We start from the raw sequence: 55,811 nt of genomic DNA, 5'->3' as shown, positions 1-55,811 counted from the left end.
CCCGCGCACCACCCGTACCCGGCCGCCACCAGGGCGTGGGTCCGTCTCGTTGAGGAGTCTCCGTCGGCCACGTAGCACTTGAGGATGATCCGCCGCCCATACGGAGACGGACTTTCCGACCGGTACGGAACCCGGCACCGCCGACTCCGTCTTCTCCCTCGCGTCGGCTTGATCGTCGAGCCGACCGGAGGAGGTTCTGATGGCAGGTCAGGTGCGTGAGGCGAGGCGGGCGAAGGCGTCCGCGCCGGAGTATCAGGGAGCGCTCGGGTCGCTGTCGGTGAACGCCTCGCTGCCCGAGGTGCTCGCCCGGGGCATCGAGGAACTCCAGGCGGCGGAACGGGCCGGGGACCTGCGGGAGGTGGCGCGGTGCGGGCTGGCCGTGGCGGAGGCGTACCGCAGGCTCGGCCGGATCGGGGAGGCCGACCGGGCGTGGAAGGCGAGCTATCGGGCGGCGCGTTCGGCCGGTCACGAGGGGGCGATGGCGTGGGCGCTGTGGAGCGGCGGCACGCTGGCCCGGCAGCGCGGCGCGTTCCGGCTGGCGTACCGGCTCCTGCGGCTCGCGGCCGAGGCGGGCGAGCGGGGCGGGGACGTCGTCGTGCGGGGCTACTCGCTGGCGGGGCTCGCTGAGACCGGGCGCATACAGGGTGATTACGAGGCCGTGGGCCGGCTGCACGAGCAGTTGCTCGCCGAGGCCCGCCGCCGCGGCGAGGCCCGGCACACGGTGTGGGCGCTGGAGGGCATCGCGCAGATGCACCGCAACACGGGCTCGTACGACAAGGCCCTGGCCCTGTTCGAGGAGGCGGCCGAGACGGCGTCGCGCGCCGAGGACCGGCGCGGCTGGGCGTGGGCCCTGCGGGGCATCGCCGACGTGGTGTCGGTACGCGACGGGGACGTGGACCGCGCCCTGTCGCTGCTGTCGCAGGCGGAGGAGGCCTGCCGGGAGATACGCCTGTCCAGCGCGCTCGCCTACAACCACAAGATGCGGGGCAACGTCCTGTACCGGGCCGGCCGCTACGAGCAGGCCCGCGAGCTGTACGCGCAGGCGTTGGAGGAGTTCCGCGAGATGGAGGAGCCGCGCGGGACGGCCCTGTCGAGGCTGGGCCTGGTCAAGGCCGACGCCCGCCTGGGCCGCGAGGCCGCGCACACCGCCGCGGAACTGGCCGAACTGCGCTCGACGCTGGACCGCATCGGTCTACGGCACGCCCGGGACATGGTGGACAAGGCCGCGGCCGAGCTCGGGGTCGGCCCGCTGCCGGACCATGCCGGTGAGGGACCCAGGGCAGCGGAGCCGGTGCTGCCGACGGTCGGGTCGGAGGCGTTGCGGGCGGCGGACGTGGAAGGGCTGCGGGCGACGGAAGTGGAGGGGTTGCGGGTCGCGGATGCGGACGGGCTGCGGGCAGCGCGGGCGGCGGACGTGGACGGACTGCGGGCCGCGGACGCGGACGGGCTGCAGGCGGCGGACGCGAGGCTGCGGACCGCGGACGCGGAGGGGCTGCGGGCGGCGGCCGCGGAGAGGCTGCGGGCCGCGGACGGGCTGCGGGTGGCCGACGCGGACGGGCTGCAGGCCGCGGCCGCGGACGCGGTGCGGGCCGCGGACTCGGAGGGGCAGCGATGAACGCCCTGCCGAAGCCGTCGTCGCCGGCCCTTGCACGCGTTGGCACACCTGACGGCTCATCCGCCGCCGGTCCCGCGGGCGCGGCGCTGATGAGCCCGCCCCGTCCTCACCACTCCTCGCCGTCCACCGTCCTGGATCGTTGCCGTGCGCTGGTCCGGCCGGCGCTGGTGGAGGCGGTGGGAAGGTTGCACCCCTGGACCGCTGAGATGGCGGCGTACGCGCTGGGCTGGGCCGACGCGTCAGGGACGCCGGACCCGGGCGGATCGGAGGGCAAGGGAGTGCGGCAGGCCCTGGCCGTGCTCGGGGCGGAGGCCGTCGGGGCCGACGGCGCCGACGCCGTCCCGGGAGCCGTGGCCGTCGAACTCGTCCACACCTTCTCGCTGCTCCACGACGACATCATGGACGCCGACGCACTGCGTCGGCAGCGCCCGGCGGTGTGGAAGACGTACGGTACGGGCCCGGCCGTTCTCGCGGGCGACGCGCTCCTCGCCCAGGCCGTGGCGACGCTGGCCGAGGCCCGGAGCCTGCACACGGGAGCCGCGGTCCGGTTCCTCTGCAGGACCCTGAACACACTGGTGACCGGCCAGGCACAGGACCTGCGCTTCGAGGAACGCCCGTGGCGCGGACCCGGAGCGGTAGGCCCGGACGAGTACCGTTCGATGGCCGACCAGAAAACGGGCGCCCTGCTGGGCTGCGCGCTCGCGCTCGGCGCGATCCTGGGCGGCGCCCCGGACCACACCGTGGCCGCGCTCGAACGAGCCGGGCGCCATCTCGGCCTCGCCTTCCAGGCGGTGGACGACATCCTCGGCATCTGGGGCGACCCGGCCGTGACCGGCAAGCCCGTCCACGCGGACCTGCGACGGGGCAAGAAGACCTACCCGATCCTCACGGCACTGGCCGGAGGAAACGAGGCCGCACACGAACTCGCCGCGCTCCTCACGACCACGGGGCGGATGGACGATGACGAGGCCGCCCACGTCGCAGCGCTGGTGGAGAAGGCCGGCGGCCGGTCAGCGACCCGCGACGAGGCCCGCCGCCACCTGGACATCGCCCGCCTCACCTTGCGCGACACACCGCTGACGCCCGCGGCCGTACAGCAGCTCGACGCGCTGTTCACACACTTGCTCGCCCGAACCTGGTGACCCGCGGCCTGCGAGGAGGCGCGCCGCCCCGTGCCCCGGCCGCACGATGACCGAGCGGCGTCACCACCAGAGGTGGTGACGCCGTGGTGGGGCGCGCGATCGGCACACCGCCGGGCGGGCGCGGTCGCGTTGTGTCCGCCGATTCACGCCGGATCAGCCGTGGTCATCCCACTCGAGCGCGCCGAGGCGGGGCTTCGCTGGTCACCGTGTCCCCGGCGCAGGTGTCCCCGGACGAGTTGATGTGACCAGCAAACGGCGCTACAGCTCGTAGTCCCGGGCCAGCTCCTCCCGACGAATGATCCGCAGGCACCAGCGCCGGCCAACATCGTCCGCGGCTACTTCGGCGGCCCAGGCTGAAAGCGCGTTTTCCTCCAAGCCCGCCGCCGCGTCCTCACGGTCCCGTCCCGCCTCCGACGCGGCCACCGCCCGGAGCCGCAGGGCCTCTTGCGCCGATGGCGACAGATGCCGCGCCCCTCCCCGGCCAGATCCGTCCCACCTCACCAACGCCCCAGAACCGAACCGTTTCTGACCAATTAAGGCCCAGGAAAGGGCGGTTAGGGTTCACTCATGACGGATTCGTATGCCGATCCGAGAACCCCGGATCACCGAAGTGCTGCGCGTTACCTGTGGTGGCTGACCATGAGTCAGCGCCGACGGGTGACGGGCGGGGCGGTGATCGGCACCTTCTGGATGGTCTGCCTCCTGCTGCCGCCGTACCTCATGCAGCGTGCGATCGACGACGGGCTCCAGCGGGGGAAGACCGGCGTCCTGGTCGGCTGGGTGGCCGCACTGGTCGGCGCCGCACTGCTCAACGCATGGCTCGGCGTCATGCGCCACCGCATCATGACACGGGTCCGGATGGACGCCACCTTCCGGACCATCCAGGTCGTGGTCGCGCACTCCACGCGGCTGGGTGCCGAACTGCCCCGAAAGGTGACGGCCGGCGAGGTGGCCAGCATCGGCGTGGGCGACGTCGCGCAGATGAGCCGGACACTGACGATTACCGGCCCGGGCGTCGGCGCTGTCGTCGCGTACCTGGTGGCGGCCGCGCTGCTGCTGTCGGTCTCCGTCCCGCTCGCCCTCGTGGTCCTGCTGGGGGTGCCGTTGCTCGCGGTCGTGGTCGGGCCGCTGCTGGAACGCCTCCAGGGCGCGGAGTCCAGGTACCGCGAGCAGCAGGGGGCGCTGACCGCCCGGCTCGGGGACCTCGTCGGCGGCATGCGCGTACTCAACGGCATCGGCGGCAAGGAGATGTTGGCCGGCCGCTACCTGCGCGGATCGCAGGGCCTGCAGGCCGAGGGCTACCGGGTCGGCGCCGTGACCAGCTGGATCCAAGCGCTCTCGGTCGGCCTGCCAGCCCTCTTCCTCGCGTTGGTGACCTGGCTGGCCGCCCGGATGGCCGCCGAGGGCACCATCACGATCGGCACGCTGGTCGCCGTCTACGGCTACGTCGCCGTCCTGGTGGTACCGGTCTCCAACTTCATCGAGGGCGGATACGACCTCACCAGGGGTCTGGTGGCCGCTGGACGGGTGGTCCGGATGCTCGACCTGAAGCCTGCCTTCGAAGACGCCGCGACACTCCGGCCGGCCCCTGACGAGCCATCAGCACTGTACGACGCCGACACCGGTGTGGAACTGCTCCCGGGCCGGCTGACCGCGATCGTGAGCGCTCGCCCTGCCGATTCCGCGGCCGTGGTCGACCGGGTCGGCCGGTACAGCGCATCCGCTGCGACCTGGGGCGGCGTGCCGCTCGCCGAGGTCGCCCTGGCCGAGATCCGCGGCCGGATCGTGGTGGCGGACAACGACGCCGACTTCTTCTCCGGCACGCTGCGCACCGTGGTCGGCGGCCGGTCCGAGCACACCGGCCCGTCCATCGCCCAGGCCGTCAGACACGCCGCGGCGGAGGACATCGTGCAGGCACTGCCCGATGGCCTGGACAGCATGATCCAGGCCCAGGGCAGTAACCTCTCCGGCGGTCAGCGCCAGCGGCTGCGACTGGTCCGTGCCCTGCTGGCGGACCCGGAGGTGCTCCTGCTGGTCGAGCCCACCTCCGCCGTGGACGTCCACACCGAGGCCGCCATGGCCGCTGGGCTGCGCCGGGCGCGGACCGGCCGTACCACCGCCCTCACCTCGACCTCCCCCGTCCTCCTGGAGCAGGCCGACACCGTGTGCTACCTCGTCGACGGCCGTCTGGCGGCGGCCGGCCCGCACCAGGAGTTGCTCGCATCAGAGCCCGGCTACCGGGCGCTGGTGGCCCGCGGCGAAACCGCCACCGAGTCCACGCCCGCCGAGGAGGCCGTCCGATGACCGCTCAGACCGAGACCGCCCCCGGGCGGCTCCCGATCGCCGGTCCCGCCGAGGTCCGCCGGGCCGCCGTGCGTCTGATGGGGCAGGATCGCCGTGCGGTCGCCGCGATGCTGACCCTCAACGGACTGGCCGCGGCCGCCGGTCTGGGCGGCCCCTGGCTGCTGGGCCGGATCATCGACGACGTCCGGGGCGGCGCCGGGGTCGGACACGTCGACCGACTCGCCCTCGGCATCCTCTGCTTCGCGCTCGCGCAGCTGCTCCTCGGCCGCTTCGCCCGCTACGCCGCCCACCGCTTCGGCGAGCGGACTCTGGCGCGGATCCGAGAGCGGTTCGCCGACCGCTCCCTCGCCCTTCCCGCTTCGGTGGTCGAACGCGCCGGCACCGGTGACCTGCTGACGCGCGGCACCGCCGACGTCGCCACCGTAGGCACCACCCTGCGCGACGCCGGGCCGGAGGTCTCCGTGGCGCTCGTCCAGATCCTCCTGATCCTGGTCGCCATGCTCGCGGTCAACCCGCTGCTCGGCATCTGCGGGTTGCTCTGCCTCTCCGGGATCTGGTTCGCCACCCGCTGGTACCTGCACCGTGCACACGCGGGTTACCTCGCCGAAGGCGCCGCCAACTCCGCGCTGGTCGAGATCCTCACCTCCACCGCCACAGGGGCCCGCACCGTCGAGGCCCTGGGCCTCCAGGACCGCCGCATCGCCGCCGCGGCCGAGGCGGTCGAGCACTGCCGGGTCACCCGTACCTACACCCTCAACCTGCGCACCGTGCTCTTTCCCGTGGTCGAGTTCTCGTACATCGCCCCGGTCGCCGGCATCCTGCTGCTCGGCGCCGCCCTGCGCGACACCGGCGCGGTCACCACCGGCGCGGTGGTCGCCTGTGCTCTCTACTTCTGGAAGCTCTCCGAGCCACTGGACAAGGTCCTGCTCTGGCTCGACCAACTCCAGCGCAGCAACGCCTCCTTCGCCCGGGTCGAGGGCATCGGCCAGGTGGACGCCCCGGCCGTGACCGGCGGCGGCCGGCCCGAGGACGACCGGATCGACGTGGTAGACGTCCGGTACGCCTACCAGGGCGAGCGGGACGTCCTGCACGGCGTCGACCTCACCGTCCGTCCGGGCGAGCGGCTGGCCATCGTCGGCCCGTCCGGGGCCGGCAAGTCCACTCTGGGCCGGCTGCTGGCCGGGGCGGAGACGCCCCGCACCGGACGGGTGACGGTGGGGCAGGTGCCTGTCGCCGAGCTCGACCCGGCCCAGTTGCGCCGACACGTCGTCCTGGTCTCCCAGGAGCATCACGTCTTCCTCGGCACCGTCCGGGACAACCTCCTGATCGCCGCGCCCGCCGCGACCGACCAGGACCTGCACGCGGTGCTGGCCGCAGTCGACATCGACTGGGTGGACGAGCTGTCGGACGGGCTGGACACCGAGCTCGGTGCCGGTGGGCTCCGTCTGGACGCCCAACAGGCCCAGCAACTCGCCCTGGCCCGGGTGGTCCTGGCCGATCCGCACACGCTGATCCTGGACGAGGCCACCTCCCTGCTCGACCCGACCACGGCCCGGCACACCGAGCGTTCACTGGCGGCTGTACTCAAGGAACGCACTGTGATCGCCATCGCCCACCGCCTGCACACCGCCCACGACGCGGACCGGATCGCGGTCATGGACGGCGGCCGGGTGACCGAATCGGGCAGTCACGAAGAGCTGTTGGCCGCCGGCGGCGGGTACGCCGCGCTGTGGAAGTCCTGGCACGGCGCCTGAGCGCGCCCCCCTCCCGACCTCTTTCGAGGAGCGGCTTCGCGATCACTGCCCCTCCTGGTCGGTCAGCGCACGGACACGGACAGGCTCTGCCACCACTCCCCCAGCCTTCGGACGGACGTCTCCGCACTCCAAGCGCCTTCATCCCTCGCGATACGGTGCTGTCATGCCTCGATCAGTCGAAACCGGATCAGCCTTGTCTCCCGTCACCGCGGACGACGTCGACCTTGCCGTGCGGCTCGCCGTGGGCATCCTTCGGGATGCACCCTCGGAGGGGTGGGGCGGTAAGGCCGGTTCGCTGGAGTGGGACTGCTGGGAGACCGTCGAGCACCTCGCCAACGACCTGTTGTACTACGCCGTACAACTGGGGCCGCAGAGCCCGCCGCTGGACACCCATGTGCCTTTCGCGTTGAGCCGGAAGAGGCCGGAGGGGCCCATGGTCTTCGCCTACGCGGAGCGCGATGCGGGTCCGGCCGGCCTGCTGCAGGTGCTGGAGGCGTGCGGCGCGCTGCTGGTCGCCATGGTGCGTACGACGTCGCCCCAAGTCCGCGCGCACCACGCCGCCGGGGTGTCGGATCCTGAAGGCTTCGCGGCGATGGGGGTGGTAGAGACGCTGGTACACGTCCACGATGTGGCGGAAGGCTTCGGGCTTGCCTGGAACCCGCCCTCCGCTCTCTGCTCGCGGGTGCTCGCACGTCTGTTTCCGGAGGCTCCGGGCGACGCGGATCCCTGGCTCACTCTGTTGTGGGCAACCGGCCGCGCCGAACTGCCGGGGCATGCCCGTCTCACCACGTGGCGCTGGGTCAGCACCCCGCGGTCATAGGAGGGGATCGGATCCAGTCGCGGCCAGGCTGACAATCGCACCCGCACCTCGGCGAGGCGCACCGGGCCACCCGTCCCGACCGGCGATCCGTTCGTGGGTCGGGCAGACGGGGCTGGTGTCAGCTGGGGCGCGGGGTGGCGGGTGCCGTGGTCTCGGGGGCGTTCCAGCTGGCCAGGATCTGTAGGGCCTGGGCGGTTTCGGAGCCTGCTTCGACGTTGTAGACGCACAGGGTCTGTTCCGGGTCGCCGGGCGCCTGGAAGGACTCGTAGGAGAAGTGCAGGTCTCCGACGAGCGGGTGGTGGTAGTGCTTGGCGCCGTGAGTGCGGCGCAGCACCCGGTGGTCGTTCCACCAGCCGGTGAACTCAGCGCACCGCAGGGTGAGTTCACCGACGAGATCGGCGAGCTGCCGGTCGTCGGGGTAGCGGCCTGCTTCCAGCCGGAGGATGGCTACCGTCTCCGAGGCGATCCGGTCCCAGTCGCCCACGCGCTCACGGGCCTGGGGGTCCAGGAGGTAGTACCGTGCCAGGTTGCGGCGGGTGGCGGGCAGGGCGTCGAAGTCGGTGAGGACGGCCCTGGCGAGCCGGTTGGAGGCCAGCACGTCGGTGCGCCGGCCCAGGATGAAGGCCGGTACGTGGCCGAGGGTCTCCAGCATCAGGTGCAGGCCCGGCCGGACCCGCTGGGCCCTGACCGGTGCACGGCGTGCGGTCGGGGCGCCGGATCGCAGAAGGTCTGTGAGGTGTTCGCGTTCGGTCTCGTCCAGCCGCAGCGCGCGGGCGATCGCCTCCACGACCTCGTCGGAAGGGTTACCTGCCCGCCCTTGCTCCATACGCGTGTAGTACTCGGTGCTGACGCCGGCCAGGCGGGCCGCCTCGTCCCTGCGCAGCCCGGGAACGCGACGGACACGCCCGTCTGAGGGCAGCCCAGCCTCTTCGGGGGTGATGCGCGCCCGCCGTGAGCGCAGGAAGCCGGAGATTTCCTTGGTGCGGTCCATGGCTCCAGTGTGAGCACATCAGCGGTGCCATGAGAGCACCAGGGTGGCCCTGCGGGAACCTGTTTGGGCAGGGCCAGTCATGGCGTCCTGAGGCGGTCGCCCGGGTGGTGTGCTGGATGTGCGGCTGGCAGATCCGGCCGCACATCTCACCCTCCCCTGTCCCTTGGAAGGTACGCATCATGTCCACGAACACCATGTCCCAGCCCCTGGCCGGTCGCGTCGCGGTCGTCACCGGCGCCTCCAGTGGCATCGGTGCGGCGTCCGCCGAGCAACTGGCGTCCCTGGGAGCCCGCGTCGTCGTCCTGGCGCGCCGCGCCGACCGGCTGGCCGACCTCGTCGCGCGCATCGAGAAGAACGGCGGCAGCGCGGTGGCGATCGCTGCTGACGTGACCGACGCCGCCGCTCTGCAGCACGCCGCCGACCGGGTGGCGGCCGGGTTCGGCGGTGCGGACCTGCTCCTGAACAACGCCGGCGTCATGCTGCCCGCTCCGATCGAGGAGCTGGCGACGGACCAGTGGAAGCACCAGATCGACCTGAACATCACCGGCCTGATGAACGCGATCGGCGCGTTCACCCCGCAGCTGGTCAAGGCCGCTGCCGAGCGTGGTGTGGCCGACCTGATCAACACCTCCTCGATCGCCGCGCAGAACATCTTCCCCAACTTCGCGGTGTACTCCGGCACGAAGGCGTACGTCACCCACCTCTCCCGTCACCTCCGGGCCGAGCTGGGCGCGAAGAACGTGCGCGTCTCGGCGATCGAACCGGGCATCGTCGGCACCGAGCTGCAGAGCCACGTCACCGACCAGGGCGCCCGGGACTGGCTGGACGGCTCCAGGGAGACCATGGAGTGGCTCACGGCGCAGGACATCGCGGAGACCGTTGGCTTCATCGCCACACTGCCGCCGCGGGTGAACCTCCAGCAGGTCACCATCATGCCCACCGGCCAGGCCGGCTGACCTGCGGTTCACCTGCGCCGACCCGCCCCCGGCGTGGGCCCGCACACTCGTGCGGAGCACCTGAGGCAACCGCCCGGCGGTCGGCGCCTGGCCCCCGTGGCAGGCGATCAACGGCCGGGCGTTCTCGCGTGACGCTGAGAAGATCGCACCAGCAGGTCCGGAGGTACTTTCTGACGGGCCAACTGACAGGGCACCCGTGCGCGGCAACGACTTCATCACCACGACGGACCGTTCCCGCCGCCGAACGGCTGGGCGGTCCTTCGTGGCGGGACCACCGGTTTTTCCTCACCAGGGTAGGGGTTCGCCTTTCCGGAAGAAGCCGCCGGTGGGACCGGAGTCGGGCAGGGTGGCAGCCCAGACGATGCCGGCGGCTCCTTGGTCTACGGGGTCACCGCCCGGGCCGCCCATGTCGGTGGCGATCCAGCCCGGACAGACAGCGTTGACCAGAATCCGCTCGGCGCGCAGTTCGTCGGCGAGCTTGCGGGTCAGGGCGTTGAGGGCGGCCTTCGAGACTCCATAGGCAGGGGTGCCGCCGGACATGTGTTCCAGGGAACCGGATTCGCTGGAGACGTTCACCACACGGGGGTGGCGTGAACGGCGCAGCAGCGGCAAGAACGCCTGCGTGGTCTGCCAGGCGCCGAAGAGGTTGGTCTCCAGGGTGTGGCGGACCTCGTCGAGGTCGGCGGAGACGGCTCGCTGGGAGGTGTCGTAGTTGATGGCCGCGTTGTTGACGAGGACATCGAGGCGCCCGAACTCCTCTTCCACGCGACGGGCGAGGGCATGGATGTCGTCGGCGTCGGTCACGTCCAGCCGACAGGGCAGCAGCGTGCCCCCGGGCACACCGGGGGCCAGGTCGGCGGCGGCCCGTTCGGCGTCCTGCGGACGTCGGGCGGACAGCAGGACGACGTGACCGAGTCCGGCGAGCTGGCGCGCGGTTTCACGGCCGATGCCCCTGTTGCCACCCGTGACCAGCGATACCGGTGCGGCGGTGCTCATGCTCTCTCCCCTTGAACGGACGATCCGGAGTCGGGCAGCACGTTATGCGGTCGCCCCGTGCACAAGGATCAGACCCGAGGCGTAGACGGGCCGCGGCCTTGGACGTAGCCCTTACGGACGACCACGGCGGGACAGCAGCACAACATGGCCGAACGCGCGTCGAGGACCGAGGGCCAAGGACGGAGGACCGAGGACGGAGGACCGAGGACCGAGGGCCTTCGCCGAGCGCAGCAACTCGGCTTCTTCGCCGGCCCCGTCCCGTCGGAGACGAGACGGCCGTCGGCAAGTTCGGCGAGCTCGGCGGATACCGCTTCCCGCACGCCGGCGAGCACGAGCAGCAGGCGCTGCTGCTGATCACCACCCAGACCGCACTGCGTGACGCGTTCCTCGACACCACCGCCGGCATCGAGCCTCCTCTCACGGCGGTGATCACCGAACGCCTGGGGGACGCAGGCGGGCACACAGCCCGAGTTCTCGCGGCGAGCGTGGCCGCGGCGGTTCGCATCGCGTTGGAGGGCTGGCTCCGTCCGGCCGCGACCACGGAGGCCGCCGAGAGTTTCGCCGCCGCCGCAGGACTGGTCGTGCCCTCCGGCTCGCTGCCCGACCAACTTCGCACAGCGCTGGCCCCGCTCGCGCCCGCGTTCGACGCCGCCGAGCAGCACGTCCAGCCGTGAGTGAAGCTGACCAACCAGTGATCGACGATCGTCGATTTGATCCCGCGCCGGCGGAGTAGGCCCGGAACATGCGGGCCGAGTAGTCCTTGCCATCGACGACATGGCCAGGCCGGGTCCGAGGCCGTCGCGGGCGTAGGCATGTGGATGACGATTGCTTTGGCCGACCCAGCGGCCGAACCGTCGGGCAGGCCCCTTCCGGGCAGGCCGGGCGGAACCTGAACACGATGCCCTCAATGATCTGGCGGTGATACCGCCACTGGCCAAGAGCCCGACCCGCAGGCGGCATCAGCGGCGCGATACCAGCGCAACACCGAACCAGTGGCCACAGCCGGCGAGTCAGGCCCGACGGGCCAGGGCCAGTAGCGGGCTTCGTCGCCGACGGAGTAGCGGTTCGGCGACTACCACCCTCTGCCAGAAGCACATCGGAATGCGAGGAAGGTCACGGTCCCAGCCGTACATCCTTTGAGCCTCCTCGTGCATCTTGTGGTGCGCCGGGCCCGCACGAGGCATGAGCTCAGGCCGTCAGAACCTGGTCGGCTCTCCTTCGCGCCTCGCGCCAGGCCCGTGCGGACCCGTACGACAGAGACTCCTACCAAGGGCAGAACATTTTGATAACTACGACACTGGGTGTGCGCCGTGCCGTGACTGTCGCGGTCACGACCTCGGCCGTGCTGGCCGGCGGCCTCTTCGCCGGCCAGGCTCAGGCCGCGACGCCGCCCGCCCCGTCCATCACCGCCCCGGGCGGCTTCGTCATGAACAACGGGACGGGCACGACGCTGTTCGGGAAGGCCGCGGACAGCCGCCGGTCGACCGGCTCCACCACGAAGATCATGACGGCGACGGTGGTGCTGGCCCAGACGAACCTCAACCTCGACGCCAAGGTCACGATCCAGAAGGCCTACAGCGACTACATCGTCTCCAACAACGCCTCATCGGCACACCTGATCGTCGGGGACAAGGTGACGGTCCGACAGCTCCTCTACGGCCTCATGCTGCCGTCGGGGTGTGACGCCGCCTACGCGCTGGCCGACAAGTTCGGTACCGGCTCCACGCGGGCCGACCGGGTGAAGTCGTTCATCGGAAAGATGAACACCGAGGCCAGGAGGATGGGCCTGACGAACACGCACTTCGACTCGTTCGACGGGATAGGCAACGGGTCGAACTACTCGACCCCGCGCGATCTCACCAAGATCGCGAGCAGTGCGATGAAGAACTCCACGTTCCGCACCATCGTCAAGACGAAGACCACGAGCCAGAAGGTGACCACCAAGACCGGCGGTTACCGGTACATGTCGTGGACCAACACCAACAAGCTCCTGAGCACGTACAGCGGAGCGATCGGTGTGAAGACCGGTTCAGGTCCTCAGGCCAAGTACTGCCTCGTCTTCGCGGCCACCCGCGGGAGCAAGACGGTCATCGGCACGGTGCTCGGTGCGCCGACCGAGGCGAACCGGGCGGCCGACGTGAAGAAGCTGCTGGACTACGGCTTCGCGAAGTAACCCGCAACGGGACCGGACGCACGACGGCGTCGGTCCCACCCGGGCTGTCTCCCGCTCAGCGGGGGGCAGCCCGGCAGCTCGCCGCTTGCTGAACCACTCGGTCCGAGCGTTACTGATCATCGGGCCCTGCGGCCTCCGGGCCCCTCGCCATCACGTCACCAGCCGAAACCGCTGGATGCCGGGTCTCGCCAGCGGCACCTGGCGGCGCAACACCTCGTCACGGGCAACGGGCCCGATTCTCAGTCCCGAAGTGCGACGACCGTCGGGCGCCTCGATCACGGCCGGCCGGGTCACGGCTCGCAACGCCGCCCAGATCAGGCGTGTCTGTGCGGTGAGGGTCTGATGCGCTTCCGGTCCGACCTCGGGTTCGAACCACCTCACCGCGAGCCGCCCGCTCTCGAAGAACTCGCCCCGCTCGTCAGTCCTGAGCCGTGAACGGAGTAGCTGGACAACAGCCGCGATCGGGGGTCCGGCAGGCGTGAGGACACCAGAAGCTGGAATGATCGCGGGTGGCAGTGAAGCGCCTGCCGGAAGGCCGAGACACGCCTGAGTGCCTCCGCAGTCCAGCGCGGACTCGATCGAGGCATGCAAGTGCACCTGGTGCAAACCAGGAGGTCCTGCGTGTCTGCACTGCCAACCTGACGAAGGCAGCGCCTCGGTGATCCGCTCCCCCAGAACCACCTCATCGGCAGGCATCAGCCATGTGTCCGCCGTCTTCGTGCGAGAGCCCACGCTTGCCATGGGGCAAGAATGCCATTCCCTCCACCGCGAGGGCGCGAAGCTGCTGTTCCGGACTGTCCCTGTGCTGCCACGAGCGCAGCACTCAGGCCAAGTCGGAGCCCTCGAACGGCCCGGGCGGGCACTGAGCCATTCATGCCGGATCAACAGGAGCCTACGGCCCCCATCTTGATGTGGGCACCGCCCACCCTTGCAGAGGCTCAATACTCAGTGGCTTTCCCGTCCCGCGTGCCGTGACAATCCCCCGGTGAAAGAAGCGCCCACCTCGCCGACTCCCGTCATCCTCGGCATAGACGACCTCCGCTCCCTTCCCCGGGCCACGCGGGTTGCCCGCACCAGCCGCGAAGGTGTCCAGCTTCTGGAAGAGCACCGCAACAGCTTCATCGACGAGCTGTGGCTCGACCACGATCTCGGGGGCGACGACACCATCATGCCGGTGGTGACGCTCATGGAAGAAACCGCCTTCAACGGACGGCCCTTTCAGATCGGAGCTGTCTTCGTTCACAGCGCCAACCCCATCGGTGCCGAAACCATCGTCAGGTCACTCGCCCGCTGGAACTACCGTGTCCAGCGTGCAACGGCCTGAGCGCTGTCCCATGAATGCGGGCGAAGACATGCCCGACGCGGGCCTGGACCTGCTTGTGGGGCGCCCTGGCACCGCAGAACGGTCACCACTTCACTCAAGCCCGTGGTCGACAATCCTCCCCTGCTGAGCCTTGGTCCGCAGCCGAGATGCCCCCCCCCAGCCGGACGGACGTGATTACCACCTTCAGGGCCACGTCAACAGCGCCTTCCGGACCCTCTCGTTCGGCGTGGAACCCCTGGGACTGGCTATCGGCGGTGTCCTGATCGCGTCCCAGGGCCCACGTTTCCTGTTCTGAGAGTCCGAGAAGTCTGTTCGTGGGCAACGGTCATGCCCTGTGCCGTACGGGGTTACGCAGCTGCTTCGACGCTCACCGCGATCGCTCGCCTCCGCAGGTGAATTGCCAGAACCTCCATCTCGACAAGCGTGCCGACAAGACCGGTCCCGGCAAGTTCCGCGGCCTGCGCTCGCGCCTCGTCCAAGGACAGTTCCCGCGCAGTGCGCAGGGCCTGCAACACGGGAACGAGGCTCGGAACGTCTCCAGACAGCCGAAGGTGCGCGGGCCCATGTGCCTGCAGCAGAGCTTGTCGAATGTTCTCGGGCGTGACGGGGCCGCTGTCTTGCTCGCACCACCCGTTCAGGCAGTCCGCGCAGCATCCTTCCGTGCCCCAGCGGAGCATGCCACGATCGAAGAACTGACCTACATCGCAGGTCGTCACGCCTCCGCAGACACTGCAGCGGCCTGTGATCCGTACTCCTTGCGTGATCACCAGGGGGCTCCTCGGCGTTGCGGGGCAGTGCTGGGGGGATCCTCCCCCAGAAGTCGGCTCTGGGCGATCCGGTTTGGGATGCTGGAGGTGCCGGCCGCGGACGGGTCTTGGCGGGCCGGCGTCCTGGCCCCGCCTGCGGAGGGCACCCGGCGCATGGCCGTGGAGACGCAGCTGTGGGCCGAGCGGGGCCGGTCCTTGGTCGCACGAACGTGGATTACGACCGGCGGACGGGACAAGGTTGGGTCGGGGCATGAGCATCCCGGTTCGACGCCATCGCCTGGCAAAGACTGCGGCAACTGCCGGGCCCAGGCTTTCCACCTCGCAGGCGGGACAGGACAGGCCAGTGACGCACCCGCACCCCCACCCCCACCCCCACCCGCTGACGCGAGCGCCCTTCCGCGGGTGCCTCGACGGCATGGACAGCCCCCGGCCCCGGTCAGATGCCGTCCCTGGCGACAAGGCGTATCCGTCACCGGCCATCCGGGACCACCTCAGGCGGCGCGGCATCCGGGCCGTCGAGCCGTACCGGCTGTGGATCAACGTGCTTGCGGGTCGGCCTGGCGTTCGGTCCGCGATGGCGTGGGACGGGGTATCGATCTTGCCGGGCCGCAGACCATACTGGTCGGGCCCCGATCACCCACCGAACGGTTCCATGGCCAAGAACAGCACTTCACCGACCACCGTCCCCGACACCACGTGGCTCGGACGCGGACGTCACCTCGGGCCCGAGCCCGAGCGGGACGTGCGGCGCAACCTGATCGCCCTCAAGGCCGCCCGGGTGATCGACGACTTCCTGGACCTCGACCCCGTCGAGGCGGCGCGGTCCACCGACCTGTACCCCCGGGACGAGTCCGCCGACCCCGGCCCGCTGGCCCGCCGCGTCTTCGAGGCCCGCTGGCGGGTGGCCGACGAGGTCACGGTGCGCGCGCAACTGACCACGTACGAGCCTGAGTCCCGGCGTACGAAGAGCGAGGGCGTCACCTGGGTCCTGGCCGCTGAGGCGGAGCGGGCCTGGGAAGCGGGCTGGAGGTCACCGGCCACCGTGTTCTGGCCCGACAGCGAGCAGGTCGCATGGGATCACGACACCGTGCCGGGCGTGCGCCTGCGGACGGCGAACCCGCTGCCGAAGGACGACGACGAGCTGCGCCGCCTGCTGCGGGACTGCACGCGGCACAGCTGGTTCATGCATGTCGTGGTGCACGAGGCGATGACACCGGACGTGCTGGGGCGGCAGCCGGTCACGGCGTTTCTGCCGCCGAGCCTGCGACACCGGGTGGTCGAGCACCGGGCGGCACCGGAGCAGGCCCTGACCGCCGACTTCGTGTTGAGGCGTGAGCTGGGAGTCGGGATTCCGCGGGGCGGCGCCGTCGTCCTGCCCGCCACACCGCAGGTTGCGGGCTACGACGCGGAGCGCTTCACCGTACGCAACGTCTTCCTGAACGGCACGCAGCCGACCGAACTCCTCGACAGAATCGTGGAATTCGCCGCCCTGCCGCTGCCGATGCCGCCGGACGCCGAACGGGCCCTGACGCGCCTGCGCCAAGGCTGGCACCTGTACACACCGGACGAGGAACTCGTCCATGCGCGGGCCATGGTCACCCGGTACGCGAAGGCGCTTGAGGCCATGACGGCATCCTGCGACCTGTACCGGGAAGCAGCCGAGTCGGCGCTCGCCGCACTCGCCGAGGCGACCAAAAGCGACGGCGCGCCAAAGACGCCCACACAGGCCGCGGCCAAACAGAACACCTCGCCGCTGAAAACCCTCACGAAGACACTCGGCCACTTCAGGAACCCGAACCGATGACCACTACCCGTCGAAAGGTCCAGCGGCCTCCGCGCGGTCATGGAGCAAAGCCCGGTCAGTGACGGCTCCCTGTGGGCATCACCTGCACTTTGCGGGTTCGGTTGATGTCCGCAGGGACGGGGGTGTCGGTCCTCGAAATCGCCAAGGACTGCGACAAGTCAAACGGGTCAGGGGTGATGGCCTGCGCCGGCAGGAGTCCGAGGGAACGTCCCGAGGACTTCGGCAGATGGCGCTCGGCTTCCTGCGCGTCGAAGAGGCGGGCTGCGTTTCGGCTGTCCAGGAGGGTTGCGACGCCGTGATCACACCAGCCGCGGCGGAAGCCTCACGCGGCTCTGGCCGTGGCTGGTCCGTTGGTCACTTACTGGACAGGCGGAGGTCTCCGCGCCAGGTCTCACACCGGACGCGACCGGAGTCGAAGGCGATTTCCAATGCGATCCGCCCGTTTCCAGTCCGAACCGGTCGTGATGCGCGTGGCAACCGCTTCGCTGTCGATCAGCCGCACCTCCAGCGGGCCGGACTGAGCTTCTGAGCCATACAGGTGCCACGAGGCGACTACTTGCTCAAGACGACACCCGACCAGATGGTCAGGACGCACACCGACCCCGTGCAACGGGCACCCGCTCACCCTCTTCCCCTCCACCCGGCGACCGTACCGTAAGGCAGACACCCAGCCCACAGCCTTATACGGGACTCGGGCGCCACCGTTGGGAATGAGGAAGGTCGGATACGTTGATCGGAGTGAGCCGGTGGGGCTGGGCAGCCCCTGTCGGACGGCCTCCACGCGCTCACCGATTGCGCGTGTGTCATGAGGTGTGCTGCTGTGTGCACGTCGCTCAGCGCAGGAGAAGCAGGCCCCTGACACCTGCGTGGTCGGAAGGCCACAGACCTGACGCGGTGCGGTCTGCCTGGTCGGCGCCCACCCGGCTGGTCGCCAGGGCGGTGATGTCGCTGCCGCGGAAGAGTACGTAGTCGAGGCGCTGGGTGAGGCTGGACGTGGTGTTGGTCAGGTTGGCGGCCTGGCAGCAGGTGAAGCCGGGGTCGCGGGGATGGGTGGCGGTCCAGGCGTCTGTGAAGCCGGCTGCCAGCAGGTGGTTGTAGCTCTGGGTGGCGGTCCCTGGTGTCGCGCCCGCTCCGCCGGCGGCCGAGTTGAGGTCGGCGAGGAGCACGGTGGGGAGTCCGGTGTTCAGCGGACCGGCGAGCAGTTCACCTGCCTGTGCTTCCTGGACGGTGGGAGAAGCGGGCTCCAGATGGGTGGTGACCACCCGGGTGGTGTGCCCGTGCAGGGTGGCATCGGCGGCCACCCAGCCTCGCCGGACCTCAAGGGGCGGCTGGGGCGGGCATCCGAGGGCCGGACGGCAGACGGGTACGAAGTTCTGGAACGTGGCGGCTTGCGCGTGGGACACGGAGAAGACACGCGCAGGCAGATCGGTACGAGCCAGGAGCGCGTCGCGGTCGGTGAGGCGGATGTCCTGCAGACCGCCGGCAGTGGACCGCGGGGCCTCGAAGTCACTGCCGACGGTGACCGTGGCCACGACCGCGTAGTGCCTGCCCCGGGCGGCGAGCTTGTCGAGCAGGATGTGCAGGAAGTCGTACTCGACGTGGGTGGCGCTGCCGGGTCCTGCGGGAGTCTGGCTGCGCCACAGCACGGCTTCCTGCAGGCCCACGAGATGGGGGTCGCTGTCCGCGATCTCGTCGGCCAGCGCTTCGGCGCGTTCGGGGAAGTTCGTCGCCTGGACATTCGCGTACACCGCCGTCACCGCGGCGACGAGCGCCTGCGGATTGGCGGCGGCGAGAACGGGCGCGAGGTCGGCACCCAGGTAGAGGTTGCGGGTCATGACCCGCACAGGGGCCGGGACCTCGGCGGCCGATGCAGCCGTGAGCGCCCCCGGCGGGAGGAGCAGGAGCGCGCCCAGGGCGGCTGTGAACCAGCGGCGGATCATGCGAGCAGGCCTTTCGGAGCATAAACGGGCGAAAGTGCTCATCGTTCTGCAACAGCTAAGGCGGCCGGACGCGGTGTGTCGATCCAGGTGTAGGCCGGGTAGCCGAAGCACCTCGCAAAGAAGGGCGCTGCGACTGGGGATGGCGTCACGTAGTCGGCTCCGGGATGCCCACAGGGGGTAGGAGGACTACCGGCTGGGTGATGAAGCGACCGTCCAGACGGCGCACGGGGTCCTTCCCCAGGCGGGCGCAAGCCCTGACACCTGGGAACGCCGACTGGGTTGCGCGGGAGTGAGGGCGGGAAACCCAGAGGCGCCGGCAAGGCAGCTGTGGCAGCCTGCCCGCATGCCATGGGAGCTGCGGGAACACTCAGGCCGCCACTACGCCGTCCAGTTCCACTACGCCTTGCCCGACGATGCCTGGGCCGTGGAACTGAGCGAGGCCCGGCCCGCGTCGGCCGACTCCGCCGCCGCGGAGAACCACCTTCCCGGCTCTGCTTTCCTCGTAGCCCTTGTCCCGGACGAGGATCCGAACCTGGAACCGACCGTTCGCGTCTACAGCCCTGGCGAGCACGTCGTCCCCTACGAGATCATGTGCTGGTTCATGGAGCAGGTGGCCGACCAGGTGGAGCGCTGCCGCATCGCGTTCCGGCAGGGAGAACCGGGAGCAGTGGAATGATCACGCCGTGACGGGGTGATCACGGCGTCGGAACTTGCTGGACAGGCCCGGTTCGCTTCAGCGGACCGGGTTCGCGGCAGTGCGGCAGGTGATTTCCGCGTTACGAGACGAGGACGGGGACCGACGACCACCGCCTGGACGGGGCCGGGCGGCTGACTGGTGTCACGTGCCCCGGCTGGGCCCTGCGGGCCGGGCGAGGGCCGGGCGTGCTCGGGCTCGGCGAGCCGGGTCTCCTTCCGACCCTCCGACCGGACTCGTCGCGCCGTACCCTTATGCGTAGGGATGAGCGCATTTCGGAGGCGGTGATGAGGGAGCCTTGGGAGACTCTGGTCGCGGGGCCGGCCGATGCGCGGCGATCGGTGCTGCTCTTGCCGGGCGGGGCCTGCGCAGCACGGTCGTTTGACCTGGTCGTGGCCGAACCGGCACTGGCTGGCGTCCGTCTGGTGGCCACGACGCTGCCGGGCAACGCCGGTGCACCGCTGTCGGAGGACGTGACCATCCCCGGCCTCGCCCGTCGCGCCGGTGAGCTGGCGCAAACCCACGGCTGCGATGTCATCGTGGGGTTTTCGCACGGTGCGACGGTGGCTTTGGAGACGGTGCTGTCGGGGCATTTTCAGGGCCCGGTCGTCCTACTGGGCATCAGCCTGACGACTGCGGATGAGGCGAGGTTCTTCCGAGCCGTCGTGCGTGCATCGCAGAAGGTCGGCAGCTGGCCGATGGCGGCCATGCTCAAGCTCCTGCCTCTCATGGCAAGGTCCGCGAAAACGCCTCGAACGCACAAGGACGAACTGATCGAGGACCTCAAGCAGAACAGGGCTGCCGACGCGGTCCGCGTTACCGGGGAGTACCTCGACTACCTCGCCGCGGCCCGTGATCCGGCCGCCGAACTCGTCGCATCGGGCGTCCCGGCGTGGGTCGTCCACGCCGAGAAGGGGGACGGCGGCCTCACCCCTGAGGAACGCGCCACCCTTGAGTCCGGTCCCGGCATCACCGTGGTGACGATCCCCGGCTCGGTGTTCCTCCTGCCGGACGAGGCACCTCAGAAGACCGCCGAGGTCATCGCAGCGGCTCTCGCGCATGCGGCCTGACGGCTAGCGGGGCGCCGGGGCCGAAGCCCTCGGCGCCCCATGGCGTCTGGTCCAGACCCGGCCCGCGCCAGCCGCTCCCCTTCAGTTGCGTCCCTGCGGCCCTGCGGCCGAGGGTGGAATGCCCCGGGGTCCGCAGGCGGCGCGGGGGCCCGGCGACTGCGGGGGCCTCGGGCCGTGAGCCGCCGTCAGCGCGGGTGGGACTGGTGCGGCGTCAGCCGGCCGTGTAGTACCACTCCTGGTTCCCGGCCGGCTCGTTGAAGCCCTTGGGCCACCACTGAACGGCATCGGTGTCGTTGGCCGTGCTGAACCCCGGCATGTCCAGCGCCATGCCGCTGTTGACGTTGCGGAGGGACACGCCGTTCTGGCCGCCCTGCTCGACCCACTGCTGGTTGGCCCCGCCGGTGCACTGCCACACACGCACCGGAGCCCCCGCGTCCGTGCGCCAGTCGGCGACTTCGAGGCACTTGCCGCTCTCGGCGTTGCGGAACGTCCACGCCAGGCGGCCGTCGGCTGTCTGCACCCCTTCCACGATCCAGTTCTGGTTGGCGCCGCCATTGCACTGCCACTGCTGGGCCGGGGCCCCGTCGTAGTCGTGGTACATCGGGATCTCAAGACACTTGTTGCTGTTCACGTTGACGATCCGCTGGATGTTGAGTCCGCCGGCGCTCGCCGGGGATGCCGTGATCACTCCGAAGGCGACCACGGCGGCCGCTGCCATCGCCGCCTGGGCGCCTGTCTTCCTCAGCATGGATGTTCTCCCCCTTGTGCTGGTGGTTGATCAGTCGCCAACGACCCTAGGAAAGAGGAACGTCACCGCGGTGTGCCCTCAGCGCAGAGTTCCTTGATCCTCAGCGCGCGGAACTCGGAAGGGCTGAGTCCGTACGCCTCGCGGAAGGTACGGCTGAACACCGCCGGCCTGCTGAAGCCCCAGCGCGCCGCGATGGCCTGTATGGGTGCGCGCAGTTCGGGACGGGACAGATCGGCGCGGCACTGCTCCAGGCGACGCCGCCGGATCCTGGCCTGGACGCTTTCACTCGTACCGTGGAAGAGGTGGTGGAGTGCTCGGAGGGACATGTTGTGGTGGGCCGCGATGACGGAGGGCGCGAGCTCGGGGTCGCCGAGTCTGTGGTCGATGAAGACGTGGATCTGCCGCAACAGCGCCTGGGCTCGGACTTCGGCGGGCAGGTCTTCCTCGACGTCGAGGTGCTGGGCCAGACAGGCCGCCGTGAGCTCGGCCGCGATGGTACCCAGGCGGCCCAGTTCCTCCGGCGTGCACCGGTCGCCGTTGTCCACCAGGGACTTCATGAAGGAGGCCAGCATCATCGGCCGTGGCCGCCGGGTATGCGGCGAGCCAGCAGGCGCTCGACCTGGCGAGTGGGCAAAGGGAGGGCCGCCCGGGGCAGTTGGAGGACGACCAGCTCGCCCATGCCGCCCTGGGCGGGAGATCGGGCTTCCCAGGGGCGGGAGGTGTCCCACATCACGAGGTCCCCGGTGGTGGCTCCGCAGTCGTTGCCCTGCTGGGACAGCGCCATGGAGCTCTTGGTGACCAGTGCCAACTGGTACTGCTCCGGGTCACTGCGTCTGATCAGCGCAGGGGTGCGTCGCGAGTGGAGAGGCAGGTAGGCGAGCCTGGACATCTGAAGGCCGCCCAGGTCCAGTACGGCGGCCTCCGCCCGGAAGCGTCCCGGGCACTCACTTCTGATCGCTGTGGGCACCACCTCACGCGACACCATGTCCGCGAACCAGTCGAAGCGCTCGGTTGCGGGCACCCCGCTCGACGACACCACCGTCCACACGTGCTTCCCCCTGTTTTCGATCTTCTACAGGGACAGGACGCGGCGGCGGATGCCGTCGGTGATCACTTTTCGGACACGTACGGGGTACGGAGACTCCCGAGACCTCCTCCCGGCCGCCGCCCAGGTCATACCCGCGGTGGCGAGCGGTTCGGGCTCTGGGCTGGCTCTTGGGTCAGCTCCGGGGGTAGCCGAGAGGTCACAGGCGATGTCTGCGGTCGACGAACGGGCGCACCTCCGCCCACTGCTCGATCGCGTAGGGGCACTGCGGTATGACGAAGCGCAGTCCGAGACTGCTGATGGGTACGGAGTGGTCCATGGAGGCAATCATCGCCTGAAGGTCGTTCCGCAGTTGATCTCCGGCCTCGGCGTCGGTGGGACGGCCCTCGGACGCGGGACAGGGCGGTGGGCGGTGAGTGGTGAGACAGCAGAGGCCCGGAATGTGACGGGGTGGCATGGACCCGGTCAACGTGCCGCTGGATACTGGCCGCTGTCCGACTCCCCCGACGCCCCCTGGAGACGACGTGCGTACCCGCCTTGCTGTCGCCCTTGGTTCTTCTGCCCTGCTGGCAGGCGGCACCCTGCTGGCCGCCCCGCCGGCCGGCGCTACCGACTATCCCGTCAGCGCCTTCGACGTCACCTACGGGCAGACGTACACGCGGGGCACCATCACCTGGTACGCACGCTCGGTGGTGGTGGCCGGTGAGCACAAGTCGGTCGACGTGAACAGCTGCCGTGGCACCACGGCGTTCACGCTCGACTCGGGGAACAACCAGATGGGCGTGGGCCTGTCCGGCAGCGTGTGCGGGTCGAGCGGCACGTTCTCCATCCTCGTGCCGGCGGATGCTCCGGGTGGGGCCGCGGTGGTGCGGGTGTGTCTGGACAACGGGGCGGACGGCCCGCAGGTCGTGTACCTGAAGTGCGTGAGGTACGGACACCCGTAACCACGGGCCCCGGTACGGGCGGCCCCTGGGGCTCGATGGCTCAGGGAGTGGTCCGCACCGGGAAGCTGAAGGAGTGGCCCTGCTGCTTGAGCCAGGGCAGCACCTGTTCGAGGGCTGCGACCGTCTGGCTGCGGTCGCCGCCACCGTCGTGGAAGAGGATCGTCGGGCCGTTGGGCAGCTCGTGCTTCACCGTGCTGACGATGGACGCCGTGCCGGGCCGCTCGAAGTCCTTGGTGTCGACGTTCCAGCCAAGCGGTCGCATCCCCGCAGCGGCGGCGATCCGCCTGCTGTCCGGGGTGAACGCTCCGCCCGGCGCCCGGTAGTACTCCACCCTGACTCCGCCGGCCGCGTCCTCGATCATCTTCTGCGCGTCCAGGATCTGCCGCTGCTGGTAGGCGACCGGCTTCTTGTCCATCGAGGTGTCGTGGGACACCGTGTGGTCGCAGAGCCGGTGCCCGTCCGCGACGATCCTCTTGACCAGGTCCGGGTGCTCCTGTGCGCGCGGCCCGACGATGCAGAACACCGCCTTGACCCCGTTCTCCTTCAGCACGTTCAACACCTTCGGCGTCCAGCGCGGGTCCGGACCGTCGTCGATGGTGATGTTCACCGCCCTCCCGCCGGCCTCGGCGGCGTGCGCGATGCTCTCGGGGGTCCGCACCGGCCGCTCGGGCCGGCCCTGAGGGCCCGTCGGCACCCGAACGTCCTGCCGGCCCCCGGTCCTCGCCCGCGCCTGGGCGTCGGCCTCGTGGTCCGTCAGCGTGGTCGCGCCCCACGCCGTGAGACTGAGCACGACGGCCGAGGCGACGATGGCTATGTGTGCGCCGCACTTACCCCTCATCCCCATGAACTGCCCGCCCCCCGAAGCTTGATCGTATGCCTACCCAGACGACGGCGATCCCGAGAAAGTTCCCCGCGAAGCCGACTCGGGCCGACCGTCGAGACCTCCGACCTCACCGGCTTCGCACCGCACCCTCTACCGTTGAGCAGTGACATGGAACGAAGCCGAGTACCTCGACTGCCTGCAGTCCGAGCGGCGTGGCTATGCGTGGGTGATGCGGCGTCACGGCGGGCTGTCTCCGAAGGAGGCCAGGGAGGCCGCCTTGGAGCGATACCCGTACGAACCGCCTGAGGCGCCGTACCGCGGGCTGATATTCCACGACGAGGCATGGCACTGGGCGATGCTGGCGATCCACGGCGACGGGTACGTGGTGGAACACCCGGGACTGGTTCATCCGTCGCCTGAGTACCGAGCCCTTGAGTGACCCTTCCGGGCCCCTGCCCGTGCGATGCCAAGCCGGCGTCCCGAGGCAGGGCCTGCGCCTCTTCCGAGACCCGGTCGCCGCCGCGGGTGACGAGAGTTGACGGCCGACTGGCCTGGTCACTCGTCGCGCCCCGTGGGGCCCTGGCGTCCGGCGTGTGGTGACGCCGTCGCGGGAGGCGTCACGACAGGCTGGGTGCGCTCTCCTGGGCGGGCGCCTCGGACGGGGGGTGCGCCGCACCGTCGGCCGGGGCGGCGGCACGCAGCGCCGCTTCGACCCGGCGGTTGCTGGTCATGGATGCCGTGACGGCCGTCATGGCCAGGAGGAGGCCGGCGGCGACGTAGAGCGGGGTGCGGATGTCGTAGGTGGTGGCCAGCCAGCCGCCGAGGAAGGCCCCGAAGGGGGCGGCACACATGGCCAGCATGCGCGAGGTGGAGGCGACCCGGCCCATGAGGTGGGCTGGGACGATCGTCTGCCGGAGGGAGGGAGCGAGCACCATCGTGGCGCCCATGGCGGCCCCGCAGACGGCGAGCGCCAGACCGGCCACGTACGCGTTCGGGGCGGCGGCCAGGCCCAGGACGGCAAGCCCCTCGACGGCGGCGGTGCAGGTCAGTGCGGCGCCGGTGCCGAGTCGGCGGCCGAGGAAGGAGGCGATGCCCGCGCCGAGCAGGCCGCCGGTGGCCTCGGCCGTGAGGAGCAGGCCGAAACCGGAGGTGTCGATGCCGAGGCGGTCGCGCGCGAAGAGCGCGAGGACGGTCTCCACGGCGATGAAGGCGATGTTCCCGACCGCCGGGCGGAGCGCGAGCCCGAGCAGCAACCGGTCGCGGAAGACGTACGCGGCGCCGGCTCGCGCCTGCCGGAGCAGCGACTCACGGACCTCCGGTACGGGCCGGGGCATGGCGGGAAGCGACCGTACGAGCAGTGCGGAGAGCGCGAACGACACCGCGTCGGCGAGCAGCGGAACCGCGCGCCCGAGCACGAGCAGGGCGCTGCCCGCAGGCGGCCCGGCGAAGCCGGAGGCGGCGGTCTGGGTGCCGCGCAGGCGGGAGTTGGCGCGCTCCAGGAGCGCGGGGTCGCGGCCGAGCAGGTCCGGCAGATAGGCCGTGGCGGCCGTGTCGAAGAAGAGTCCGCCGAGGCCGAGCAGGAAGGCGACGGCCGCGAGCAGGGGAATGCTCAGTACGTCGAGCGCGGCCGCGGCCGCCGGTATCGCGAGCAGCACCGCGCGCGCCGCGTCCGTGACCCACATCGTTCGTCGGCGGTCCCAGCGGTCCACCAGCGCACCGCCGAGCACCCCGAAGAGCAGCCACGGCAGCGTTCCGGCGGCTGTGACGACGGCCAGCGCCAGGGGGTCCCGCGTCAGCGTCAACGCGATCAGCGGCAGCGCGGCATGTGTCACACCGTCACCGAGCGAGGAGATCGTCTGGGCGGTCCACAGCCGTCCGAACCCGGGCGGCAGCTTCCGAATGTCCGAGGTCACTTGGCGTCTCCTTCGGTCTGCTTGTTCGTTGCCGGGTGGAACAGCGCGAAGACGAGCGACGTGTCCGGCAGCGACGGGTCGGACAGCTCGCGGTACTCGTCCGCCAGTGACCGCAGCTTCGCCCCCAACTCCGCGAACTGCTCGTCGGTGAGCCGGAGATGCGCCATCCCTACGTGGCGCTCGCCGTCCGCCGGCGACGCCTCCAGGTCGGCCACCGCATGACGCATCAGCACATCCGGTCCTCCCTCACCCGGATCCGGCAGCTCGATCGACCGCGCGGCCATGGCGTAGTACCGCTCGGTGACGCCCCGGACCTTGCGCGTTCGTACCACCTTCACCAGGCCGGCCCGTTCGAGCAGTCGTACGTGGTAGCTGGAACTCCCCTTCGCGAGGCCCACTCGCTCGGCGATCTGCGTGATCGTCGCGGGCTCGAAGCGGAGCACGGCCATGATCCGGTGACGCGTGAGATTGGAGACGGCGCGCAACTGCTCGTCTGTGGTGACGTGAAACGTCTCGGGAAGATCATCGGTTGGCATGCCAGCAATGGTCAACGATCCTTGACCATTGCGCAAGGGGATTTCGCAGACGCGTCCATGACGACCCCTCAGAAGTCGGCGCACGACGTGGACGCGCTCGTCGCCGTCTCGGGAGTCGAGGCGGTCCGCGGTCGACCGTCCCGCCATCGCACCCCTGGCCCGAGCGCCGGCGCATCGCCGCTCAGGACCCGTTTCCGCAGGGACCGGCACGAGCCGCGCGCTCTGGTGCTGAAGTGAGACTCATCAGGCCTGGGCGAGGCCGGCGACACGCGGTGCCGCGTGAAAGGGTGGTCGGCATGGACTGGCGGTCTGAGAGCCCGGAACTCTGGGCGTTTCTGGAGTCGCTGCACCGAGGCGAGATCCTGTCCGGCACCGTCGCGGCCATCGAACGGTTCGGGGTCTTCGTGGCTCTGGACGACGGCCCCGGTCATCCGACGCTTCCGGGCGTCGGGTTCATCACCGTTCCCGAGCTGTGCTGGCGACACGTCGACGCTCCTACGGATGTCGTCGAGGTCGGGCAGCGCGTCTCGTGCGAGTTCCTGCAATTCGACACCCATAACGCAGAGGCCAGGCTGTCCCTTCGGGCACTCGAGCCTGACCCCTTCCAGGCATTCGCCGAGTGCACCGGTGCGGGCCAGGAGCTGCGCGGGACCGTCGGCAGGGTGCTGCCCTTCGGCGTCTTCGTCGGCCTCGGGGACGGAGTCGCCGGGCTGATCCCGTTCAGAGAGGTCCACGGCCGGCCTGCGGCCGGTTCGCCGGAGGACTTCGAGGCCGGCGAGGAGGTGGCGGTCGTCGTCACTCACATCGACCGGCCGACGCGACGGGTGTTTCTCTCCCGGTCGCAGGACACTCGGCAGGCGGTCACGCCGCCCGAATGACTGTCGCGTTCCTCGCGCAACCGCATCGAAACGCGTCGGCACACCACCCCGCCAAGGGCCATGCGGCCATACGCGCCCCGCGCGAGCGATGCGCCCCGACCCGCTTGCCACGGGATCGGCCGGGCGGTTCACGGCTCAGGGGCCGACGTACTCGTACGAGCCGCCGTGCGGGTGACGCAGCACCGCTGGGTAGCCGTTGGGGGGCGGCTGCGCCGGCATCACCACGACGGCGCCGGACGCAACCGCTTCCTCGACGGCAGCGGGGGCAGATCCTCGACCGTCAGGGTGGCGGCCACCCAGGCGACACGCTGCACTGCCTCGTCCGGGCCGGGGCTTCGTGCAGCACCGTCGTGATCGCCGCAAGCACTCGTCTCGACGCGGTGTGGCGGGCGCGACCCGGGGCCGGGCCCGCCACACCTGGGCTGCGCTCGGTCAGCCGTTGTCACGGCCGGCGCGGCTGCGCTCGCGCAGCGAGATGCGGTTGCCGTCCGGGTCCGACGTCTCGATGCGGACGCCGAATCCGTAGTCCTCGGGCTCCGGCTGGTCGAAGGTCACCCCGCGGTCGCGGAACGCCTTGAAGTCCGCCCGCAGGTCGTCCGACTCGAGGATGACCGGGCCGGGCGTGGCGCCCGGCACCAGCTCGGCCGGCTGCCCCGCCCCTTCGGCGTTCGCCCACAGGAGGATCTCGACAGGGGTGCCGGGGACACCCACGGTGAGGAACCGCCCGCCGGGATTCGGGAAGTCGATGCGCTTCTCCAGGCCGAGCTGCTCGGTGTAGAACCGCAGCGCGCGGTCCTGATCGGTGACGTAGAGCGTGACGTACATGATGTTCGTCAGCATGGCGTTGTCCTTCCGTCTGCCGGTGTCTTCCGTCTCCCTGACGGACCCCGGCAGGGGAATGTGACGGACCCCGACCCGCGGTGCCCCAAGATCACCGACACCTGCGGGACCTCCCATGCCCGGCCTTACGGTGGCGCTATCGTCACTTTTGATCCTTTTCCGCTCGACTCCGCCCACCACGCACAGCTGACCGCGGACCAGCTGCGTTGCCTGGTCGGTGACAAGGCCCAGACCGTCGCCGCGATCGTCAGCCACTACGAACCGACCGAGTCGGTCCGGGAGGCAGCCCCGTACCGGCTCACCGTCAACGGCCTGCTCCAACCCGGTGGGTGACGCGCCCGAGCGGTGACGGCCCCCTCGCGGCGACGTCATGGGGCTCCCCGTACGGCCGGCCCCTCGAAGGGGCCGGCGTCGGTCATACGGGCCCCTACGGCCGGGGCGGGGCGGCCGCGAACAGTTCGGTGACCAGCCGTACCGCCTCCGAACAGCGAATGGCCGAACCCGACACCGGTTCATTTGCGGACGACCTGAATGCTGTCCGGATATGCACCGGCCCGGCACGGAAAGCGACACATCAATGATCGCTATCAAGCCACCCACCCTCCGCACGCCAGAACTACTCCACCACCACACCCCCGGAAATCCGGGCACACACGCCTTTGTCGCTGGTGAGAACAAGCCACTCACCGATGCGTCGTTGACGCGTCCCGATCAAGATGAATAGAGTCATGATCACTTCGAACGGGCGCCGCGAACAGGTTCCCGCGAGATACGAGTAGGCGGCACGACTGAATGGGGGCTTTCGTGATCGGTGACATAGATACCAAACTCTCCACCGGCCTGGTGGGGGACGGAAAATCATTGGTCGCCGACCGAGACATCCTCTACAGTGGCGCCGCCGCCATCTACCTCGAGGACGCGCCTCCCCGGCTGTCGGGTGAGTCTCACCTGGATTACCTGGCGGACACGGTCAAGAGGATCAATCTCGACTACTTGATCGTCGAGGGTGAGCGTGCGATATCCGAGGAAAACGATCCCGGTGTTCAGGGAGACGGTTCCGGTTCGCCGCGGCCGCGCCTGAGCGGTGTGGCCGGCTCGTGGTGGGTCTGGGACAAGGACAGCGAGGCATCGCCGTCCGTCGCGTACGGAAATCATCTCGGACGCGTCCTTCGGCAGCACGAGCTCGACGACATCCTGCGGCCCACCCCGGTGACCGATGAGCAGGAAGAACGTTCTGTCGCAGCCCTCTCGCTGGTCCAGGAACTGCTGCCGCAGGTGGCCGCGACGACGTTTCCGTTCGTGCACCACCTGGTCTTCCTCGACGGCAACATCCTCAGCATGAACCTGCCGCAGGTTCCGGAAAGCGTGTTCATCTCCACGGAGCTGCTCGGCCGGGACACGATTGAACTCGCCGACGCTCTGCTGCACGAATCACTGCACGAAAAGATGGTCGTGTTGCGCCTGACGCGCAGGCTCATGCGCGCCGGCTACACGGATGACGACAGCGCGACGTTCCTGCTTCCGTGGAGCGTCGACTACGTGAAGCCCCGGCATTTCAACGCCGGACGGATCATCTCCGCGGCGCATGTCTACACCCATCTGGCAGTGCTGCACTGTGCCGCCCTCCTGCGGGACACCTCCGCGGGCGGCGACGTGACCGACCTGCACCGATCCAGGATCTCGCTGCCCTACGCCCGGGCCGCGTGCCTGCTCGACGCCATGACACGCGAGCACGTCAGGGACGAGTTCGGCGAGGACGGCCGCCTCCTTCGGGAAGTTCTCGTCGATGCCCTGGAGTCGGTACGCACAGAACTTCACGGTGTGGTCGAGCTGAAGCCCCACGGATGGTCGGGCATGAGCGAGAGCGCACTGATCACGCCCTCCAAAGTCGCAGGATAGGCAGCCATGAAATACCAGGTTTCAGACGGGGTTCGCATCCAGCCGATCAGCGTTCCCGGCCGCTTCTTCGTCTTCTCGGTGAATCCTCACACAATCCTTCAGATCGATGCCAAATCGGCATTGGTGATCAAAATCGCTGCCAGCACTCAGAGTGCCGAAGATGCTGTCGCGCTCTACGCTTCCGCGACCAAGTCGGAACTGGATGATGCCCGCGTCGGCTTCGAGCGGATCAGTCAGCAGCTGACCGACGCCGGCATCCTCACCAAGAGCTTGTAATTCAAACCGGGGGATCTGCCTGGAGTGGGTTACGAGAAAGAAAATCCCTAAGAAAAGGAGGTGTTCCCATGTCCATCAACGAGCTGAACATCAACGAGCTCGCCGAGCTCGCCGGCGAGGCCGACGGTGACATCGCTGCCCAGGTTCTGCCTGAGGTGCGTGCCCAGTCGCAGTACCCCGTGGCCGGTGCCTGAGGTCGCGATACATAGGGTTCGTTGAACTCCTATGCGGGTGCGGGACCGGCTCTGGCCGTCCCGCACCCGGCGTCGTTTATCGACAGATCATCGTCAGAGACACAGACAGATCGAGGACTGTTCGCCATGACCGCAGCACGGCAGATTCTTTCGAGCGGGCCCTACGGGGATGCCAAGGCAATCGCAGACGACGTTTCCGCCTTCATGCACCTGGTGGACGATCTCCTGCACGATGCGACCGGAATTCGTCTTCCCGACGCGGACCAGACGAGCCCGCTCGCCGAGCGGAGCATCCGGCGCGGCCTGATCATGGATGCCTACCGTGCTCTGACTGCCCGGAAGGACGTGTCCGAGGCTCGTACGATCATGGCCGAAGGCCTGCGGATCACCGACGGGACCGCCCCCCGCAACGAGGTTGAGGTACCGGGCTTCCGTTACGTACTGGCGGGTGACTGGGCGGCCGACGCCGCGGGCCAGGCGGTGCAGGACCGGATCGGCAAGGACCTGTCCCCGCACACGTGCAGCTATGTCGCGGCAGGCGAGAACGAGGCCCGCAAGATGGCCGACGGCATCCGCCTGCTGACCGACTCGGTCGGCGAACTGGGCGCATCGGTGCTGGGCACCGTCTCCGGAGCGGTCCTGGTGACCGACTGCCCGATCGACTCCGGCTTCCTGGTGCCCGTCCCCTTCGCCTCCGTCGTCAACACCAGGCTGCTGGAGGACCCGGTGGCGCTGGCCGACGCGGTCTTCCACGAGTCCTGCCACCAGAAGTTCTACGACGTCCTGCTGTGCCGGCGCGTGGTGAACGAGGGGTACGGATTCCTGGACGGCACGCTGTTCGACGTGCCGTGGCGTCCGATCGGCGGCAAGAAGCGCCAGATGGACTGCCTGCGCATCCTGTCCACCCTGCACGTCTACTCGCATCTGCTGGAGTTCCTGCTTTCCATGGAAGGCGACGTGGAAGGCAGCTCGATGAGCCTGGAGTCAAGGCTCGAGGAGTACTGGCGCCGCGCCTCCTTCTTCCACGAGCTGTCTCGCACGGCGACCGTACGGAACGGCCTGGGCCCGGACGCGGGCGACATGGCGGACTGGCTGGACTCCGTCATGGTGCAGCACCAGGCCTCCCTCGCGGGCCGGGGCCTGTACGCCGGCTCGTTCTACCGCGACGAGGCGCTGCGCCAGGTCGCCGCGGTCTCGGCCGCCAACTGAGCACAGCAGCGAGCACAGCAGCGAGCACCGCACGGAGTATCGCACCGGGCACCGCGCTGAGCACAGCCGGGAACGCGTGAACCAGCGCGGGCCCGGCGACGTCAGGGAAGATCGAGGATGGATTCAGGGAAGCGCTTCACTCTGTCATGGCGTGTCTGCGTCATCGTCGTCGGCATGCTCTTCTCCCTGATCGGGGACTCGGCCGCAGCGCTGGGGCTCGCTCTGGACGCCGCCCATTCGGGGACCTCCTGGAACGTCACGGAGGTCTACGTGGCGGGGCTGGTGCCACCCATCCTCTTCGCGCCTCTGGTGGGCGTCCTGGCGGACCGCTGGCGGGCCCGCCGGCTCTGGATCGTCTCGGTGCTCGCCCAGGCGGTGGCGCTTGGTTCGGCCACCGTCGTGCCCGCGCTTCACTTCCGCATCGCGATGCTCGCGGTGGCAGGCGTCTTCGGTGTCGCGGCGTCCGCGGTGGGGTTCAAACTCCTGCCTGAACTTGCCGGCAGCGAAAACCTCTCCCGTGCCAACTCCGCGGTGTCCGTGGCGAACTCCGCATCCGGCCTTCTGGGCCCCTCCCTGGGGGCGACCGTGCACGCGCTGTGGGGCAGCACCGCGCTCCTCGGTTTCGACACGCTCTCCTTCCTGGTGATCGCCGGCGCGGCCGTGATCGCCGTCCCCGCTTCCTCGGACGCCCGTGCAACAGTCAAGTCCCACCCCTTCCGAGGCGCCGGCGCAGGATTCGCGGCCCTTCGCAGGTCACCGGTCATCGGCCCCATGCTGCCCCTGCTGGCCGGCCTGATGCTCGCGACCAGCATCGAAGGCGTCGCAGGTGTGTTCTACATCCGGGACGTCGTGAACAACGACACCTGGTACGGATACGTCCTGGCCTGCTGGGCGCTCGGCAGCATTCCCGGCGCCGTGCTCGCCGGCAGGAACTCGCTCCTCCACCGCCAGGGCCAACTGGTGGTCATCGGGGCCGGCATGATCTCGGCGGGGCTCCTGGTCGCCGGCCTCGTTCCCAACGGAATCGTCATCGCAGCGGCTTTCGTTCTCGCCGGCCTGGGGAACGGAGCGCACAATGTGGCAGTACGCAACAGCGTCCACTCCACCGTGCCCGACGCCTTCCACGGACAGGCGTGGGCCGCCTACAGCGCCATGGCCCGGGTGTCGGTCCTCGCCGGATACCTGCTCGGCACCCCTACCGCGGTCCTGTCCTCCCGCGCGCTCGTGATCGCGTCGGGTGCCCTGCCTCTCGCTCTCACCTTGGGGGTCTCGCTGCTGCTCTGGCACCGCGGCGCGAATCGAACGCCCCAGGGAGCCGCCACCGGACCGGAAACGCAGCAGCGGAAGAGCTCCCTGCCGACCTGATGCCCCGCCCCCCGCGCCTGCATGGCGCACACCGCAGTGCCCGGTGCGGCCGACGGTGGACAGGCTGACCGGCTCAGTCCCCGCAGCCGTACGCCGCGGACACCTCCGCCAGTCCTTCCAGGCCGCCGTCCGCACCACCGCCCCCGCCGACGCGGGCGATCAGGAGCACCCGGGCGGGCACTCCGGCGGCCGCGTACGCGGCAAGCCGGTGATGACCGTCCAGCACCACCCCGACGAGCCACCGCTCCTCGTGCCGTGCCTCCACGTACCGGTCGTCGATCCAGCCGAGGACCACGGCGGCGGGCCGCTCCCCCGCCGCGATGGCGGCCGCGTGCCGGGCGACGGTCGTCGCGTCGAGCGCCTCGGGCGGCTGCGAGGGCAGGAGTGCACCGTAAGCGGACGGGATCCGGCCGCCCGGAACGGGCGCCGTGAGCTGGAAGTGCGCGACGCCGGGCCAGCACTCCTCGGGACGGTCGTCGCCGTATGCGGAATCGTCGCCGTCCGCCTCCGCCCGGGCCGCGGCACGGCGGTACCACCACGACCGGGCCGGTTCGTCCACCCGCTCCAACGGCAGGTCGAGCAGGAGGGCGCGGTAGTGACCGGTCTCCAGCTCACCGAGCACGGGGCTCCATTCGACGAGCAGCGCGGCGTCGAGCCGGTCCAGGTCGACCAGCCGTCCGCGCATGCGGGCAGCGATCCGGGTCGCCTCGCCGTCCGGCCAGTCCAGCAGCCTCAGGCCCAGCTCGCACGTGCCACAGGGTGAGCCGACCCCGTACAGCTGCTTTCCGTCGAACGTCAGGGAGCGGTTCCAGCGCGGCCAAGTGGAGCCGGGCACGGGCGGGTCGAAGGCGACCCGGATCCGGCCCGTTCCCCCGTTCACGGAGAACCGGGCCCGCGTGCCGGACTCCACGACGAGGTCCCGGACCACCACCGGAGCTCGCTCGGTGCGGCCGTCCGCCCAGGCGGCGCGTACGGCCGCCGCGTAGGCCGCCCCGTTCGCCCGCTCCGGCAGGAGGGGGTCGCGTCCGGTGAGCCGTACGAGTGCGAGGTGGACGTCGCGTACCCGCTCCTCACCGCTCTCGGCCAGCCAACGAAGCAGGTGCGGAACTGCGGCGGGATCGCCCATCAGCTCCAGCGCGACGACGAACGCGGTGTGGTCGAGCCCGGACACCTCGGACAGCCGCTCGGCGATCGGGACCGTCCACTCGCGGGCTCCGAGGCGGCCGAGCGCGAGCGCGGCGCGGCCGCGCGGGGCGGCCGGGTCGTCGAGGAGCGCGCCGAGGAGCGGTACGAACGACGGGTCGCCGGAGAGCCCGATGGCGTCGACGAACTCGGGAGCGAACGAGCCGCCGGCACGTGCGTCCCCCCTGCCGGACGCCCTGGCCTCCTCTGCGTACGTGTGCAGCAGCTCGGCCGGCAGCCGCAGCCCGCGCGCCACGACGGCCCTCAGCAGGTCCTGGCGGACATCGGCGGAGAGCGTCGGCTCGGCGAACAGACGCAGCAGCACGAGGTCGCCAGGATCCCCGAGGTTCCGCAGGAGCCAGGTGAGGTACGGGCGGAAGGCGGCCCCGTCCGCGTCCGATCGGTACAGCTCCTCGACCGCCTCGGCGAGACGTCGGGGCCGGTCGGTGTTCAGCGTGTACAGCGCGAGCCACGGGTCGTCGGCGCGCAGGGCCGCGCGGAGGCGTACCCGGAGGATGTCGTGTTCCCCCATGCGGGCAGTATCGGCCACGACCGGGGCGGCGACGGCATCGGAAGGCGCCGGCCGAGAGGGACTTGTACAACCGGCCTTCGGCGTCGCACTGTTGGCCGGTATTCGTTCATTACGGTCAGGAGTCCCCGCTTGTCCAGCCACTCCCCCTCGCCCGCACCCGCCCACGTCGTCGACCCCGCCGGCGGCTGTCCGCACGCCCTGAACGCCGGGCTGCGGGCCCGGGGGCCCGTTGCCGACATCGTCCTGCCCGGCGGCGTACCCGCGGCGGTGGTCCTGGGGCACGACGCGCTCAAGGAGTTCCTCTCCCACCCCGATGTGGCCAAGGACGCCCGCCACTGCCCGGCTCTGAGCGACGGCACGATCCCCGCCGACTGGCCGCTGCGGGTCTTCGCCAACGCCCAGGGCATGCACACCGCCGACGGCGCCGACCACCGCCGGCTGCGCTCTCTCGTCGGCAACGCCTTCACCGCCCGCCAGGTGGAGCGGCTGCGGCCGCGCATCGAGGAGCTGACCGCCGGTTTCCTCGACGACCTCGCCCGAGCGGCGGCGGAGCACCCCGACGGCATCGCGGACCTGCGTACCCACTTCGCGCTGCCGCTGCCGCTGAGCGTCATCTGTGAGCTGCTCGGCGTGGACCCGGAGCACCGGGGCCGGCTGCACGACCTCACCTACACGGTGATCATCGCCACCGACACCACTCCTGCGGAGGTGATGGCCGCGGTACGCGAGCTCGTCGAGCTGCTCGGCACGATCGCGGCCGCCCGCCGGGCCACTCCCGGCGACGATCTCACCAGCGCCCTGATAGCCGCCCGCGACGGCGAGGGCGACCGGCTCAGCGAGGCCGAACTCATCGGCACGATGCGCCTGATGCTGGTCGCCGGCCACGAGACCACCCTCAACCTGATCAGCAACGCCGTACGGGCGCTGTGCACCCACCGCGACCAGCTGGCGCTGGTCCTGGAAGGCAAGGCGACCTGGTCGGACGTGGTGGACGAGACGCTGCGCTGGGACAGCCCGGTCAGCTGGTTCCCGTTCCGCTACCCCACCCGCGACCTCACCCTCGGCGACACCGTGATCCCCCAGGGCACCCCCGTCCTGGCCGGCTACACCGCCGCCGGACGCGACGAGACCTTCCACGGTCCGGACGCCGACCGCTTCGACGTCACCCGCCCCGGCACGGCCCGGCACCTCTCCTTCGGCCACGGCGCGCACTACTGCATGGGCGCCCCGCTCGCCCGCCTCGAGGCCACCATCGCCCTGGAGGCGCTCTTCACCCGCTTCCCCGACCTCGACCTCGCCGTCCCCGAGACCGAACTGCCCCATCAGCGCAGCTTCATCGGCAACAGCACCGAGACGCTCCCGGTTCGCCCCGCAGGCCCCGCCGGGCACTGAGCCTCTCACCCCGCAGTCGGCTCGACGCGGCTGTCGGGGCCGGGCGCGGCCTCGGCGCGTCCCCGGTCCGGCCCCCATCCGTCCGGGTGACAGGGGATCGTTTCCGCGTTCCCGCCGGGCAGAGGACGCCGGCCGGGGGCCGGTCCTTCGGCCCGCGGGCGGGCCGGGCGGCATACGTCCCCGGGCCGACGCCTCGTCACCGGGAGGCGGCCGGGGCCTTGATGCCGGCTGCCGGCTCGCCCGCGGGCTGTGCCGCCGGGTGCGCCTTGGTGAGGGTGCACACGCCGTCCACGCACTGGCGCTCCAGACGGCCGCGGGAAACGGTCTGGGCCAGTCCGACCATCCAGCAGGTGGGGCAGCCGCGGAAGGCGATCAGTGCCAACGGGGCCGCCAGCAGGGTGGCCGGGCCGGCGACCGGCACGAGGGCGATGGAGCCGATGATCAGCCCGAAACCGATGGCGCCGCGCGCCAGGTGGCGCGGGACGGACTTGCTGGCGAAGTTCATCCCTGGCGCCGCGGACTGTGCTGTGGTCGGGTCGTTCGCCTCCCGCACGGGCGTTACGGGCGTTACGGTCTTCATGATGAGTCTCCTCCTTCGGCCGGTCGGCCGACGGCTTGATCTGATGCCTGGTCAGCCGCTGCCAGTGCGTGCCGCAGCGCTGCGCGGGCCCGATGCAGCCGCGATTTCATCGCTGCCGTGCTCAGTCCGAGCGCACGGGCGACGGTCTTGCCCGGCAGCCCCTGGACGTCCCGCATGATCAGGACCTGACGCTGGTCGCGGGGCAGAGCCGAGACCGCGGCCGCGATCCGCTCCGCCTCCAGCCCGCGCAGCACCGCGTCCTCAGCGGACGGCTGCACAGGCCCCTCCGGTTCGGCCGGCACCTCGCCGTGCGACGAGACGAGCAGCCGTACCTGCCGCAGGCATTCGTTCCGCACGATCCGGAACATCCACGAGGCAAGCGCGCCCGTGGCCCGCAAGGTGCCGATCTTCCGGTAGAGGATGATCAGAGCCTCCTGCGCCGCGTCCTCCGCGTCCTGCGGCGAGGCGCACAGCGACAGGGCGAATTTGCGGACGTGAGGCTGCGATTCCATGACCACAGTGGTGAGCGAAGTGACATCGCCGTCCTGAGCGGCCTTGATGAGCCGCTCGTCCGGCCAACGGAAACGTGGGTTCATGGGCAACTCGTAGTCGGCGAGGCGCGCCGCACGCGGGCGCAGGTGGTGATCACGGTCATGGTCATGGTCATGGACATAGTTGTGGTCGTGGCTGGTCAGCTTCGACCCTTGTAACGCCGCATCAGATGCCAGCTGCACGCGCCCACGAGCAGCGCTCCGATCACCACGAGACCGGTAACCATCATGAGTGTCTCCTCCCGGTTCCGCCGGCCCGTCCGGCCGGAACACACACAAGAGGCAGACAGGCCCGGAAAGGATTCACCCCGCAGCACTGCCGTACGGTCCGGCCCTCAACGGGTGGCGGGTCAGGCGTGGTCGGACTGCGGCCTCAACCCGTCCATCACCAGGCGGAAGAGGTGTTCCCGGCGCTCCGTGAGCGTCGGGGCCTGGTCGGCGATCCAGCTGAGGGCGTTGGCCAGTGCGAACAGGTCGATGGGTGCCACGTCCGGCCGGATCGTGCCTGATCTCTGGGCCGCCTCCAGCAGCCGACCGCCGGCCTGGCGCATCGTCAGGCAGACGGCGTGCAGGGGTGATTGCGGGTCGTTCAGAGTGGCCATGAGGGTGGCCGGGAGGCCCTGATAGGCACCCGCGCCGAGAGTGAACTCGTAAAGCCACTCGGCCAGCGCGCGCTCGGGCGGGGTGGCGGCGAGGGCGTCCGCCCGCTCGGCGAGGTGGGTGAAGCGCCGGTGCAGCAGGGCCTCCAGCAGGGCGTCCCGGTTCGGGAAGTGCCGGTAGAGCGTGCCGAGCCCGATGTCGGCGCGCCGGGCGATCTCCCGCAGGGAGGCCAGCGTTCCCTGTTCCGCGACGGCCTCCGCGGCCACTTCCAGGATGCGGTCACGGTTGCGCTGCGCGTCGGTGCGCGGTGCGCGCGGTTTGCCGGAGCGCGACTCAATGGGCATGCGGAACCTTACCTTTGGTAACCGGAGCACTGCTCCGGTTACCTGTTCCGGAGCAGTGCTCCGGATTCTATCCGGGGTGCTCCGCATCGGCGTTCAGGGAGGGACCCATGGGTACGGCAACGATGCACGCTGTCAGGCTGCACGCCTTCGGCGAGCCCGAGGAGCTGCTCTACGAGGAGGTGGCCCGGCCCGAGCCCGGCCCGGGTGAGGTACTGGTCCGGGTCCACGCCGCAGGTGTGAACCCGCCGGACTGGTACGCGCGGCTCGGCTTCGAGAACTTCCCGGTCGCAGTCCGGCCGAACTGGACGCCGCCGCTCATCCTGGGCAGCGACATCTCCGGCGTGGTCACGGCACTCGGCCCGGGTGTCACCCGGTGGCGGCCCGGGGACGAGGTGTTCGGCCTGGTCAACTTCCCCGGCCGCGCGTCCGGATACGCCGAGTACGCGGTCTCACCCGCTGCCCACCTGGCCTCCAAGCCGGCCACTCTCGGACACATCGAGGCCGCCGCCGTCCCGATGGCCGGACTCACGGCGTACCAGTTCGTCTTCACCCACCTCTGACGTCGCCGGCCTCAGCGGCCTGGCGGCCTGCATACCGGCATACCGGCATACCGGCGGGGAATCTGGCCGACCGCTACCGGACCGCGCACGATCCCGCTGGGGCACACCGGATGGCTACTCCTCGGCGCACTCTTCGCAGGCCTGGGCGCGGCAGGCCCCCCGGTCGCCGCATGGGCCCAGCGAACCCGCTCCGTACGTCCCGGGACGGGTCCGGCCGGGCGACACCCGCGGGGGCAGCCCCCGCTGCAAGAAGCCGACTGGCCTTCACCTTCCGCGGAGTGACCGCCCCGGCCGCCGACCCATCGGGTGAAATCACTCTCCGTATATCCAGGTGGTGCTCGGGGCGGGGCACACATCGCACAACGCGATCGCCCCCGGCGATTCCCCCTGCCCCTGTCCCTGCCTCCTGGCCTCCTCGTTTCACGGGAAGGAATCACCTCGCATGACCCCCAGAGCAGCCCTCCGCCCCGCCTCCCGCCGCCGGACCATCGGTCTTCTGTGCTCCCCCGTCCTCGTCGCCGCGGCACTCACCGTCACCGCGAGTGGCCCCGCAGCCGCCGCGCCCACGTGCTTCGAGGCCGCCGCCACCGTCACCGGCACCACAGGCACTCCCGGCAACGACGTCATCATCGGAACGCCCGGCAACGACGTCATCGACGGCAAGGGCGGCAACGACCTGATCTGCGGCCTGGGGGGCAGCGACTACATCCACGGCGGGGACGGCGACGACCGCATCGCCGGCGGCACCGGCGACGACCGGATCTTCGGCGACGCCGGTAACGACGGCATCGTCGGCGACGAACGCGCCTACACCGGCGACGTCACCACTCCCACCGGCCGGGACTACCTCGACGGCGGGACCGGCGACGACTTCCTGCTCGGCGACAACGGCGCCGCGCAGGGCACCGCCAACGGGGCCTCCCCCGACGTCCTGGTCGGCGGGGACGGAGACGACGTCCTGTACGGGGACGACGCCGGCGACCACGCCAACGGCGGAGCCTCCGACCGCATCATCGGCGGCAACGGCGAAGACGTCATCATCGGCGACTCCCTCGGCTACTACTCCGCCTCCGGCGCCGGAGACGACGTGCTGCTCGAAGGCCCCGGCACCCTCGGCGACATCACCGGCGACAGCGTCGCCCCGTTCGGCAACGCGACCGGCGCCGGCGGCGACGATCTGATCGACCTGGGGACGGACGGCGCGTTCGGCGCTGTCGGCGACCACACCTCCGGCGGCACCGCCATCGGCTCCGGCAACGACAAGATCACCGGTGGCACCACCGGCGAGATCATCCTCATCGGCGACAGCAGCCTCGTCGACCCCACCGGCGCCACCGCCGGCGACGACGTCATCGACGGCCGCGGCGGCGACGACGTGATCTTCGGCGACAACTCCGACTGGTCCCAGACCCTCGGCACCGCCGGCGGCCGCGACTCGTTGCGCGGCGGCGACGGCAACGACTACCTGCGCGGTGGCCCGGCCGACGACGCCCTCGACGGGCAGGCCGGCATCGACGACTGCGACGGCGAAGGCGGAACCGACACCGTAGTCAACTGCGAGACCCAGCCGACCGCGCGCTCCGCCCGGAAGGCTGCTCCCGGGCGGACAGACCGGCCGCTGTACCAGTACCTCACGCGGCTGATGGGTCGCCCCGGCGTGCTCTGACCGGCTCCGGTTTCCGGCCGGGCGGGCGCACCGGCTGGACCGTTCCTTGCCGACGCCCCAGCCGGTCCCGCACTTGCGTTCTCGCGACGCCTGGCGGGCCGGCTGATCGGCCTCCGGCCCGCCGCGCCCCGAACGCCGACCGCACGCACAGTTGTAGAAGGCCGGTGCGGGGCGGCCTCAGTCGTCGCGGCCGAGACCGCGGTCGGGTGCGCTCATGTCGCCCGTCGCGGGCGTGCCGTCGGCGAGCCCGTAGCGCAGGTACACGGTGCCCTTCGGGCCGGCTGCCGGGGGCTCGAGGAGGGTGAGGTTGGTGGGCACCGCGCCGCCGTCGAACACCTTCTTCCCGACGCCGAGCACGATCGGGTGGACCCAGAGGTCGAGACGGTCGAAGAGCTTCTCGCGCAGGAGGCTCTGCACCAGGTTCAGGCTCCCGACGACCTTCACGTGCTCGTGCCGGTCCCGGATCTCGCGCACCGCGCCGGCCAGGTCCGGGCCGAGCTGCGTGGAGCCGGCCCATGACAGGTCGGGCCTGCCGCGGGAGGCCACGTACTTCGGGACGCTGTTGAAGAGCGTGGCGATCTCGTTGTCCTCGCCTCCCTCCTGGTGCGGCCAGTAGGCGGCGAAGATGTCATACGTCCGCCGGCCTAGCAGGAGGGCGTCGGTGCCCTCGTACGCGGCGCCGACCTGTGCCCCGGTGGCCTCGTCCAGCAGCGGCGCCTGCCAGCCGCCGAACGGGAACCCCTGCGGGTCCTCGTCGGGGCCGCCGGGCGCCTGCCCGACGAGATCGAGGGTCGCGAACAGCTCGATGTGGATGAGGCCCATGCCGTACTCCCGACGCGTTGGTTGTCTCCATCAAGAGTCAGACCTGCGGGCGACGCCAGACTCATCGCCGCGTCGAGACCCCGGCTTCACCCGGTCGGGTGGAACGACCACGTGGTCCCGCGCCGTCGCGAGCCCTTGCCACGGGGCGAGTCCCGCTCACACGCGACTCGCCCACCGGCCGGTGCCTCCTGGAAGGGCTCGCGCCCCGGCGACCACGCTCCGGGCCCTCGGACTACGCGGCGGGCGAAAGATCGCACCGCTCGGCTGACTTCGTTCCACAGTGGTGACCATGCTGAATCGAGTAGCCGTCCTGTCCGACATCCACGGAGTGCTGCCTGCCCTGGAGGCGGTGCTGGCCGAACCGGACGTCGGCTCCGCCGACCACATCGTGCTCACCGGCGACATCACCGCCGGCCCGCAACCGACCCAGGTTCTCGACCTGTTGACCAGCCTCGGCGAGCGCGTCCTCTGGATCAGCGGCAACGCCGACCGTGAACTCCTCGAATACCGCCGGGGCCAACGCGACACGATCCCCGACCCGATCGCCCCCTGGGCGGCCGAACAGCTTCGCGAGGACCATCTCGACCTGCTCGGCTCGCTGCCACGGTCGCTCTCCCTGCCCGTGAAGGGCCTGGGCAAGGTGCTGTTCTGCCATGCGACCCCTCGCGACGACGAGGAGGTCGTCCTGGTCGACTCCCGCCTCGACCGCTGGCAGGAAGTCTTCGAAGACCTCGATGCCGACATCCGGACCGTGGTCTGCGGCCACACCCACATGCCGTTCGTGCGCCTCGCTCACGGCCGGCTCGTGGTCAACCCCGGCAGCATCGGCATGCCGTACGGACGAGCCGGTGCCCAGTGGGCCCTCCTGGGCCCGGGCGTCGAACTCCGCACGACGCACTTCGATCTCCGGGCCGCAGCCGACCAGCTCCGCCAGGACTCGTCCTACCCCGAGATCACCGAGTGGGCCGACTACTTCCTGAACGCTCGCGCGACCGACGCCGAGGTCCTCGCCGCCTTCGCACCACGGGACGGCCGCGACGACAAGCCGGGGGTGCCCCAGCAGCACTTGTGAAACCCCAGGCCCGCGCTGAGCACGACGGACTCGGCGGCGCGTGGCAGTATTCCGCCATGTCGTTGGGGGAAGCGCCGGCAACACCGGCTGACGCGGTGCGGGAACTGCGGGAGATCGCCCACTCATGGGTCGACGGCCGGCACGGTGAAGCCGAGCTCTTGACCGAGGCTGCTCTGCGTGCCCTGTGCGCCGGTCTCGGCACACCGTCCCTGCTGCACCTCGCCGCGCTGAACCGCTGCGAGCACGATCTGGCCCCGGAGTTGTTCGGCCGGGTGATGGACGAGCTCGGCTTCGGTTTCCACCCGCCCGAGGAATACTGGGAAGGCCGACTGGCGCTCGCCCGCTGGTGGGCTTCCGAGATCGTCGGCGGCTGGCTCGACCCCGCGGACGGCATCGCCCTCATCTTCTACAACGTGGCAGAGGCCTATGGGCGTTGCGAGGAGCTGAACCCCGTGATCGACGCGGTGGCGGCGCACTGGGAGGACGGGGGTCCGCGGCGCTCCCCGGAGGCGATCACCGCACAGCTGAAGGAGATCGCCGGGGAGCTTCTGGCCCGCATCCCGGCCCCCGTCCGGCCCGCCTGAAGAAGGGCAGCACCGCCCGGCTTCGTGGCTGGGGCTTCGTCCGGTCAGCGGCTCGTCACGTCACTTCGAGATACGGGCTTCGATGCCGTCGAGGAGGAAGTCGAGGCCGATCCGGAAGGTCTGGTCGGCGTCCAGGTGGGCGGCGTCGTGTACCACCGTGGCCAGGGCGGGGAATCGGCCGGTGGCGAAGGTCCGCTCCAGGTAGGGGCCGAGGGAGGCCTGCCAGCGCTTCTCGTCCATGCCGGTGGCGCGCTCGGCACGCCGCTCGGCGATCTCCCGGCGTACCGCGCCGATCACGTACGCGTCGACCGCGGTGACCACCGGCATGACGGAGTCGACGTCGACGCCTTTCAGTGCGGACACCACGGCCTCTCCCCTGGCGAGCGCGTTCGGGCCGAGCTGCGGTCGTCCGCCGAGCAGATCGGCGAGCCATTCGTGCTCGTGAGCGGCTTGCCGGGTGGTCTCGGCAAGAGATCGCAGCACCTCTCGCCAGCCGTCCCCGACCGGCCGGATCTCGGCGTGGATCGCGTCGACCATCAGGTCGAGCAGCTCGTCCTTGCCTGCGATGTATCCGTACAGCCGCATCGGTCCGACGCCCAGCACGGCGGCGACCTTGCGCAGCGAGACCGCCTCCAGGCCGTCCGCGTCGGCCAGTTGGATCGCCGCCCGCACGATCCGGTCCCGGTCCAGCCGGGCCGGCACCGGCCGTTCCGGTGGCTCCGGTCTCTCCCACACCAACATGCCGCTCACCATACATCGCATGGCGCGATACAGTGTATCGACCAATACGGCGTATCGAAGGGGAGGCACCATGTCCATCGCCATCGTCGGAGCCGGTCTCGGCGGCCTGGCTCTCGCCCGTGTGCTGCACATGAACGGAATCGACGCCGTCGTGTACGAACGCGAGCCGTCGCGCGGCGCACGGGGTCAGGGCGGCATGCTCGACCTGCACTCCGGTACCGGGCAGCGGGCGCTGCGCGAGGCCGGCCTGATCGACCGGTTCCACGCCATTGCCCGCCGGGAAGGCCAGGACCTGCGGCTTCTCGAGCCGGACGGCACCCTGCTGCTCCAGGAGGACACGCCCGACGACGCCCCACTCGAGCGACCCGAGGTCGACCGCGCCGATCTGCGCGACCTGCTGCTCGACTCCCTCCCCGAACACGCGGTGCGCTGGGGGCGCGCGTTCGAGTACGCCGACCGCGGCGGCCTGCTGCACTTCACCGACGGCAGCAGCGCGACGTACGACCTGCTGGTCGGCGCCGACGGCGCGAACTCCCGGGTCCGTGCGCTCCTCACCGACGCCCGGCCTGCGCACACCGGCCAGAACGTCGTCGAGCTCGGCATTCCCGACATCGACCGCACCCACCCCGACCTCGCGACGATGGTCGGACGAGGCAACTACTGGGTGCTCGGCAGCGGCCAGTCCCTGGCGGCGCAGCGCAACGGGGACGGGCGCGTGCGCGTCTACCTGAGCTTCAACACCGCCGAGGACTGGTTCGCCACCAGCGGGATCCCGTTCGACGACCCGGCCGCCGCCCGGTCGCGGCTGATCGAGCTGTTCGCCGATTGGGACCCACGGTTCACCGCCCTGATCGCCGCCTGCGACGACTCGATCCAGCCGCGGTCGATCACGGCTCTCCCCGTGGGCCTGACCTGGCCGTCGACACCGGGCGTCACGCTGATCGGCGATGCCGCGCATCTGATGCCGCCGGTGGGACAGGGTGCCAACATGGCGCTGCTCGACGGCGCGCTGCTCGGCCTCGCGCTGGCCGCGCACCCGGACGACTTCCCCGCCGCCGTCCGGGAATACGAACGCGAGATGTTCGAGCGCACCGGCGCGGTGGGCCGTCAGTCCGCTCACGTTCAGGCGATCCTGACGTCGCCGGACGCCAGTCGGAAGATGCTCGCGTTCTTCCAGCCTCGGTGACTGCCGGCCCGCGTTCTCGGCCGCGCCCGCCTCCGGCGGTCACTTTCCCTGTCGCCTGCTGGCGGTGTCGCACAGCGCGCGGTTGACGAGGTCGCTGGCGGCCCTGTGCTGGCGGAGCGTGTTCTCGAGGTCGTTGAAGCTGGTGGAGAGGGAGACGGTGACGGCGCGGCTGCCGTCCTTCGTGGCGCCGTTCAGGGTGATGTAGCCGGCTTCGCCGCCTTCATGGCTCCAATAAGCGCCGCCGCAGGCGAGGGGGCGGCTGACCAGGCCGAGGCCGTAGCGGCCGCCGGGCCAGAAGGTCTCGATCCGCTTGTCGACCGGGACGGTGTTCTGCATGTCGGCCATGCGTGCGCCGGACAGCAGCTTGCCACCCAGCAGTCCCTGGAAGAAGCGGTTGACGTCCGCCGTGGTGGAGACGTAGCCGCCGAGGTCGGGGACGAGCTGTTCGGTGACGTCGGTCCGTTCGCCGGAGGGGAAGACCTGATAGCCGTCGGCGTGCGGGCGGCGAAGGGTGGACGTGGTGCCCGACAGATAGGTGTGGTTCATGCCGAGCGGCTTGAGGATCCGCCGCTCGACCTCGGCCTGCCACGGCCGGCCGGTGGTCTTCTCGACGATCATGCCGAGGACGACGTAGCCGGTGTTGGAGTAGCTCCAGCCGGTGCCGGGCTCGAAGTCCGGGTGGTGCTTCATCGCCCGGGCGACGATCTGTTCGGGGGTGTAGGTGTCGTAGCGGTGCTGGTGGTACTGCTGCGGGGTGTCGAAGCCGGGAAGGTCGTCGTGGAGGCCGCTGGTGTTCTGCAGGAGCTGACGCACGGTGATCCTGCGTGGGTCGTTGCCGTTGCCGTCGATCACGCCGGGCAGCCGGCGGTCCACCGTGTCGTCCAGTGACAGCCTGCCCTCGTCGACCAGCTGCAGGATCACCGTGGCCATGAGCGCCTTGCCGGTGCTGGCGATCCGGAAGTAGCCGTCGCGGGGCACCGGGCGGTTCGTGCCCGCCACGGCGACGCCGGCGGTGGCGACCAGATCCCGGCCGGAGGCGGTGGTCACCCGCGCCTGGACGCCGGTGGTTCCCAGCGCCCTGAGGGCCTCGGTGTCCCGGCGCAGGTCGTCCTGCCGGTAGCCGGACGCGGACGGCGCGGCCGTGCCGTCCGATGGCTGGACGGCCATGGCCACGGCCGCTGTGCCGAGTGCGACCGCGGCGACGGCCAGCCATCGTCGGCCGATCCGGCGGTGGCGCTGCGCAGAGGGGCGCCGGGAGGGGCGCTGGGAAGGGTGGTCGTGGTGCGGCGCGGAGGTCTGGGTTGTCGATGTCATGGCTGCCACGCTAGGTAGGCGTCGCATGACAAGTCGCTACCACAGGCGGCCGGTTGAAACCTACAGCTGGCTGTAGTGCCGCGGGTGCGCCCGGCCCGTACAGTGGCGCGTCTGCGGGCCGCTCCCCCGGTCCCGTACGACTGACGACTTACGGCATACGGCATACGGCATACGGCATACGGCATACGGCATACGGCATACGAGACACGAAGGCGAGCCAGTGCACGGCGTGATCGGTGAGGCCCGCGCGCGGTTGATCCAGACCGGGCGCAGCGGGCGCTACCTGCTCGGCACTCTGCTGACCGCGACGGTGACGCTCGTGGCGGCACCGCTGCTGTGCCTGCCATCGCTGGCGGCTCCCTGGGCGGAGCGTCACCGCCGGCGCGCCGGGGCGCTGCTGGGCCGACCGGTGGAGTCGCGTACGTATGCCCGGCGCCGCGCACCCGTGTGGCTCGTGACGCAGGTGGCCACCGGCCTGCCCGCGGGCGTACTCGCCCTGTTGTGCCTGGGCAACCTGCTCCTCACCTTTGTCGTCAGCGTGGGGTGGTGGGCGTTTCCGGCGTCGGATCCGCCACGGCTGCTGCTGTTCGGTGTCCGGATCGACAGCTGGGCCTCCGCGGTGACGCTCAACCTGGCGCAGTTCCTGACCCTCGCGGCGCTGGCGGCCATCGCCCTGCCACCGCTCGCCCGGGTGCACGCGCGGTGCTGCCTGGCGGTCCTGGCGCCGTCGCCCGCGGCACGACTGGCCGCACGCGTCGTCGAGCTGACGCGGACGCGCGCGGACGTACTGCAGGCGCACGGCGCGGAACTCCGCCGGATCGAGCGCGACCTGCACGACGGCACCCAGGCCCGGCTGGTGGCCATCGCCATCCGGCTCGCCGTGGCCGGGCAGAGTCTTCCCCGGTCCCCCGACGCGGCTGCCGCGCTCATACGGCAGGCGCAGGACGAGACCGAGGAGGCGATGGCCGAGCTGCGCTCCGTCATCCGCACCATCTACCCGCCGGTCCTGGCGGACCAGGGACTCGCCGGCGCGCTCGGCACCCTGGCCACCAGGACCGGCGTGCCGACCCGCATCGACGTCGGCGAACTCGGTGCGGTCCCCGCCGCGGTCGAAGCGGTCGCCTACTTCGCCGTCACCGAGGCGCTCGCGAACATCGCCCGGCACAGCCGGGCCGGCAGGGCCGCGGTCCGCGTCACCCGCGACGGCCCGACGCTGTCCGCGGAGATCACCGACGACGGGACCGGCGGGGCCGACGCGTCGCGGGGCAGCGGCCTGGACGGAATCCGCCGCCGCGCCGCCGCCCTGGACGGCACCATGAAGATCATCAGCCCGCCGGGCGGGCCGACCACCGTCACCGTGGAGCTGCCGTGCGTGTAGTCATCGCCGAGGACAACGTCCTGCTGGCGTCCGGACTCGAACTCCTCCTGAAATCGCAGGGCTTCGAGGTGGCCGCGATCACCGATGACGCCCCCGGATTCCTCGCCGCCGTCGAGGCCCACCGCCCGGACGTCACCATCGTCGACGTCCGGCTGCCTCCGAGTTTCCGCGACGAGGGCATCCGGGCCGCGCTGCAGGCCCGCCGCGACCACCCGGGACTTCCCGTACTGGTCCTGTCCCAGTACGTCGAGCAGGAGTACGCCGGCCGTCTCCTCTCCGACACCCGCGGCGGCATCGGCTATCTCCTCAAGGACCGGGTGAGCCGCATCGCACAGTTCACCGACGCACTGCGCCGGGTGGCCGCCGGCGGCACGGCCATGGACCCCGAGGTGATCGCCCAGCTCCTCGCCGGGCGCGGAGATCCCGTGGACGCCCTCACCCCCCGCGAACGCGAGGTCCTGGCGCTGATGGCCGAAGGGCACGACAACTCCACGATCGCCCAGCGGCTCTTCATCACCGACAACGCCGTCCACAAACACGTCGGTGGCATCTTCCTCAAACTGGGCCTGCCGGCCGGCGACAGCGGCCACCGCCGGGTCCGCGCCGTCCTGGCCTACCTGCGCCGCCACGGCGGCACGCCTGATCACTGATGGTCGCTGAGCGAGGGAGCCGGCACGCGTCGAAGCGGCACGCGTCGAAGCGGCGGGCGTCGAAGCGGCGGGCGTCGAGGCGGCGTTGGTGACTTCGTTCCCGGTCGGCGTCTCGGGCCGGGCAGGGTGCGAATCGGCCGCCGCCCCCGGCCGGGCGGTGCCCAGCAGGTCAGTGCTCCTCGCGCAGGCCCCAGGGGGACTCGTACGCGGTGAGCAGGTCGAGGAAGGGGCGGGGCGGCAGGGCTTCGGGGCCGAGGACGCCGTTGGCCTTCCATGTGCCCGCCGCGATCAGTTCGAGGGCGATGACCGGGTTGACGGCCGTCTGCCAGACCACGGCCTGGGAGCCGTACTCGCGCATCGACCACTCGTTGTCGACGACGTGGTAGAGGTACACCTCGCGTGCGGCGCCGTTCTTCGTTCCCCTGACCCAGGTGCCCGCGCAGGTCTTGCCCTTCATACGGTCGCCCAGCGTGGCCGGGTCGGGCAGGCACGCGGCCACCACGTCCCGGGGTGCGACGTCGACGGGGCCTTGGGCGCCGGGGACGGCGACCTTCGCGGTGGCGTCCAGGCCGAGTTCGTGGAGCGTCTTGAGCTTGGCGATGAAGTCGTCGCCGAGTCCGTACTTGAACGTCACCCGGCGTGCGCCCACCCAGCGGGGGATCAGCAGCACCTCCTCGTGCTCGACGTTCACGCACTCCACCGGGCCGATGCCCGCGGGGAAGTCGAAGACCTCCGGCTCGCTGAACGGCGCCGTGGTGAACCAGCCGCGGTCCTTCTCGTACACCACGGGCGGGTTGAGGCACTCCTCGATGGTGGTCCAGATGTTGAAGGAGGGCGCGAAGTCGTGGCCCTCGACCGTCAGGTTCGAGCCGTCGCGGACGCCGATCTCCTCGATCTCGTCGAAGAGTTCGTCGGCCGCGTACCGCGCGAAGACGTCCGACAGTCCCGGCTCCACGCCCATGCCGACCAGCGCGAGTCGGCCGGACCGCTCCCAGTCCGCGCTCCGGGCGAACTGCTCGTCGCCGAGCTTCACCCCGCACTCCTCGTACGGGGCGGTCGGGTGCGGCGCGGACAGCGACATCGCCATGTCCACGTAGTGGGTGCCGGCCGCGAGCGCCGCGTCGAACAGGGGCATCACGAAGCGCGGGTCGGTCGCGTTCAGCAGCACGTCGCAGCGCTCCTCGCGCAGCACGCGGCGCACCTCGGCCTCGTCGGAGGCGTCCAGGCGGCGCGCGCTGAACCGGCCCAGCTCGTCCCCGATCGCGGCGACGGCCGCCTCGGCGCGGGCCGGGTCGTAGTCGGCGACGACCATGTGGGTCAGGAAGTCACGGCGGGCCGCGATACGGGTGACGGCGGTTCCGACGCCGCCCGCACCCACGAGAAGTACGCGCATGTCACACACCCTCTTGTCGGGAAGGTCCCGGGGCCGGGCGCCCGGGGACGGCTCGATGCAACACGAGACCGCCGGTTAAGGTCTACGGCGTTGGCATAAGGACGCTCGCGAGGGCGTGAGGGTCCGGAAGGAAGGGCGCGATGGCCAAGAAGGTGGTCCCGGAGACGGAACGGCGCAGGCGGCGGCCGACCCGGCAGGGCACCGTGCTGTCGGAGAAGCTGATCGTGCAGACGGCGCTGCGGATGCTGCGCGAGCACGGGAGTGCCGGGCTGACCGCCCGCCGCCTGGGCAGCGCCCTGGGCGCCGACCCGAGCACCCTCTACCGGTACTTCGCCGGCCTGGACGACCTGACCCGGGCCGTCGGCGAGGAGCTGATGGGGCGAGCGCTGGACAGCTGGGCCGCGACCGGGAGGTGGCGCGCCGACCTGCGCGGCCTCGGCCTGGCGATCCACGCCTCCTATCTCGCCCATCCACAGGCCGCGCTGCTGACCGCCAGCCGCGTCACCGGCCGCCCCCGGGAGATCGAGGTCGACGAGACGATCCTCGGCATCCTCCGCGGCGCGGGCTTCGGCGACGCGGACGCCGTGGGTCTGTACCACGCCTTCATCGACCTGGCTCTGGCCTTCGCCGCTCTGGACGCGGGTGCGCTGGCCATCAAGGACGAGGCCCGGGAGGCGGACGAGGACATGTGGACCTCGACGTACGCGGAGCTGCCCGCCGCGACCCATCCGCACATCGCCGCCACCGCGCACCTGCTGGCGGAGCGGATGAACCACAGCGCGTATCCGGTCGTGCTGGACACGCTCCTGGACCGGGCGGAGGCGCGACTCGAAGCCGTACGAGGGCGCGGTCCGGACGGCAGCGGTACGGGCACGGGCACGGCTACGGGGTGAGTCCGTGCCCGGCGGGACCGGCCCCCGGGCGGGGATGTCCGAGCTCGTTGGTAACGTGCCGTTTCCCGGTGGGATCGATCATGAACGGACGGTCAGTCATGCAGGAAGTGGCACCTCACGAGGTGAGCGAGAAGCTCGTCGCCCAGGCGCTCGACGACATCGAGGGAAGGGCGTTCGGCCGGTGGCACAGCATGCGCTACGGCTCCTTCCGTCTCGACCGGCTGCGGGAGATGGGCGACGAGCTGCTCGACCACGCCGCCGCGCGCACGCTGACCGCGCCGGAAATCGACGACGCGTCACGTGCCGTACTGCGCACGGCGGCTGAGTGTGCGCTGGGGGTGATCAGCCTCGGCTGCTATCCCAATGGTGACCAGGAGATCCGGTTTCCGCTGGTCGGCGAGGAGCTGACGAGCGAGGAGCTCGCCTTCCAGGACGTCATCGACGAGGCCCCCACGGCGCGGACGTGGCTGGACACCTTCGCGGCGGTCGTGGTCAGCGGACTGGTGTGGGACTGGCAGCGGGTCACCGGGCTGCTGCTGCGGGAGGACTTCGCGTCGGCCATCCGGGACGGCGTGCCGTACTCGAAGCTGACGTCGGTGTCGGCGCCGGCCGATCTGGCGGCGATGGAGGCGCTCTGCGCCTATCTGACCGAGGCGAGCGGGCACCTCCCCCGCGACTGGCCGACCGTGCCCCTGCGCAAGCCCGACGCCGAGGAGCGCGCCGAAGCCGCCGGACGGCTGGACGCGGCCGGCGCCCTGACGCCGGACCAGCGACTGCTGCGCGTCCTGCTCGACGACGACCAGGCCGCCTTCGAGCAGGCCCTCGTGAACCGGCTGGTCGAGTACCGGGAAGGCGTAGAAGCGGACCCGGCGCCGCGGACGCTGCTCCCTCTGGACGCCCTCACCCTGGCAGCCCTGGCCGTCCAGGTGCACGGCTGGGAACTGCGCGTCCGCTCCGGCTACCTGCCGCACGGCATCGTCGGCCGGACCGACGCGCTCGAACGGGCCGCGCGTACCGAGCGGAACAAGCTCGGTCTCTGGCACGCCAAGTAGCCACGAGAGCCGGAGCGACCGGGTCGGGGCCTCGATTAATGCCTCGACACCGGTCGCGGCGATCGGAGAGGCTTCGCGCGATGACAAGAATCGACGACACACCGCCCGCGTGGGACGAGCGCACCCAGCTCACCACGTTCCTCGACTACGCCCGGGACACCGCCCGCGCCAAGTGCGACGGCGTCTCCGCCGAGAACGCCCGCAAGGCGCTCCTGCCGGGCTCGCCCCTGATGACCATGAGCGGACTGATCAATCACCTCCGCTGGGTCGAGTACTACTGGTTCCAGGTGGTCTTCCTCGGCGAGGAGGACCAGGGTCCCTGGACCGAGGAGGACCCCGACCGCGAGATGCGTATCGCCGTCGACTTCCCGCTCCCGCGGTTGCTCGACGAGTACGCGGAGCAGAGCGCCCGCTACCGCGAACTGGTCGCCGCGAACAGCCTGGACGAGCAGGCCCGGCGGGCCGTCCGCAGCGGTCTCCACGTCGACCTGCGCTGGATCCTCCTGCACCTCACCGAGGAGACGGCCCGCCACAACGGCCACCTGGACATCCTGCGCGAGCTGCTCGACGGCACGACCGGCGACTAGGACGCGCATCGAGTCGTGGTCAAACCGCCTGCTGCACAAGCCGGTGACGGCCGCCTGCGGCGACTCGCGTGAGATCATCCGTCCATGAGCAGCGAACTGGAAGTAAGTGCTCTGGCGATCAATGTCGCGATCCCGCAGGCGCTCCGCTGGACGGACACTCGACGCGGTGAAGCATTCACGCTGACCACACTCAACGTCCGGCTCCTCCCGGACGGTCACCTCGCCGTGAAGGCCTATGGCAGACCAGGTGGTGGTCGGGGCGCATACGTCTCGTTCCCCGTCCCCGACAGACCCGAACTGGCGAGCCTGGTCTCCGACGCCGCCAGCCGTGCCGGGGCGTTGTGGGCTGCTCACCGTGGTCTCGGCTGATCCCGGGGCTCACATGGGGCGGTGATCAACCTCCCGACGGCGGCGTGCTGGAACTCCCCCATGGCCCCGCCCTCTGAGACGTCGCGATTTCCGTGGCCCGGCACAGGCTTCACGCCCTGGCCTCCGACGGGCTCATCCTCACGCCGCGGCGATCACCTTCGCATTGCCGTCGCCCGGCAGTCTTCGACGCCTCCTTGATGCCGGTGGCGTTCCCCCTTGCGACGACGTGCCACTCTTGATCCTCGCGCGTCAGGAAATCGTCAAGGGCGCATCAGGATCCGGGGAGGAAGCGTGTCGGGAAGGCCGGCGGCCGAGGACTATCTGGAGGGGTACGCCGAGATGCTGGCCGGCGTCTCCGCGACAGGGCGGCGGCTGACCCGCGACGAGCTGGAGGCGCTGCGGTCGCGCGGCGAGCAGGCCGCCGAGGCCGGCATCGGACTGCGGTCCCTGGTCCGCGCCCACCTCGCGGCCGCCCGGACGTCGCACCCCGGCCTGCCCGAGGCGGCTCACCGGCAACTCCTGGCCGTCGTGGAGCAGGCCGTCGACGCCTTCGCCGAGGGGCACGAACGCGCGCAGCGCCTGGCGGTACGTCAGGAGGAGGCGGCGCGGCGCGAGTTCGTCGACGACCTGCTCTACGGGCGCAGTGACCTCGGGAGGCTCGCCGAGCGTGCCGAACGGTTCGGACTGCTGCTTTCGCACTCCCACGCGGTCGCCGTCGCCGAAGGGCCCGAACCCTACGGGGACGGGTATCCCGTCTCGCGCTCCGTCGAGTCGTCGCTCGTCACACGCTTCGGTGCCCGGCGCATCCTGCTCACCACCAAGGACGGCCGGCTGATCTGCGTCGCTCCCGGCGACGAACCCGAAGTGCTCGCGTACTTCGCGAAGCTGGCGTACGCGGCCACCGACGGCGGCCACATCGCCATCGGCCGCCCGCACCCCGGCGCGGGAGGTGTCGTCCACTCCTACGAGGAGGCTCTCAACGCCCTCGACCTCGCCGCCCGCATGGACCTGGACGAGCCGGTCCTGCACGCCGCGGACCTCCTCGTCTATCCGGTCCTCACCCGCGACCGGCAGGCCATGGAGGACCTCGTCGTCAGCGTCCTCGGCCCGCTCCGGCAGGCTCGCGGCGGGGCCCAGCCGCTGATCGACACCCTCACGGCGTACTTCGACACCAACTGCGTCGCCGCCGAGGCCGCCCGGCGCCTGTCCCTGAGCGTCCGCGCCATGACGTACCGCCTGGACCGCATACACAGGCTGACGGGCGCCGACCCCGGAGAGCCCGGCCAGCGCTACACCCTCCAGACCGCCGTCATCGGAGCCCGGCTCCTGGGCTGGCCCTGCGAGGAGCCCGACGGGCCGGACCATCGGCGCGGGAGCCGGTGACGGATCGGTACGGCGGCAGCGGCGGCGGCGCTGCCCGGGGGGCACAGACTCCGGGCTCACGGACTGCGGGCTCCCGGCTCCCGGCTCCGGGCTCAAGCGAGCCCGCGGCGGTGGGCGTAGGCGATGGCCTGGCCGCGGTCACGGCTGCCGGTCTTGGCGAAGACGCGGTTGACGTGGGTCTTGACGGTGGCTTCGCTGACGAAGAGGGACCGGGCGATCTCGCGGTTGGACAGGCCCTGGGCCATGCGGGCGAGGACCTCGGCCTCGCGGGCGGTCAGTCCGTCGGGCAGCTCCGCCGGGCCGGGGGCGGGCTGCTGCCGGGCGAGGGCGACGAGGCGGGCGTGGACGGCGGGGTCGAGCAGCGCCTGGCCCCGGCCGGCGGCCCGCAGTGCGCGGTCGATGTCCTCGCGGGCGGCGTCCTTGGTGAGATAGCCGAGCGCGCCGGCGGCCAGCGCGGCCTGGATCGACTCGTCGTCGCTGTAGGTGGTGAGCACGACGACGTGCGTCCCGGGGTGAGCGGCGGTGATGCGGCGGGTGGCCTCGATGCCGTCCATGCGGGGCATGCGCAGGTCCATCAGCACCACGTCCGGGCGGTGCTCGGCGACCGCGGCCAGGGCCTGTTCGCCGTCGCCCGCGACGGCGACGACCTCGATGCCGGGGAGGCGTTCGCAGATGGTGACGAGGCCGTCGCGGATGATCGTCTGGTCGTCGACGATGAGCACCTTCACTCCGGGACCTCCACCCGCACGCGCCAGCCGCCCTCGTGCGGGCCTGCGGTCAGTGTGCCGCCGAGGAGCTCGACGCGCTCGCGCATCCCGGTCAGTCCGTAGCCGCCGCCGGTGGCCGCGAGTTCGCCGGCCGGTTCGGTGCTGGGCCCGTGCGGGGCGGCGGGCACGGGGGCCGTGTTCGTGACCGTCAGGCGGGTGGAGGCCGCGTGGAAGCCGAGGACGACGGTGACGTGGGCCGCCGGCGCGTGCTTGCGCGTGTTGGTCAGGGCTTCCTGCGCCGCCCGCACCAGCGCGAGGGCCACGGCGGCCGGAAGCGGCCGCTCGGTACCGGTCACACGGAAGGCGGCTCCTTCGCCGGCGGCGAGGGAGCCGATCCGCTCGGCCAGGGCGACCGGCTCGTCGCGCAGCGCCCGCACGGCCCGGCGGGTCTCCTCCAGGCCCTCGACGGCCAGGCGGCGGGACCGGCCGATCGCCTCTCGTACGTCGTCGCTGGCCGCGCCGTCCTCGACGAGGGAGTCGAGGGCGGTCATCTGCACCGAGAGCGCCGAGAGTGTGTGCGCCAGTACGTCGTGCACCTCCCGGGCGATGCGGTTGCGCTCGGCGAGCAGTTCCGCGCGCTCGTGCTCGACGGCTCCGCGTTCCCTGGCCACGGCCAGCTCGGCCTGTGCCCAGAGGCTTTCCTGGCGCTGGCGGCGTACGACACCGAGCAGCAGGCCGCACAGTCCGCCCGCCGTGACGGCCAGGAGTGGCGTGAAGCCGTCTCCGTCGACGGCGAGCGCCACGGTCGCGGTCACGGCCCCCAGTCCGGTGAGCGCCGCCGCCGGCCGCAGCGCCACCTGCCCGGCGGCACACAGCGCCGCCACACCCACGACCACCGGGGAGTACGAGGACAGGGGCGCCATCGCCCCGCCGGCACCGGCCAGCACCGCCAGCGAGGTCACCGCGAGGGCCGGACGGCCGGAGCGGCTTCCCACCCACCAGCCGATCCAGGCCAGCGCCATGACGACGATGAGCACCAGTGCGGCCGGCCCCCGGCCGGTGGCGTGCCGGGTGGCCTGCACCGCTCCGTAGACGAGCCCGGCCAGGGAGAGCAGCCCGACGGCCGGGCCGGTGAGGAGCCCGGCCCGCGCCGGAGGGCGGGAAGCCGCCCGCTCGCCGCCGACGAAGAACAGCAGCAGCCGGGGTTCGCTGGTCGGCTGCACGGTGACCGGCGCCGCGCCGCCGGCCTCCAC

Annotated in this window: 54 protein-coding genes and 1 pseudogene; 35 read left to right on the top strand and 20 right to left on the bottom strand. The window is 70.9% G+C overall.

Features of this window, described 5'->3' with window-relative positions; translation table 11 throughout:
• Positions 1-199: 199 nt before the first annotated feature.
• The 5 genes and pseudogenes from ACWEV0_RS18395 to ACWEV0_RS18375 all read left to right on the top strand — a co-directional run.
• Positions 200-1,348: pseudogene (locus tag ACWEV0_RS18395) on the top strand (tetratricopeptide repeat protein); the annotation flags it as partial.
• A gap of 356 nt (positions 1,349-1,704) precedes the next feature.
• Entirely contained in the window at positions 1,705-2,757 is a 1,053-nt protein-coding gene (locus ACWEV0_RS18390) for a polyprenyl synthetase family protein (protein ID WP_453150337.1), read from the top strand.
• A gap of 567 nt (positions 2,758-3,324) precedes the next feature.
• Positions 3,325-5,061, top strand: coding sequence for an ABC transporter transmembrane domain-containing protein (locus ACWEV0_RS18385; protein WP_453150336.1), 1,737 nt, complete (start codon positions 3,325-3,327; stop codon positions 5,059-5,061).
• Complete coding sequence (locus ACWEV0_RS18380) at positions 5,058-6,815, top strand: ABC transporter ATP-binding protein (RefSeq protein ID WP_453150335.1); 1,758 nt, start codon at positions 5,058-5,060, stop codon at positions 6,813-6,815. Before ACWEV0_RS18385 ends, ACWEV0_RS18380 begins: the two co-directional genes overlap by 4 nt.
• 163 nt (positions 6,816-6,978) lie before the next feature.
• Positions 6,979-7,635, top strand: coding sequence for a hypothetical protein (locus ACWEV0_RS18375; protein ID WP_453150334.1), 657 nt, complete (start codon positions 6,979-6,981; stop codon positions 7,633-7,635).
• 118 nt (positions 7,636-7,753) lie between these two features.
• Here the strand turns inward: ACWEV0_RS18375 and ACWEV0_RS18370 are convergent, their stop codons facing one another.
• On the bottom strand, positions 7,754-8,626 hold the full coding sequence (locus ACWEV0_RS18370; RefSeq protein WP_453150333.1) for a helix-turn-helix transcriptional regulator: 873 nt from the start codon (positions 8,624-8,626) through the stop codon (positions 7,754-7,756).
• A 179-nt stretch (positions 8,627-8,805) separates the two neighbouring features.
• Between ACWEV0_RS18370 and ACWEV0_RS18365 the strand changes: the two genes are divergently transcribed.
• On the top strand, positions 8,806-9,582 hold the full coding sequence (locus ACWEV0_RS18365) for an SDR family oxidoreductase (protein WP_453150332.1): 777 nt from the start codon (positions 8,806-8,808) through the stop codon (positions 9,580-9,582).
• 285 nt (positions 9,583-9,867) lie between these two features.
• Here ACWEV0_RS18365 and ACWEV0_RS18360 read toward each other — a convergent pair whose 3' ends face one another.
• Positions 9,868-10,578, bottom strand: a complete 711-nt coding sequence (locus tag ACWEV0_RS18360) for an SDR family oxidoreductase (RefSeq protein ID WP_453150331.1) — start codon at positions 10,576-10,578, stop codon at positions 9,868-9,870.
• 98 nt (positions 10,579-10,676) lie between these two features.
• On the opposite strand from ACWEV0_RS18360, the gene ACWEV0_RS18355 reads away from it, so the two are divergent.
• The 4 genes from ACWEV0_RS18355 (at position 10,677) to ACWEV0_RS18340 (ending at position 16,646) form a co-directional block, all read left to right on the top strand.
• Positions 10,677-11,252 carry a hypothetical protein gene (locus ACWEV0_RS18355; protein WP_453150330.1) on the top strand — a complete coding sequence of 192 codons (576 nt, stop codon included), beginning with the start codon at positions 10,677-10,679 and terminating at the stop codon, positions 11,250-11,252.
• Positions 11,253-11,881: 629 nt separating this feature from the next.
• Positions 11,882-12,751: a D-alanyl-D-alanine carboxypeptidase family protein gene (locus ACWEV0_RS18350; RefSeq protein ID WP_453150329.1), complete on the top strand. Its 870-nt coding sequence runs from the start codon at positions 11,882-11,884 to the stop codon at positions 12,749-12,751.
• A 985-nt stretch (positions 12,752-13,736) separates the two neighbouring features.
• Positions 13,737-14,075: a cyclic-phosphate processing receiver domain-containing protein gene (locus ACWEV0_RS18345; protein ID WP_453150328.1), complete on the top strand. Its 339-nt coding sequence runs from the start codon at positions 13,737-13,739 to the stop codon at positions 14,073-14,075.
• Between the two features lie 1,017 nt (positions 14,076-15,092).
• The gene (locus ACWEV0_RS18340) at positions 15,093-16,646 is read left to right on the top strand and encodes a hypothetical protein (RefSeq protein ID WP_453150327.1); all 1,554 of its coding nucleotides are present in this window, start codon (positions 15,093-15,095) and stop codon (positions 16,644-16,646) included.
• A gap of 833 nt (positions 16,647-17,479) precedes the next feature.
• Here ACWEV0_RS18340 and ACWEV0_RS18335 read toward each other — a convergent pair.
• A complete protein-coding gene (locus ACWEV0_RS18335; protein ID WP_453150326.1) occupies positions 17,480-18,586 on the bottom strand; it encodes an endonuclease/exonuclease/phosphatase family protein in 1,107 nt (368 codons plus the stop codon).
• A 343-nt stretch (positions 18,587-18,929) separates the two neighbouring features.
• On the opposite strand from ACWEV0_RS18335, the gene ACWEV0_RS18330 reads away from it, so the two are divergent.
• Together ACWEV0_RS18330 and ACWEV0_RS18325 are read left to right on the top strand one after the other, a co-directional pair.
• Positions 18,930-19,262, top strand: a complete 333-nt coding sequence (locus ACWEV0_RS18330; RefSeq protein ID WP_453150325.1) for a hypothetical protein — start codon at positions 18,930-18,932, stop codon at positions 19,260-19,262.
• A gap of 305 nt (positions 19,263-19,567) precedes the next feature.
• Positions 19,568-20,350, top strand: coding sequence for an alpha/beta fold hydrolase (locus tag ACWEV0_RS18325; protein ID WP_453150324.1), 783 nt, complete (start codon positions 19,568-19,570; stop codon positions 20,348-20,350).
• A gap of 211 nt (positions 20,351-20,561) precedes the next feature.
• On the opposite strand, the gene ACWEV0_RS18320 is transcribed toward ACWEV0_RS18325, so the two are convergent.
• From ACWEV0_RS18320 to ACWEV0_RS18310, 3 genes are all read right to left on the bottom strand, one after another.
• Positions 20,562-21,098, bottom strand: a complete 537-nt coding sequence (locus ACWEV0_RS18320) for an RICIN domain-containing protein (protein ID WP_453150323.1) — start codon at positions 21,096-21,098, stop codon at positions 20,562-20,564.
• A 62-nt stretch (positions 21,099-21,160) separates the two neighbouring features.
• Positions 21,161-21,655: a helix-turn-helix domain-containing protein gene (locus tag ACWEV0_RS18315; protein ID WP_453150322.1), complete on the bottom strand. Its 495-nt coding sequence runs from the start codon at positions 21,653-21,655 to the stop codon at positions 21,161-21,163.
• Between the two features lie 14 nt (positions 21,656-21,669).
• Entirely contained in the window at positions 21,670-22,119 is a 450-nt protein-coding gene (locus ACWEV0_RS18310) for an AraC-like ligand-binding domain-containing protein (protein WP_453150321.1), read from the bottom strand.
• Positions 22,120-22,667: 548 nt separating this feature from the next.
• Here ACWEV0_RS18310 and ACWEV0_RS18305 point away from each other — a divergent pair.
• Positions 22,668-23,087 (top strand): hypothetical protein, encoded by a 420-nt coding sequence (locus ACWEV0_RS18305; protein WP_453150320.1) that lies wholly within the window; start codon positions 22,668-22,670, stop codon positions 23,085-23,087.
• A gap of 40 nt (positions 23,088-23,127) precedes the next feature.
• Here the strand turns inward: ACWEV0_RS18305 and ACWEV0_RS18300 are convergent, their stop codons facing one another.
• A complete protein-coding gene (locus ACWEV0_RS18300; protein WP_453150319.1) occupies positions 23,128-23,877 on the bottom strand; it encodes a polysaccharide deacetylase family protein in 750 nt (249 codons plus the stop codon).
• 196 nt (positions 23,878-24,073) lie between these two features.
• On the opposite strand from ACWEV0_RS18300, the gene ACWEV0_RS18295 reads away from it, so the two are divergent.
• Entirely contained in the window at positions 24,074-24,349 is a 276-nt protein-coding gene (locus tag ACWEV0_RS18295; protein ID WP_453150318.1) for a hypothetical protein, read from the top strand.
• A gap of 178 nt (positions 24,350-24,527) precedes the next feature.
• On the opposite strand, the gene ACWEV0_RS18290 is transcribed toward ACWEV0_RS18295, so the two are convergent.
• Both ACWEV0_RS18290 and ACWEV0_RS18285 read right to left on the bottom strand, forming a co-directional pair.
• Positions 24,528-25,823, bottom strand: a complete 1,296-nt coding sequence (locus ACWEV0_RS18290) for an MFS transporter (protein WP_453150317.1) — start codon at positions 25,821-25,823, stop codon at positions 24,528-24,530.
• Positions 25,820-26,359, bottom strand: coding sequence for an ArsR/SmtB family transcription factor (locus tag ACWEV0_RS18285; RefSeq protein ID WP_453150316.1), 540 nt, complete (start codon positions 26,357-26,359; stop codon positions 25,820-25,822). The genes ACWEV0_RS18290 and ACWEV0_RS18285 overlap by 4 nt, the downstream gene beginning before the upstream one ends.
• A 57-nt stretch (positions 26,360-26,416) precedes the next feature.
• On the opposite strand from ACWEV0_RS18285, the gene ACWEV0_RS18280 reads away from it, so the two are divergent.
• Positions 26,417-26,596, top strand: coding sequence for a hypothetical protein (locus ACWEV0_RS18280; protein WP_453150315.1), 180 nt, complete (start codon positions 26,417-26,419; stop codon positions 26,594-26,596).
• A 59-nt stretch (positions 26,597-26,655) separates the two neighbouring features.
• A complete protein-coding gene (locus tag ACWEV0_RS18275; RefSeq protein WP_453150314.1) occupies positions 26,656-27,237 on the top strand; it encodes a S1 RNA-binding domain-containing protein in 582 nt (193 codons plus the stop codon).
• Between the two features lie 432 nt (positions 27,238-27,669).
• Here ACWEV0_RS18275 and ACWEV0_RS18270 read toward each other — a convergent pair whose 3' ends face one another.
• Positions 27,670-28,077, bottom strand: coding sequence for a VOC family protein (locus ACWEV0_RS18270; protein ID WP_453150313.1), 408 nt, complete (start codon positions 28,075-28,077; stop codon positions 27,670-27,672).
• Between the two features lie 60 nt (positions 28,078-28,137).
• Between ACWEV0_RS18270 and ACWEV0_RS18265 the strand changes: the two genes are divergently transcribed.
• From ACWEV0_RS18265 to ACWEV0_RS18240, 6 genes are all read left to right on the top strand, one after another.
• Entirely contained in the window at positions 28,138-28,410 is a 273-nt protein-coding gene (locus ACWEV0_RS18265) for a hypothetical protein (RefSeq protein WP_453150312.1), read from the top strand.
• A 471-nt stretch (positions 28,411-28,881) separates the two neighbouring features.
• On the top strand, positions 28,882-29,976 hold the full coding sequence (locus tag ACWEV0_RS18260) for a hypothetical protein (protein ID WP_453150311.1): 1,095 nt from the start codon (positions 28,882-28,884) through the stop codon (positions 29,974-29,976).
• Between the two features lie 6 nt (positions 29,977-29,982).
• Positions 29,983-30,252: a hypothetical protein gene (locus tag ACWEV0_RS18255; protein WP_453150310.1), complete on the top strand. Its 270-nt coding sequence runs from the start codon at positions 29,983-29,985 to the stop codon at positions 30,250-30,252.
• Between the two features lie 68 nt (positions 30,253-30,320).
• Entirely contained in the window at positions 30,321-30,446 is a 126-nt protein-coding gene (locus ACWEV0_RS18250; protein ID WP_453150309.1) for a hypothetical protein, read from the top strand.
• 213 nt (positions 30,447-30,659) lie between these two features.
• Positions 30,660-31,655, top strand: coding sequence for a hypothetical protein (locus ACWEV0_RS18245; RefSeq protein ID WP_453150308.1), 996 nt, complete (start codon positions 30,660-30,662; stop codon positions 31,653-31,655).
• Between the two features lie 117 nt (positions 31,656-31,772).
• Positions 31,773-33,020 carry an MFS transporter gene (locus ACWEV0_RS18240; protein WP_453150307.1) on the top strand — a complete coding sequence of 416 codons (1,248 nt, stop codon included), beginning with the start codon at positions 31,773-31,775 and terminating at the stop codon, positions 33,018-33,020.
• A 73-nt stretch (positions 33,021-33,093) separates the two neighbouring features.
• Here the strand turns inward: ACWEV0_RS18240 and ACWEV0_RS18235 are convergent, their stop codons facing one another.
• On the bottom strand, positions 33,094-34,734 hold the full coding sequence (locus ACWEV0_RS18235; protein ID WP_453150306.1) for a HEAT repeat domain-containing protein: 1,641 nt from the start codon (positions 34,732-34,734) through the stop codon (positions 33,094-33,096).
• A gap of 129 nt (positions 34,735-34,863) precedes the next feature.
• On the opposite strand from ACWEV0_RS18235, the gene ACWEV0_RS18230 reads away from it, so the two are divergent.
• Positions 34,864-36,126 (top strand): cytochrome P450 family protein, encoded by a 1,263-nt coding sequence (locus ACWEV0_RS18230; RefSeq protein ID WP_453150305.1) that lies wholly within the window; start codon positions 34,864-34,866, stop codon positions 36,124-36,126.
• A 196-nt stretch (positions 36,127-36,322) separates the two neighbouring features.
• Here the strand turns inward: ACWEV0_RS18230 and ACWEV0_RS18225 are convergent, their stop codons facing one another.
• The 3 genes from ACWEV0_RS18225 to ACWEV0_RS18215 form a co-directional block, all read right to left on the bottom strand.
• Positions 36,323-36,706, bottom strand: a complete 384-nt coding sequence (locus ACWEV0_RS18225; protein ID WP_453150304.1) for a hypothetical protein — start codon at positions 36,704-36,706, stop codon at positions 36,323-36,325.
• Entirely contained in the window at positions 36,703-37,302 is a 600-nt protein-coding gene (locus ACWEV0_RS18220) for an RNA polymerase sigma factor (protein WP_453150345.1), read from the bottom strand. Before ACWEV0_RS18220 ends, ACWEV0_RS18225 begins: the two co-directional genes overlap by 4 nt.
• Positions 37,303-37,607: 305 nt before the next feature.
• On the bottom strand, positions 37,608-38,201 hold the full coding sequence (locus ACWEV0_RS18215; RefSeq protein ID WP_453150303.1) for a TetR/AcrR family transcriptional regulator: 594 nt from the start codon (positions 38,199-38,201) through the stop codon (positions 37,608-37,610).
• 107 nt (positions 38,202-38,308) lie between these two features.
• Here ACWEV0_RS18215 and ACWEV0_RS18210 point away from each other — a divergent pair, with 107 nt between their 5' ends.
• Positions 38,309-38,761, top strand: coding sequence for an NADP-dependent oxidoreductase (locus tag ACWEV0_RS18210; protein WP_453150302.1), 453 nt, complete (start codon positions 38,309-38,311; stop codon positions 38,759-38,761).
• Between the two features lie 442 nt (positions 38,762-39,203).
• On the top strand, positions 39,204-40,427 hold the full coding sequence (locus tag ACWEV0_RS18205) for a calcium-binding protein (RefSeq protein ID WP_453150301.1): 1,224 nt from the start codon (positions 39,204-39,206) through the stop codon (positions 40,425-40,427).
• Between the two features lie 177 nt (positions 40,428-40,604).
• Here the strand turns inward: ACWEV0_RS18205 and ACWEV0_RS18200 are convergent, their stop codons facing one another.
• Positions 40,605-41,249, bottom strand: coding sequence for a dihydrofolate reductase family protein (locus tag ACWEV0_RS18200; RefSeq protein ID WP_453150300.1), 645 nt, complete (start codon positions 41,247-41,249; stop codon positions 40,605-40,607).
• A gap of 289 nt (positions 41,250-41,538) precedes the next feature.
• On the opposite strand from ACWEV0_RS18200, the gene ACWEV0_RS18195 reads away from it, so the two are divergent.
• Complete coding sequence (locus tag ACWEV0_RS18195) at positions 41,539-42,321, top strand: metallophosphoesterase family protein (protein ID WP_453150299.1); 783 nt, start codon at positions 41,539-41,541, stop codon at positions 42,319-42,321.
• Positions 42,318-42,905: a hypothetical protein gene (locus tag ACWEV0_RS18190; protein WP_453150298.1), complete on the top strand. Its 588-nt coding sequence runs from the start codon at positions 42,318-42,320 to the stop codon at positions 42,903-42,905. Before ACWEV0_RS18195 ends, ACWEV0_RS18190 begins: the two co-directional genes overlap by 4 nt.
• Positions 42,906-42,965: 60 nt before the next feature.
• On the opposite strand, the gene ACWEV0_RS18185 is transcribed toward ACWEV0_RS18190, so the two are convergent.
• Complete coding sequence (locus ACWEV0_RS18185) at positions 42,966-43,646, bottom strand: TetR/AcrR family transcriptional regulator (protein ID WP_453150297.1); 681 nt, start codon at positions 43,644-43,646, stop codon at positions 42,966-42,968.
• A 70-nt stretch (positions 43,647-43,716) separates the two neighbouring features.
• Here ACWEV0_RS18185 and ACWEV0_RS18180 point away from each other — a divergent pair, with 70 nt between their 5' ends.
• A complete protein-coding gene (locus tag ACWEV0_RS18180) occupies positions 43,717-44,832 on the top strand; it encodes an FAD-dependent oxidoreductase (RefSeq protein ID WP_453150344.1) in 1,116 nt (371 codons plus the stop codon).
• A 39-nt stretch (positions 44,833-44,871) separates the two neighbouring features.
• Here the strand turns inward: ACWEV0_RS18180 and ACWEV0_RS18175 are convergent, their stop codons facing one another.
• Entirely contained in the window at positions 44,872-46,146 is a 1,275-nt protein-coding gene (locus ACWEV0_RS18175) for a serine hydrolase domain-containing protein (RefSeq protein WP_453150296.1), read from the bottom strand.
• 220 nt (positions 46,147-46,366) lie between these two features.
• Between ACWEV0_RS18175 and ACWEV0_RS18170 the strand changes: the two genes are divergently transcribed.
• Positions 46,367-47,524, top strand: a complete 1,158-nt coding sequence (locus ACWEV0_RS18170) for a sensor histidine kinase (protein WP_453150295.1) — start codon at positions 46,367-46,369, stop codon at positions 47,522-47,524.
• The gene (locus tag ACWEV0_RS18165) at positions 47,515-48,174 is read left to right on the top strand and encodes a response regulator (protein WP_453150294.1); all 660 of its coding nucleotides are present in this window, start codon (positions 47,515-47,517) and stop codon (positions 48,172-48,174) included. The genes ACWEV0_RS18170 and ACWEV0_RS18165 overlap by 10 nt, the downstream gene beginning before the upstream one ends.
• Before the next feature lie 169 nt (positions 48,175-48,343).
• On the opposite strand, the gene ACWEV0_RS18160 is transcribed toward ACWEV0_RS18165, so the two are convergent.
• Positions 48,344-49,567, bottom strand: coding sequence for a saccharopine dehydrogenase family protein (locus ACWEV0_RS18160; RefSeq protein ID WP_453150293.1), 1,224 nt, complete (start codon positions 49,565-49,567; stop codon positions 48,344-48,346).
• A gap of 140 nt (positions 49,568-49,707) precedes the next feature.
• Between ACWEV0_RS18160 and ACWEV0_RS18155 the strand changes: the two genes are divergently transcribed.
• From ACWEV0_RS18155 to ACWEV0_RS18135, 5 genes are all read left to right on the top strand, one after another.
• On the top strand, positions 49,708-50,460 hold the full coding sequence (locus ACWEV0_RS18155) for a TetR/AcrR family transcriptional regulator (RefSeq protein ID WP_453150292.1): 753 nt from the start codon (positions 49,708-49,710) through the stop codon (positions 50,458-50,460).
• Between the two features lie 98 nt (positions 50,461-50,558).
• Positions 50,559-51,512, top strand: a complete 954-nt coding sequence (locus ACWEV0_RS18150) for an immunity 49 family protein (RefSeq protein WP_453150291.1) — start codon at positions 50,559-50,561, stop codon at positions 51,510-51,512.
• Positions 51,513-51,592: 80 nt separating this feature from the next.
• Positions 51,593-52,099: a DinB family protein gene (locus tag ACWEV0_RS18145; RefSeq protein WP_453150290.1), complete on the top strand. Its 507-nt coding sequence runs from the start codon at positions 51,593-51,595 to the stop codon at positions 52,097-52,099.
• A gap of 84 nt (positions 52,100-52,183) precedes the next feature.
• Positions 52,184-52,468: a hypothetical protein gene (locus tag ACWEV0_RS18140; protein ID WP_453150289.1), complete on the top strand. Its 285-nt coding sequence runs from the start codon at positions 52,184-52,186 to the stop codon at positions 52,466-52,468.
• Positions 52,469-52,807: 339 nt separating this feature from the next.
• Positions 52,808-53,851 (top strand): PucR family transcriptional regulator, encoded by a 1,044-nt coding sequence (locus ACWEV0_RS18135; RefSeq protein ID WP_453150343.1) that lies wholly within the window; start codon positions 52,808-52,810, stop codon positions 53,849-53,851.
• A 92-nt stretch (positions 53,852-53,943) separates the two neighbouring features.
• Here ACWEV0_RS18135 and ACWEV0_RS18130 read toward each other — a convergent pair whose 3' ends face one another.
• Both ACWEV0_RS18130 and ACWEV0_RS18125 read right to left on the bottom strand, forming a co-directional pair.
• Entirely contained in the window at positions 53,944-54,579 is a 636-nt protein-coding gene (locus ACWEV0_RS18130) for a response regulator (RefSeq protein WP_453150288.1), read from the bottom strand.
• On the bottom strand, positions 54,576-55,811 hold a 1,236-nt coding region (locus ACWEV0_RS18125; RefSeq protein WP_453150287.1), incomplete at its 5' end, for a sensor histidine kinase. The genes ACWEV0_RS18130 and ACWEV0_RS18125, both read right to left, overlap by 4 nt.

This window comes from Streptomyces sp. NPDC003943 (assembly GCF_053605265.1).
The sequence above is the reverse complement of the archived record's forward strand: the minus strand, read 5'-3'. Positions and strand labels throughout refer to the sequence as shown.

Excerpts from the sequence above, each read along its gene's own strand:
- ACWEV0_RS18150 (WP_453150291.1), top strand. The coding sequence starts at position 50,559 with ATGCAGGAAGTGGCACCTCACGAGGTGAGCGAGAAGCTCGTCGCCCAG.
- ACWEV0_RS18330 (WP_453150325.1), top strand. The coding sequence starts at position 18,930 with ATGCCATGGGAGCTGCGGGAACACTCAGGCCGCCACTACGCCGTCCAG.
- ACWEV0_RS18275 (WP_453150314.1), top strand. The coding sequence starts at position 26,656 with ATGGACTGGCGGTCTGAGAGCCCGGAACTCTGGGCGTTTCTGGAGTCG.
- ACWEV0_RS18270 (WP_453150313.1), bottom strand. The coding sequence starts at position 28,077 with ATGCTGACGAACATCATGTACGTCACGCTCTACGTCACCGATCAGGAC.
- ACWEV0_RS18220 (WP_453150345.1), bottom strand. The coding sequence starts at position 37,302 with ATGAACCCACGTTTCCGTTGGCCGGACGAGCGGCTCATCAAGGCCGCT.
- ACWEV0_RS18205 (WP_453150301.1), top strand. The coding sequence starts at position 39,204 with ATGACCCCCAGAGCAGCCCTCCGCCCCGCCTCCCGCCGCCGGACCATC.
- ACWEV0_RS18365 (WP_453150332.1), top strand. The coding sequence starts at position 8,806 with ATGTCCACGAACACCATGTCCCAGCCCCTGGCCGGTCGCGTCGCGGTC.
- ACWEV0_RS18185 (WP_453150297.1), bottom strand. The coding sequence starts at position 43,646 with ATGTTGGTGTGGGAGAGACCGGAGCCACCGGAACGGCCGGTGCCGGCC.
- ACWEV0_RS18370 (WP_453150333.1), bottom strand. The coding sequence starts at position 8,626 with ATGGACCGCACCAAGGAAATCTCCGGCTTCCTGCGCTCACGGCGGGCG.
- ACWEV0_RS18285 (WP_453150316.1), bottom strand. The coding sequence starts at position 26,359 with ATGCCAACCGATGATCTTCCCGAGACGTTTCACGTCACCACAGACGAG.
- ACWEV0_RS18340 (WP_453150327.1), top strand. The coding sequence starts at position 15,093 with ATGAGCATCCCGGTTCGACGCCATCGCCTGGCAAAGACTGCGGCAACT.
- ACWEV0_RS18200 (WP_453150300.1), bottom strand. The coding sequence starts at position 41,249 with ATGGGCCTCATCCACATCGAGCTGTTCGCGACCCTCGATCTCGTCGGG.
- ACWEV0_RS18235 (WP_453150306.1), bottom strand. The coding sequence starts at position 34,734 with ATGGGGGAACACGACATCCTCCGGGTACGCCTCCGCGCGGCCCTGCGC.
- ACWEV0_RS18255 (WP_453150310.1), top strand. The coding sequence starts at position 29,983 with ATGAAATACCAGGTTTCAGACGGGGTTCGCATCCAGCCGATCAGCGTT.
- ACWEV0_RS18160 (WP_453150293.1), bottom strand. The coding sequence starts at position 49,567 with ATGCGCGTACTTCTCGTGGGTGCGGGCGGCGTCGGAACCGCCGTCACC.
- ACWEV0_RS18315 (WP_453150322.1), bottom strand. The coding sequence starts at position 21,655 with ATGAAGTCCCTGGTGGACAACGGCGACCGGTGCACGCCGGAGGAACTG.
- ACWEV0_RS18375 (WP_453150334.1), top strand. The coding sequence starts at position 6,979 with ATGCCTCGATCAGTCGAAACCGGATCAGCCTTGTCTCCCGTCACCGCG.
- ACWEV0_RS18140 (WP_453150289.1), top strand. The coding sequence starts at position 52,184 with ATGAGCAGCGAACTGGAAGTAAGTGCTCTGGCGATCAATGTCGCGATC.
- ACWEV0_RS18325 (WP_453150324.1), top strand. The coding sequence starts at position 19,568 with ATGAGGGAGCCTTGGGAGACTCTGGTCGCGGGGCCGGCCGATGCGCGG.
- ACWEV0_RS18380 (WP_453150335.1), top strand. The coding sequence starts at position 5,058 with ATGACCGCTCAGACCGAGACCGCCCCCGGGCGGCTCCCGATCGCCGGT.
- ACWEV0_RS18240 (WP_453150307.1), top strand. The coding sequence starts at position 31,773 with ATGGATTCAGGGAAGCGCTTCACTCTGTCATGGCGTGTCTGCGTCATC.
- ACWEV0_RS18335 (WP_453150326.1), bottom strand. The coding sequence starts at position 18,586 with ATGATCCGCCGCTGGTTCACAGCCGCCCTGGGCGCGCTCCTGCTCCTC.
- ACWEV0_RS18320 (WP_453150323.1), bottom strand. The coding sequence starts at position 21,098 with ATGCTGAGGAAGACAGGCGCCCAGGCGGCGATGGCAGCGGCCGCCGTG.
- ACWEV0_RS18225 (WP_453150304.1), bottom strand. The coding sequence starts at position 36,706 with ATGAAGACCGTAACGCCCGTAACGCCCGTGCGGGAGGCGAACGACCCG.
- ACWEV0_RS18250 (WP_453150309.1), top strand. The coding sequence starts at position 30,321 with ATGTCCATCAACGAGCTGAACATCAACGAGCTCGCCGAGCTCGCCGGC.
- ACWEV0_RS18210 (WP_453150302.1), top strand. The coding sequence starts at position 38,309 with ATGGGTACGGCAACGATGCACGCTGTCAGGCTGCACGCCTTCGGCGAG.
- ACWEV0_RS18175 (WP_453150296.1), bottom strand. The coding sequence starts at position 46,146 with ATGACATCGACAACCCAGACCTCCGCGCCGCACCACGACCACCCTTCC.
- ACWEV0_RS18385 (WP_453150336.1), top strand. The coding sequence starts at position 3,325 with ATGACGGATTCGTATGCCGATCCGAGAACCCCGGATCACCGAAGTGCT.
- ACWEV0_RS18180 (WP_453150344.1), top strand. The coding sequence starts at position 43,717 with ATGTCCATCGCCATCGTCGGAGCCGGTCTCGGCGGCCTGGCTCTCGCC.
- ACWEV0_RS18145 (WP_453150290.1), top strand. The coding sequence starts at position 51,593 with ATGACAAGAATCGACGACACACCGCCCGCGTGGGACGAGCGCACCCAG.
- ACWEV0_RS18155 (WP_453150292.1), top strand. The coding sequence starts at position 49,708 with ATGGCCAAGAAGGTGGTCCCGGAGACGGAACGGCGCAGGCGGCGGCCG.
- ACWEV0_RS18215 (WP_453150303.1), bottom strand. The coding sequence starts at position 38,201 with ATGCCCATTGAGTCGCGCTCCGGCAAACCGCGCGCACCGCGCACCGAC.
- ACWEV0_RS18135 (WP_453150343.1), top strand. The coding sequence starts at position 52,808 with ATGCTGGCCGGCGTCTCCGCGACAGGGCGGCGGCTGACCCGCGACGAG.
- ACWEV0_RS18280 (WP_453150315.1), top strand. The coding sequence starts at position 26,417 with ATGACGACCCCTCAGAAGTCGGCGCACGACGTGGACGCGCTCGTCGCC.
- ACWEV0_RS18360 (WP_453150331.1), bottom strand. The coding sequence starts at position 10,578 with ATGAGCACCGCCGCACCGGTATCGCTGGTCACGGGTGGCAACAGGGGC.
- ACWEV0_RS18195 (WP_453150299.1), top strand. The coding sequence starts at position 41,539 with ATGCTGAATCGAGTAGCCGTCCTGTCCGACATCCACGGAGTGCTGCCT.
- ACWEV0_RS18390 (WP_453150337.1), top strand. The coding sequence starts at position 1,705 with ATGAGCCCGCCCCGTCCTCACCACTCCTCGCCGTCCACCGTCCTGGAT.